The organism is Cellvibrio sp., from assembly GCF_039207905.1.
Taxonomy (GTDB): domain Bacteria; phylum Pseudomonadota; class Gammaproteobacteria; order Pseudomonadales; family Cellvibrionaceae; genus Cellvibrio.
In genome coordinates this window covers 57,770-115,440 of sequence record NZ_JBCECX010000018.1, presented here as the reverse complement: position 1 = coordinate 115,440, position 57,671 = coordinate 57,770, and the positions used below count along the sequence as shown (strand labels likewise).

The 57,671-nt window shown below is 46.7% G+C and carries 43 protein-coding genes and 2 riboswitches (1 of these 45 cut by a window edge); of the genes, 26 read left to right on the top strand and 17 right to left on the bottom strand.

The genetic code is table 11. The features are described from left to right. From AAGC78_RS12730 to ribB, 12 genes are all read left to right on the top strand, one after another. Positions 1 to 1,218, top strand: partial view of an alpha/beta hydrolase family protein gene (locus AAGC78_RS12730; RefSeq protein WP_435784464.1) — the 3' portion only. It extends 69 nt beyond the left edge of the window; the window shows 1,218 of its 1,287 coding nt (coding positions 70-1,287); its start codon lies off the left edge, out of view; it ends in the stop codon at positions 1,216 to 1,218. A gap of 16 nt (positions 1,219 to 1,234) precedes the next feature. Next, entirely contained in the window at positions 1,235 to 2,611 is a 1,377-nt protein-coding gene (locus AAGC78_RS12725) for an amidohydrolase family protein (RefSeq protein ID WP_435784463.1), read from the top strand. Positions 2,612 to 2,809: 198 nt separating this feature from the next. After that, on the top strand, positions 2,810 to 3,751 hold the full coding sequence (locus AAGC78_RS12720) for a DMT family transporter (protein ID WP_435784462.1): 942 nt from the start codon (positions 2,810 to 2,812) through the stop codon (positions 3,749 to 3,751). A 206-nt stretch (positions 3,752 to 3,957) separates the two neighbouring features. After that, entirely contained in the window at positions 3,958 to 7,155 is a 3,198-nt protein-coding gene (locus AAGC78_RS12715) for an efflux RND transporter permease subunit (protein WP_435784461.1), read from the top strand. Then, the gene (locus tag AAGC78_RS12710; RefSeq protein ID WP_435784460.1) at positions 7,148 to 8,317 is read left to right on the top strand and encodes an efflux RND transporter periplasmic adaptor subunit; all 1,170 of its coding nucleotides are present in this window, start codon (positions 7,148 to 7,150) and stop codon (positions 8,315 to 8,317) included. Before AAGC78_RS12715 ends, AAGC78_RS12710 begins: the two co-directional genes overlap by 8 nt. 39 nt (positions 8,318 to 8,356) lie before the next feature. Then, positions 8,357 to 8,671, top strand: a complete 315-nt coding sequence (locus AAGC78_RS12705) for a hypothetical protein (protein WP_435784459.1) — start codon at positions 8,357 to 8,359, stop codon at positions 8,669 to 8,671. A gap of 167 nt (positions 8,672 to 8,838) precedes the next feature. Continuing rightward, entirely contained in the window at positions 8,839 to 9,264 is a 426-nt protein-coding gene (locus AAGC78_RS12700) for a DCC1-like thiol-disulfide oxidoreductase family protein (protein WP_435784458.1), read from the top strand. A 65-nt stretch (positions 9,265 to 9,329) separates the two neighbouring features. Continuing rightward, a complete protein-coding gene (locus tag AAGC78_RS12695) occupies positions 9,330 to 10,856 on the top strand; it encodes an amidohydrolase family protein (RefSeq protein WP_435784457.1) in 1,527 nt (508 codons plus the stop codon). A 94-nt stretch (positions 10,857 to 10,950) separates the two neighbouring features. After that, complete coding sequence (locus AAGC78_RS12690; RefSeq protein WP_435784456.1) at positions 10,951 to 11,421, top strand: heme-degrading domain-containing protein; 471 nt, start codon at positions 10,951 to 10,953, stop codon at positions 11,419 to 11,421. Between the two features lie 493 nt (positions 11,422 to 11,914). Beyond that, positions 11,915 to 12,472: a PEP-CTERM sorting domain-containing protein gene (locus tag AAGC78_RS12685; RefSeq protein ID WP_435784455.1), complete on the top strand. Its 558-nt coding sequence runs from the start codon at positions 11,915 to 11,917 to the stop codon at positions 12,470 to 12,472. Continuing rightward, entirely contained in the window at positions 12,469 to 16,872 is a 4,404-nt protein-coding gene (locus tag AAGC78_RS12680) for a hypothetical protein (protein ID WP_435784454.1), read from the top strand. The genes AAGC78_RS12685 and AAGC78_RS12680 overlap by 4 nt, the downstream gene beginning before the upstream one ends. Positions 16,873 to 17,010: 138 nt before the next feature. After that, positions 17,011 to 17,161, top strand: a riboswitch (FMN riboswitch). 123 nt (positions 17,162 to 17,284) lie between these two features. Next, the gene (ribB, locus tag AAGC78_RS12675; RefSeq protein ID WP_435784453.1) at positions 17,285 to 17,944 is read left to right on the top strand and encodes a 3,4-dihydroxy-2-butanone-4-phosphate synthase; all 660 of its coding nucleotides are present in this window, start codon (positions 17,285 to 17,287) and stop codon (positions 17,942 to 17,944) included. A gap of 74 nt (positions 17,945 to 18,018) precedes the next feature. Here the strand turns inward: ribB and AAGC78_RS12670 are convergent, their stop codons facing one another. Further along, complete coding sequence (locus AAGC78_RS12670) at positions 18,019 to 20,043, bottom strand: glycoside hydrolase family 97 protein (protein WP_435784452.1); 2,025 nt, start codon at positions 20,041 to 20,043, stop codon at positions 18,019 to 18,021. A gap of 296 nt (positions 20,044 to 20,339) precedes the next feature. Between AAGC78_RS12670 and AAGC78_RS12665 the strand changes: the two genes are divergently transcribed. The 5 genes from AAGC78_RS12665 (at position 20,340) to AAGC78_RS12645 (ending at position 24,973) form a co-directional block, all read left to right on the top strand. Then, positions 20,340 to 20,915 carry a TetR/AcrR family transcriptional regulator gene (locus tag AAGC78_RS12665; RefSeq protein WP_435784451.1) on the top strand — a complete coding sequence of 192 codons (576 nt, stop codon included), beginning with the start codon at positions 20,340 to 20,342 and terminating at the stop codon, positions 20,913 to 20,915. Positions 20,916 to 21,000: 85 nt separating this feature from the next. Continuing rightward, positions 21,001 to 21,711 carry an SDR family oxidoreductase gene (locus AAGC78_RS12660; RefSeq protein ID WP_435784450.1) on the top strand — a complete coding sequence of 237 codons (711 nt, stop codon included), beginning with the start codon at positions 21,001 to 21,003 and terminating at the stop codon, positions 21,709 to 21,711. Positions 21,712 to 21,840: 129 nt separating this feature from the next. Beyond that, complete coding sequence (locus AAGC78_RS12655) at positions 21,841 to 22,668, top strand: endonuclease/exonuclease/phosphatase family protein (RefSeq protein WP_435784449.1); 828 nt, start codon at positions 21,841 to 21,843, stop codon at positions 22,666 to 22,668. Next, entirely contained in the window at positions 22,665 to 23,948 is a 1,284-nt protein-coding gene (clsB, locus tag AAGC78_RS12650; protein WP_435784448.1) for a cardiolipin synthase ClsB, read from the top strand. Before AAGC78_RS12655 ends, clsB begins: the two co-directional genes overlap by 4 nt. Continuing rightward, positions 23,945 to 24,973, top strand: a complete 1,029-nt coding sequence (locus AAGC78_RS12645; protein WP_435784447.1) for a lysylphosphatidylglycerol synthase domain-containing protein — start codon at positions 23,945 to 23,947, stop codon at positions 24,971 to 24,973. The genes clsB and AAGC78_RS12645 overlap by 4 nt, the downstream gene beginning before the upstream one ends. Here the strand turns inward: AAGC78_RS12645 and AAGC78_RS12640 are convergent. Together AAGC78_RS12640 and AAGC78_RS12635 are read right to left on the bottom strand one after the other, a co-directional pair. After that, positions 24,970 to 25,239 carry a helix-turn-helix domain-containing protein gene (locus AAGC78_RS12640; RefSeq protein WP_435784446.1) on the bottom strand — a complete coding sequence of 90 codons (270 nt, stop codon included), beginning with the start codon at positions 25,237 to 25,239 and terminating at the stop codon, positions 24,970 to 24,972. The two genes, AAGC78_RS12645 and AAGC78_RS12640, sit on opposite strands and share 4 nt — an antisense overlap. 95 nt (positions 25,240 to 25,334) lie before the next feature. Then, positions 25,335 to 26,411 (bottom strand): alkene reductase, encoded by a 1,077-nt coding sequence (locus AAGC78_RS12635; RefSeq protein WP_435784445.1) that lies wholly within the window; start codon positions 26,409 to 26,411, stop codon positions 25,335 to 25,337. A 199-nt stretch (positions 26,412 to 26,610) separates the two neighbouring features. Here AAGC78_RS12635 and corA point away from each other — a divergent pair, with 199 nt between their 5' ends. Continuing rightward, the gene (corA, locus tag AAGC78_RS12630; RefSeq protein ID WP_435784444.1) at positions 26,611 to 27,576 is read left to right on the top strand and encodes a magnesium/cobalt transporter CorA; all 966 of its coding nucleotides are present in this window, start codon (positions 26,611 to 26,613) and stop codon (positions 27,574 to 27,576) included. A 58-nt stretch (positions 27,577 to 27,634) separates the two neighbouring features. Here the strand turns inward: corA and AAGC78_RS12625 are convergent, their stop codons facing one another. The 4 genes from AAGC78_RS12625 to AAGC78_RS12610 all read right to left on the bottom strand — a co-directional run bounded on the left by AAGC78_RS12625 (position 27,635) and on the right by AAGC78_RS12610 (position 31,902). Continuing rightward, entirely contained in the window at positions 27,635 to 29,368 is a 1,734-nt protein-coding gene (locus AAGC78_RS12625) for a pentapeptide repeat-containing protein (RefSeq protein WP_435784443.1), read from the bottom strand. A gap of 75 nt (positions 29,369 to 29,443) precedes the next feature. Then, positions 29,444 to 29,668, bottom strand: coding sequence for a hypothetical protein (locus AAGC78_RS12620; protein ID WP_435784442.1), 225 nt, complete (start codon positions 29,666 to 29,668; stop codon positions 29,444 to 29,446). Positions 29,669 to 29,739: 71 nt separating this feature from the next. Then, positions 29,740 to 30,684 (bottom strand): co-chaperone DjlA, encoded by a 945-nt coding sequence (gene djlA, locus AAGC78_RS12615; protein ID WP_435784441.1) that lies wholly within the window; start codon positions 30,682 to 30,684, stop codon positions 29,740 to 29,742. Between the two features lie 105 nt (positions 30,685 to 30,789). After that, a complete protein-coding gene (locus tag AAGC78_RS12610) occupies positions 30,790 to 31,902 on the bottom strand; it encodes a TonB family protein (protein ID WP_435784466.1) in 1,113 nt (370 codons plus the stop codon). A 218-nt stretch (positions 31,903 to 32,120) separates the two neighbouring features. On the opposite strand from AAGC78_RS12610, the gene ettA reads away from it, so the two are divergent. After that, on the top strand, positions 32,121 to 33,785 hold the full coding sequence (ettA, locus tag AAGC78_RS12605; protein WP_435784440.1) for an energy-dependent translational throttle protein EttA: 1,665 nt from the start codon (positions 32,121 to 32,123) through the stop codon (positions 33,783 to 33,785). Positions 33,786 to 33,856: 71 nt separating this feature from the next. Here the strand turns inward: ettA and AAGC78_RS12600 are convergent, their stop codons facing one another. After that, positions 33,857 to 34,813, bottom strand: coding sequence for an NPP1 family protein (locus tag AAGC78_RS12600; RefSeq protein WP_435784439.1), 957 nt, complete (start codon positions 34,811 to 34,813; stop codon positions 33,857 to 33,859). Between the two features lie 161 nt (positions 34,814 to 34,974). After that, a complete protein-coding gene (locus AAGC78_RS12595; protein ID WP_435784438.1) occupies positions 34,975 to 36,489 on the bottom strand; it encodes a serine hydrolase domain-containing protein in 1,515 nt (504 codons plus the stop codon). Between the two features lie 165 nt (positions 36,490 to 36,654). Between AAGC78_RS12595 and AAGC78_RS12590 the strand changes: the two genes are divergently transcribed. Then, positions 36,655 to 38,700 carry a winged helix-turn-helix domain-containing protein gene (locus tag AAGC78_RS12590; protein WP_435784437.1) on the top strand — a complete coding sequence of 682 codons (2,046 nt, stop codon included), beginning with the start codon at positions 36,655 to 36,657 and terminating at the stop codon, positions 38,698 to 38,700. Positions 38,701 to 38,727: 27 nt separating this feature from the next. Here the strand turns inward: AAGC78_RS12590 and AAGC78_RS12585 are convergent, their stop codons facing one another. Continuing rightward, positions 38,728 to 39,987, bottom strand: a complete 1,260-nt coding sequence (locus tag AAGC78_RS12585; protein WP_435784436.1) for a substrate-binding periplasmic protein — start codon at positions 39,985 to 39,987, stop codon at positions 38,728 to 38,730. A 173-nt stretch (positions 39,988 to 40,160) separates the two neighbouring features. Here AAGC78_RS12585 and AAGC78_RS12580 point away from each other — a divergent pair, with 173 nt between their 5' ends. Further along, the gene (locus AAGC78_RS12580) at positions 40,161 to 41,111 is read left to right on the top strand and encodes a lysylphosphatidylglycerol synthase domain-containing protein (RefSeq protein ID WP_435784435.1); all 951 of its coding nucleotides are present in this window, start codon (positions 40,161 to 40,163) and stop codon (positions 41,109 to 41,111) included. A gap of 36 nt (positions 41,112 to 41,147) precedes the next feature. Here AAGC78_RS12580 and AAGC78_RS12575 read toward each other — a convergent pair whose 3' ends face one another. After that, positions 41,148 to 42,617, bottom strand: a complete 1,470-nt coding sequence (locus AAGC78_RS12575; protein WP_435784434.1) for a cobyric acid synthase — start codon at positions 42,615 to 42,617, stop codon at positions 41,148 to 41,150. A 205-nt stretch (positions 42,618 to 42,822) separates the two neighbouring features. On the opposite strand from AAGC78_RS12575, the gene mprF reads away from it, so the two are divergent. Next, positions 42,823 to 45,405, top strand: coding sequence for a bifunctional lysylphosphatidylglycerol flippase/synthetase MprF (gene mprF / locus AAGC78_RS12570; RefSeq protein WP_435784433.1), 2,583 nt, complete (start codon positions 42,823 to 42,825; stop codon positions 45,403 to 45,405). After that, complete coding sequence (locus AAGC78_RS12565) at positions 45,402 to 46,730, top strand: AcvB/VirJ family lysyl-phosphatidylglycerol hydrolase (RefSeq protein WP_435784432.1); 1,329 nt, start codon at positions 45,402 to 45,404, stop codon at positions 46,728 to 46,730. The genes mprF and AAGC78_RS12565 overlap by 4 nt, the downstream gene beginning before the upstream one ends. Before the next feature lie 21 nt (positions 46,731 to 46,751). Here the strand turns inward: AAGC78_RS12565 and cobO are convergent, their stop codons facing one another. The 4 genes from cobO to AAGC78_RS12545 all read right to left on the bottom strand — a co-directional run bounded on the left by cobO (position 46,752) and on the right by AAGC78_RS12545 (position 50,970). After that, positions 46,752 to 47,423 carry a cob(I)yrinic acid a,c-diamide adenosyltransferase gene (gene cobO / locus AAGC78_RS12560; RefSeq protein ID WP_435784431.1) on the bottom strand — a complete coding sequence of 224 codons (672 nt, stop codon included), beginning with the start codon at positions 47,421 to 47,423 and terminating at the stop codon, positions 46,752 to 46,754. A gap of 96 nt (positions 47,424 to 47,519) precedes the next feature. Continuing rightward, entirely contained in the window at positions 47,520 to 49,490 is a 1,971-nt protein-coding gene (locus AAGC78_RS12555) for a TonB-dependent receptor (RefSeq protein ID WP_435784430.1), read from the bottom strand. Positions 49,491 to 49,613: 123 nt separating this feature from the next. Further along, positions 49,614 to 49,790, bottom strand: a riboswitch (cobalamin riboswitch). 17 nt (positions 49,791 to 49,807) lie between these two features. Continuing rightward, positions 49,808 to 50,638 carry a class I SAM-dependent methyltransferase gene (locus tag AAGC78_RS12550; RefSeq protein WP_435784429.1) on the bottom strand — a complete coding sequence of 277 codons (831 nt, stop codon included), beginning with the start codon at positions 50,636 to 50,638 and terminating at the stop codon, positions 49,808 to 49,810. Further along, complete coding sequence (locus AAGC78_RS12545; protein WP_435784428.1) at positions 50,638 to 50,970, bottom strand: hypothetical protein; 333 nt, start codon at positions 50,968 to 50,970, stop codon at positions 50,638 to 50,640. The genes AAGC78_RS12550 and AAGC78_RS12545 overlap by 1 nt, the downstream gene beginning before the upstream one ends. Positions 50,971 to 51,143: 173 nt before the next feature. Between AAGC78_RS12545 and AAGC78_RS12540 the strand changes: the two genes are divergently transcribed. The 3 genes from AAGC78_RS12540 to AAGC78_RS12530 all read left to right on the top strand — a co-directional run bounded on the left by AAGC78_RS12540 (position 51,144) and on the right by AAGC78_RS12530 (position 55,514). After that, positions 51,144 to 51,608 carry an RDD family protein gene (locus AAGC78_RS12540; RefSeq protein WP_435784427.1) on the top strand — a complete coding sequence of 155 codons (465 nt, stop codon included), beginning with the start codon at positions 51,144 to 51,146 and terminating at the stop codon, positions 51,606 to 51,608. 188 nt (positions 51,609 to 51,796) lie between these two features. Next, entirely contained in the window at positions 51,797 to 54,148 is a 2,352-nt protein-coding gene (locus AAGC78_RS12535) for a TonB-dependent receptor (protein ID WP_435784426.1), read from the top strand. Positions 54,149 to 54,191: 43 nt separating this feature from the next. Next, positions 54,192 to 55,514, top strand: coding sequence for a 5-methyltetrahydrofolate--homocysteine methyltransferase (locus tag AAGC78_RS12530; protein WP_435784425.1), 1,323 nt, complete (start codon positions 54,192 to 54,194; stop codon positions 55,512 to 55,514). On the opposite strand, the gene AAGC78_RS12525 is transcribed toward AAGC78_RS12530, so the two are convergent. Together AAGC78_RS12525 and AAGC78_RS12520 are read right to left on the bottom strand one after the other, a co-directional pair. After that, positions 55,515 to 56,390: a hypothetical protein gene (locus AAGC78_RS12525; protein ID WP_435784424.1), complete on the bottom strand. Its 876-nt coding sequence runs from the start codon at positions 56,388 to 56,390 to the stop codon at positions 55,515 to 55,517. It abuts the gene before it with no gap. 111 nt (positions 56,391 to 56,501) lie between these two features. Further along, complete coding sequence (locus tag AAGC78_RS12520; protein WP_435784423.1) at positions 56,502 to 57,110, bottom strand: M15 family metallopeptidase; 609 nt, start codon at positions 57,108 to 57,110, stop codon at positions 56,502 to 56,504. Positions 57,111 to 57,671 lie beyond the last annotated feature (561 nt).

Genomic DNA, 57,671 nt, shown 5'->3' with positions numbered 1-57,671 from the left:
GATTGTGCGCCCGGCGTTTACAAAGACGATAAACATCATGTCGCCGTCATCACCGACACCATTGATTCACCCTCTACCGGTTTCAAATATTTATTATTGGACGGACGCTTTGGAACAACGCTTTCCACATCAAAACCCTTCGAGTGCGGCAACAATTTCATCTCATTAAAAGATGAGAAAAATATAACCAGCCAACTCGTGCCCACTCCTCTAAATCGAACAAAAACTACTTTCACTTCTGCCGGCACTGAATTAACGGGAGAATTAATTGAGCCCGCAGGTGGCCCTAAGGCTTCTCGACCATTGGTCGTTATGGTGCACGGCTCCGAACAATCACCCGCCATAGGCAATTCACGGGCTTTGCTGCTTGCAGGTTTAGGAATTTCTGTATTTGTCTACGACAAACGAGGAACCGGTCAATCAGATGGAATTTACACGCAAAATTTTGAACTTTTAGCCGATGACGCCGCGGCAGCAATGTCGCATGCACGGTCACTTGCTGTAGGTCGATTTGATCGCGCGGGATTCTGGGGTTCGAGCCAGGGAGGATGGGTAGCTCCGCTCTCTGCGACGCGTTCACCTGCTGATTTTATCGTGGTGGGATTTGGTTTGGTGGCATCACCAATTGAAGAAGACCTCGATCAAATGATATTGGAAGCCCGACAACAAAAACTTTCAGCTGAAGATATAAACCAAATACGCTATTTATCCAAAGTCACCGCTGAAGTATTAAGAACCCAGTTTACTGATGGTTTAAAAGAATTAGAGGCGCTGCGCCAGACACTCAAAAATAAACCCTGGATAAATACCATCAACGGTGAATATAGCGGCGCCATGTTGCGTATGAGCGATGCTGAGTTAACGCGAATCGGCCGCGCCCTGTTCGACAACCTGGAATTAATATGGGATTACGATTCATCATCCGTAATGGAAAAAATAAAAGTCCCTGTACTCTGGATAGCAGCGGAAAATGATCGCGAAGCCCCCAGCGAAAGAACGCTGCAACAACTAGCAACACTCAAAAAGCGCAATCCCAAATTACAAGTTTATATCTTTCCTAATACAGACCACGGCATGTATGAATACACGGAAATGTCCGATGGATCACGCCATATCACCCGCGTGACCGATGGCTACTTTCGTCTCGTTGCCGAATGGATTCAAGAAAAGAAAAAACCATTTTCCGGCAACGCATTTTTACTCAACCAACCAAAATAAGGGAAAGGATTTTAGTATGTACAAAACAATGTGTATTGCACTTTCATTTATTTTTCTCAGCAGCTGTGCGATAGATAAAACCGCCAATATCGAAGCGGATTATATTGTTGAAAACGTTAATGTCATCGCTATGGACAAACCGGTCGCAAAAAACAATATGGCTGTTGCAATCAAGGAGGGAAAGATTGTAGCCATTATCAGCCAATCCCGTGCTCACAAAATTAACGCGAATAAACGTGTTGATGGCGAGCATCGCTACCTGATGCCTGGCCTCGCCGACATGCATATCCATGTTCGTTGGAAGCCGCAAACCATGTTTAATTTATTTCTTGCACAAGGTGTTACTACGGTGGCAAATATGTGGTTGCTTGATGGCGATGGCGCGATTGATCATTTGCAGCTGCGCGATCAAATCGCCGCCGGTGAGGTAGTAGGCCCACGCTACCTGGTTGGCGGCGTATTTTTAGGTGGCGATTTTCCAGCAACGCTGGCGGAAGTAGAATCAGTGCTGGATGAACATCAAAAAAAACGCATTGATTTTGTAAAAATTCACGATGATATTGATAGCGATATTTATAACGCAATAATTGCCGGTGCTAAAAAGCGCGGGCTTAACGTCAGAGGCCACGCGCAGCGCAACAAACCATTAAAAAATTCACTGTCATTAAATTCGCTGGAGCATATGGAAGAATTTTTATATGTCTCGCGCGATACTCCTTTCGCAGCGGATAACAGGGAAGAATTTTTATCTGACTATCGCGCCAATGCAGAGCGTTTGCTCGATAACAAATATCGCGCGCAGGTCGTTAATGACATAGCAACATCAGGTATCTATGTGGACCCAACATTGATCGTCTACAAGATGGTAGGTGAATGGGCATCAGACGAACATCTAGCTGCAATGCGCAATAACCCCGAACTAGAATATTTACCGGCTGATGTTCGCGAGCATTGGCTGAACCCAGCTACAAATCCTTATCAGGAAGAAGGCTTTCCGCTGACTAAAGCAGAAGTCGACCACAACCTGAAAATATTATTTTTACTGACCAAAGAATTGCATGATGCAGGAGTTCCTTTATTAACCGGGACAGATACCTTCGGCACACTGGTACCCGGCTTGTCCCTACATCAGGAATTAAGCCTATTCGTTGAGGCGGGATTAACGCCCTTTGAGGCGCTTAAGTGCAGTACAGTAAATGTGGCGAACTATCTTGGCGAGAAAGGCAAAGCAGGTGTAATTCAGGTTGGCGCACGCGCTGACTTTATCCTCCTTGATAAAAACCCGCTGATCGATATACGAAATACCCGGAGTGTAAGCGGCGTATATACCAACGCACGCTGGTTTTCCCGCGCCGATATAAACGAATTGCTCGAATCCGCCCGACACCACTAACCCTACCTCCCGGAGCTGCTGCGCTTACATCACAAGCGCAGCCTTGAGTTTTTCTCATTCCAAACCAATCACATCGCCCAATTGCTGCTATGGTTAATAAATCTTACAAATAGTCCCCTCTCGGGCCTAACATCTGAGACAATAGCCAGGTATTTTCACGCCACAAGTCATCTTGCTGGCCATCGATTGGATTAACGAATGAATGACCCTCAGGCTGATCGCCCTGTAGTAGCACAACCTGTGTTAGTTCAAAACGCGTTCAAAGGTTTCCTGCTAGCTGCACTGGGCTTGTTTTTGTTTGCCTGCATGGACAGCACCACCAAATACCTCACCACCCACTACAACGTCCCTTTTGTAGTGGCGATGCGCTACATAGTGCACTTTTTGTTGATGGTAATGATCCTCGCTCCGCGCCATTCCACGCAGCTGATAAAAACCCAGCGCACGAGCCTCGTAGTGCTGCGTGCAGTCGTGTTGACGATTGCGTCGCTGTGTATGGGTATGGCACTCCAACGCATGCCGCTGGCGGAAACCACTGCAATCAATTATCTAGCCCCCACCTTAGTGGCATTAATGGCCGGTTCCATGCTGGGCGAACATATTGGCCGCTTGGGTTGGGCGGCGATTGTGACGGGATTTATCGGCGTACTGCTGATCGCCAGACCCGGCGGCGGTTTGGATGCAGTGGGAATCATGTTTGCGTTGGGAGCGGCAGCGGCCAATGCCACTTATCAATTGCTGTCGCGTCTTTTAGCGAGCACCGAAAAAGCGATCACGCTGCTGCTCTACACCGCGCTAATCGGCTCAATTGTTTTCGGCATCGCCCTGCCCTGGTTTTGGGAAGATACATTACCGAGCAAATTAGAATTGATATTGCTGATCAGCATGGGCGTAACCGGTGGGCTCGGGCACTATCTTTTCACCCTCGCCTATCGCCACGCACCCGCATCAATCCTCGCGCCCCTGACCTACATTCAATTGTTGTGGGCCGGTTTATTGGGCTGGATTATTTTCGATACCATTCCCGATAGCATGAGTTTGCTGGGCATGTCAGTCATTGCCGCAGCCGGTTTGTTAGTCGCATTCAAATCAAAATTATCCAAATCCGCACCAGTTAAAGCAGAAACCGATCAGCTGTAATAGCGCAACCTGATCGTTTCGCTCATCTTTTATTCGCTTCAGAAACCCATTAAATCCACTTAACAATTGCTGACAAAATTGTCAGCAAAATGTTGGCTTGGTGACGGGAAAGCATAGGTAAACTAGGCCCAACAACTTCGCGTTTACTGCAATACCCACCATCCATTCTGATATTGGCATCTACTCTATAAAGGAGCGATTCCCCCTTGAAAAGCCTGATCAGTATCACCCTGCAAAAACCACTCACCTTTATCGTGATGGCAATTTTGATTGCAGGTTTCGGAACACTGGCCGCCATGCGCATGCCCGTGGATATATTTCCCTCCATCCGCATTCCCGTTATTGCCGTCGCCTGGACTTACAACGGACTCGCACCGGAAGATGTAGCCAATCGCATCATCACTCCCTACCAGCGCGCGCTGACGACAACAGTTGCCGATATCGAACATATCGAAAGTCAGTCGATGACCGGCATGGGCATAGTGCGAATTTATTTCCAACCCAATGTGGATATTCGCACGGCGAGCGCGCAGGTTACTGCGGTATCGCAAACCATGTTGCGCAGCATGCCGCCGGGAACAACGCCACCCTTTGTGGTGAATTACGATGCGTCTACCGTGCCGGTGCTACAGGTTGCGCTCTCGGGTGAAGGCTTGAGCGAACAACAGTTGAATGATTTGGGTACCGCACAAATCCGCACGCAATTGCTCACACTTCCCGGTGTTGCTATGCCCTTGCCATCGGGAGGTAAACAGCGGCAAGTGCAGATAGATTTAAATCCGGTTGCGTTGCAGTCTTACGGTTTATCGGCAGCGGATGTGAGCGCAGCCATTGCAGCGCAAAATCAAATCAGCCCCGCCGGGTTTATGAAAATCGGCGCGCAGCAATACAACGTTAAACTCAACAACGCACCCGATTCTATTCAAGGGTTAAGCAACATCCCCATCAAAGTCGTCAACGGCGCGACCATTTATATTCGCGACGTTGCTTCGGTGCGCGATGGCAACAGCCCGCAACAAAATATCGTGCAAGTAGAAGGCACGCGCTCAGTATTACTGACCATTCTGAAAAACGGTGCAGCATCAACACTCACCGTAGTTGAAAGTGTAAAAGAAGCGCTGCCGCGAATTACCGAAGGCTTGGCCGATTCACTCACTGCAATTCCCGTTGCGGACCAATCGGTATTTGTACGCTCATCGATGATGACCGTAGTGCATGAAGCCTTTCTGGTCGCTGCATTAATTTCGTTATTAATTTTGCTGTTTCTCGGTTCATGGCGCGCGACCTTAATTGTCGCCGCGTCAATTCCACTGTCTATTTTTGCTGCTATCGCCGTGCTCAATGCGTTCGGGCAAAGCTTGAATGCCATGACATTGGGCGGCCTCGCGATTGCAATCGGCATTTTGGTCGATGAAGCCACAGTGACGATTGAAAATATCGAGCGCCATTTGGGGGAAGGTAAAAGCGTTAACCAGGCGATCATGGATGGTGCGGCTGAAATTCTGATCCCGGTATTTGTAGCGCTCTTGTGCATTTGTATCGTATTCGTACCGATGTTTTTCCTGCCCGGCATCTCCGGATATTTATTTGTCCCAATGGCGCTTTCGGTAGTGTTTGCGATGGTTGCGTCATTTTTATTGTCGCGCACCGTGGTATTAACCATGGCGATCTATCTCTTGAAACCTCATGGTCACAGCGATCAACATGCACAACCGCAACGCAAAAGCATGTTTACACCGTTCATTCAGTTTCAGAAAAAATTTGAACACGGCTTTGAGAAGTTACGCATTAGCTACACCAAATCATTAGCCGGTGTTCTGGCCACGCGCAAACTGTTTATCATGACCTTTATGGGTTTGGTGTTGGTATCGTTTTTATTAGTACCCTTTTTAGGTCGCAACTTTTTTCCGGCAGTAGACTCGGGCAGCATCCTGATGCATGTGCGTATGCCTAGCGGAATTAAAATTGAAGAGAATGCGGCCCAATTTGATTTAATTGGCCGCTCGGTACGCGAGCTGATTCCTGCAGAAGAACTGGATTCTATTATCAATAATATCGGTATGCCGGTAAGTATGTTGAATATGATCTACAACACCTCAGGCACGATTAGCCCGCAGGATGGCGACATGATGATAAGCCTCAAACCCGGTTATCGCTCAGCGGAACATATCGCCTTGCTGCGGCAGGAATTGCCAAAACAATTTCCGGGCGTGACCTTTTCTTTTTTACCGGCAGATATTACCAGTCAGATTTTAAATTTCGGCTCTCCGTCACCGATTGATGTACAAGTGACTGGCCGTAATCTTGCCGCGAATCGCGATTTTGCCCAGAAATTATTACATCGTATCAACACCATTCCCGGTGTTGCTGATGCGCGCATTCAACAACCGGAAAGTTCGCCACAATTAAATATTGATATCGACCGTTCACGTATCGGCCAATACGGCATTACCTCGCGCGATGTTACCAATAGTCTCGGCGCTTCATTATCGGGAACCCAGCAAACCGCACCGGTATTTTTTGTGAATCCCGCGAACGGCGTTTCTTATCCAGTTGTAGCGCAGGTGCCGGAATATTTAATGGCGAATATTAGCGATCTGGAAAATATTCCCGTCTCGGGGCCAACCGCCACCAGTGATAACACACAAAATTTAGGTGGCCTTGCCAGCATCACCCGCTCCACTACCATGCCGGTAGTGTCGCAATACAATATTCAACCCATGATTAATATTTTCGCCACCACACAGGATCGCGATTTAGGTTCGGTGGCCAGTGATATTAATACGGTTATCGCAGAGCTTGAAAAAGAGCGCCCCGCTGGCACCAATGTAACTTTGCGCGGCCAATACCAAACCATGAATATCGCCTTCGGTGGTTTAGGTTATGGATTACTCGGCGCAATTGTGTTGATTTATTTTTTAATCGTGGTGAACTTCCAAAGCTGGAAAGATCCATTCGTGATTATTTCAGCACTGCCCGCCGCACTGGCCGGAATTGTGTGGATACTCTTTGTTTCCTTTACACCGCTTTCGGTGCCTGCATTAACCGGCGCAATTATGTGTATGGGTGTCGCGACGGCAAACTCAATTTTGTTGGTCAGTTTTGCGCGTGATCGCCTCGCAGAAACTGGCGATGCCTTACAAGCCGCGCTAGAAGCCGGTTATGTTCGACTTCGCCCGGTAGTTATGACTGCACTCGCCATGATTATCGGCATGATCCCTATGGCGCTCGGTATCGGTGAAGGTGCAGAACAAAATGCACCGCTCGGTCGCGCTGTTATCGGCGGGCTCATTACCGCCACCATTGCCACATTATTTTTTGTTCCTGCTGTGTTTAGTCTGGCTCATCGCCACACCACCAAAACTGCTGCAAACAATTCGGAGTTAATGCCAAACAATGTCTAACTATCACCCGCAAATCCCGCATGTAAATCCAACTGAGTATCGTCGCAAGTTGGTAAAAGTCAGCATTGTTATCGGCGTAGTCGGTTTAGCACTTGCCGGTATTGGAATAATGCAGCGCAGCAATGCAACCGCAGAGCTGGCGAAAGTCGCGGCGCAATCTGCAATCCCAACGGTATCGGTAATAAACGCGGCATTATCAGATAATGCAAACGCACTGGTATTGCCCGGTAATTTGGAACCGCTCAACAGCGCTTCTATTTACGCGCAAACCAATGGCTACATAAAAGAATGGTTGGTCGATATCGGTGATACGGTAAAAAAAGGCCAGGTACTGGCAATATTGGATGCACCGGAATTACTACATCAACTAGCGCAAGCAAAAGCGGATTACGCCACTGCACTCGCGGAGCAAAATAATGCGCAAAGCATGGCGGATCGCGCTAACAGTTTAATGAAAATGAATAGTGCGGCGATTTCACGTGAAATGGTTGAGCAACGCAGCCGAGATGCCGAAGCGAAAACTGCAGCAACTGCGGCAGCCCGCGCCAATGTAAACCGCCTGGAATCGCTGCAATCATTTACCAGACTTACCGCTCCGTTTGATGGCAAAGTGACCAGCCGTTCGGCGCAACTTGGTGAATTGGTGGTTGCTGGCAATTCAAACGCCCAACCATTGTTCACCATTTCCGATACTCGCTTGATGCGCGTTTTTGTGCGTGTGCCGCAAAATTACGCAGCACAAATGCAAACTGATCAGCAAGCAGAACTGGTGTTACCCGAATACAATGACAAAACCTTCCCTGCGGCTGTAACCCGCAGTGCTCACGCAGTTGATGTCGCATCCGGCTCAGTACTCGTCGAGCTGCAAGCAAACAACGAGCAAGGTGAACTTATGCCCGGTGCTTACGCGCAAGTCAGTTTTAAATTAGCTAGCAACAAAGACCGCATCCGTGTTCCCGGTAGCGCTATTTTATACCGCGATCAAAAACCATCTGTTGCAACAATCAACGATAAAAATATTGTCGCGCTCAAACCGGTAAAAATTGGACGCGACGAAGGAACCACCGTTGAATTGCTGGCAGGCATAAATGCAACTGACAGAATCATCACCACCCCACCAGATGCCGTTCGCAGTGGAGATGAAGTTCGGGTGGCAAAATAAAACGCACCGATAAAAACTTAACAACCTAGAGGGATAAACTTGTTAGAGTTCAGCGAGAAAGATCAGAAAGCAAAATGGATTTGTTTGCATTATGCAACCTTATTGAGTGGAGAATACCTGATCGATATTATTGAAGGAAAAGCACCGGTAAATACTAAAGAACAGGCACTGGCGCTGTCGCGTTTTTTCTGGAAAATGTTGGAAGCCTCAGCGAACGATCAGAACAAAAAAATAATGGTGCAGGGAGATATAGATTTACAATATTGGATGGGTCGCAGTATGAATATCATCAGTACTTATCTCAGTAGCATCGGCTACAAAGAGGAATGGGAACAAGTTTTTGATGAGTCCTGACACCACCAAGTAAGCCCAAAGGAGCACACCTGTGCTCCATACCTAACCCCTTAATTACCCCTCGTCATATACACCTGTTTTTAGTTTTCGCGTAATGCGATATAGTCAGCAACGCCTGTAATCTCCCCCCATCTCCTCCTTAAACTGCAAAATCAAGCCGGTTAAAAATGTCACAAAATTCAAGCACGAAAGAAGATGTTTGGCTGGTATACGATGGCGAATGCCCCGTATGCAAAACCTACTGCAAGTACATTCGTATCCGCGAAGCCGTGGGGACTTTACATCTGGTTGATGCACGCCAACCCGGTGAACTAATGGATGAAATAACTCGCATGGGCTTGGACATAGACCAAGGCATGGTGCTGAAATTTAAAGACGCAATCTATTATGGGCCGGACGCGATTCATATGCTCACCCTGCTCAGCAGCCCTTCCGGGATTTTCAATCGCATTAATTATTATGTGTTTAGCACCAAAGTCGGCTCAAAAATTTTCTACCCAATGGGAAAAGCCTTTCGTACACTGTTACTAAAATTACTTGGGATTCGCTATATTGAGAATTTGAAAAAGCAAAAAACCGGGGCTGGTAGCTAATCGTTTAAAACTACAATATCAAACCTCTCCCGCACATCATATAAACACAGGAATGTATAAATATAATGAGGATACTCAAGCCGTTTTTTCGCTATGCGCTCTACTTCATCGCTTTACTTGTAGCGATATTTACACTGGGTGTGATGTGGCCATTAAAAAATGTAGAACCCATACATACCACAACACCGATTGTTATTAATGATGTATCGATTGTTGATGTGCAAGAGGGAACACTAATTCCGCACCAAAGTGTACTGATCGCTGATCAACACATCATCTCCATCGGCCAAGCACACACGCTAGCAATTCCAGAAACTGCACTTCAGGTTGATGGCCGGAATCGGTTTTTAATTCCCTCACTTTGGGATATGCATACCCATATTTACAAAGTCACTCCACTATTGGATATGCCACTCTACATAAGCTACGGGGTGACCAATGTAAGGGATTTAACCAGCTGCCCAAAACAAGGTGACCCATTCCTCCCCTGCCCTGAAGATCTAAAGCAATGGTCTCAATTAGCAACAGAACATAAACTAGTTGGGCCTCGCATCCAGGGTACTACTAGCTGGATGTTAAATGGTTCCGGTATTCACAACCAGATTAAAGACTTGCCCGATTTTTTTGGTGCAGCCGACGCACAACAAGCGCGGAATTTTGTTCGCTATTACAAAGGCAAAGTCGACGCAATTAAAGTGTATGACCATATATCGCGCGATGCGTATTTTGCCGTAGCAGATGAAGCCAAAAAATTAGGCATGGACGTTATTGGACACAGACCTCTTGCGGTTAGTGCGATAGAAGCAGCAACACATCAAAAAAGTATTGAGCATGCGCGATTTATTTTGCATGAATCTTTTTCTGGCAGCACTGAATTGCGCAGCGCTGCGGAAAAGGGTGAATGGAAAGAAGATCGGCAACGCATGCTGGATGAACATGATCCCGCACTCGCGAATGAAATTTTTACTGCAATGAAAGACGCGGGAACATGGTACGTTCCCACTCACCTTACCCGCCGGGTGGATGCTTACGGTGAGGAGCCACTGATATTGGAAGATCCTTTGCTGCGCTATCTGCATCCGCTAATGAAATGGCAATGGCTTGAGGATGTAAACAAAACAATTGATGAAGATCCATCCCCACAAGCACGACAAACTTATCGTGAATTCTATAAAAAAGGACTTGAACTCACCGGCGCAGCCCACAAGGCTGGCGTGAAAATTTTGGCGGGAACCGATTATATTGTTGCCGGTGCAACGGTACACGATGAGTTACAGCAACTTGTGCAGGCTGGGCTTTCTCCGGCAGAAGCATTGAAAGCAGCCACACTCTCTCCCGCTGAATACTTTTCGCTAACCCAAGATTACGGGCAAGTAAAGGAAGGACTAAAGGCAGACTTGGTTCTACTCAATAAAAACCCACTGGACGATATTCGCAACAGCGCCAGCATTGAATCCGTTATATTCAATGGTAATTTCTATGATCGACATAAATTGGATAATATTGAAAGTATCGTCGAACAAAGGACTAGAAGCTGGACCATAGGTTGCAAAATATTATGGGAGTTCATTAAAAACCCTGGCGGATATTGATAAGACCATCGAAGACTGCCGAATAACCAGTGAAAATCAGCGCCGATTGCTGGCAAACTGACATCTTAATCCAACATCAAATGAAGTATTAAAAATGAACAACGACCTCTTAAATGAATTACTGGCACAAGAAGACGAAATCCAACTTTCGTATTTCAATAACCAGACTGCATGGGAATTGGGTAGTGCAATTAAACTCGCCGCAGAAAAAATCTCTGCATCCGTCGCTATTGAAGTTTACGCTTTTGAACACGTGCTATTTAGCTACTTCATGCCCGGCACCAATAAAGACAATCACGAATGGGTAAGACGCAAACGCCAAACAGTTATGCGCTTTGGACACAGCTCTTATTACACGGGCCAATATAACGCCTCCAAAAATCGCGATTTTGAAGCACAACCGCACATAGATGCTAAAGAATATTGTGCACATGGTGGGTCATTTCCAATTCGGATTAAAAATAGCGGAATCATTGGCACAGTTACGGTTTCAGGTTTACCGCAAGAGATTGATCATCAGTTGGCGATAGGTGCTTTGCGTGAGCTACTGGTAAACCAGAATTAACGAGCCATTGGCTCGTTTACCCAAAACGATCACCAATGCGAGAAAATGTGTTGGAGTGAAACACGATTACATATTTGTCGCAAGCCATCATGCAAACGATTACACCGCAAAAGAAAACTTAATATTCATAAAAACACCTAATTGAGCAATACAAAATCCCTAACATTCACCAAGAATCGAATAATTATATCCTAATTAGAAAAACCGTAAAAATTTGCTGGAAAGACAGGTTATGATCTAGTTAGAATGTTCAGCCTGCTCGCAACAGAGCAAACACATCACGATTCATCACAGATAAAAGCAACAATAATTATTATTTCACTGATACAAACACCGTTATAAAAACAGACCACTGTTATTTATCTATAACGGATCGGCAATTCGCGTTTTCGGTCATAGCATTATTAGCCTTACATAATAAATAGATTCCAACCGGCAATGTTGTTTAGAAAATACCCCAAAATGTTTAATTATTTTAATAATGGGGAACAACATGAGACAAAGTCTTTTTAAAAAAATCAGTTTGCTATGCACCTTACTGTTCTGCATGATTAATCCAGCAAAAGCTGCATTAATCACTACTGAATTCTCGAATCTGGTTGGGAATGAAGGAACGGTGGACATTAACCTCTCGTTATCAAATGGTGAAACCTTTAATGGTTTCTCGCTCTATTTCTCCGAAAATTTGTTTTCCAATTTAACAATTATTTCGGCACCTACTGAATGGGATAGCGTAGTTTTTCAACCAGACTCATTACTGGGGGCCGGATTATTTGATAGCTATAACGCAGCAGGTTTGAGCACCGGATTTGCACGTATATCTTTCACTTATCTCTCCAACCTCCCCTTTCAATCCTTGGCATACTATTTTTACGATGTTGATTTTAATGTGGTCGAATCGGGAACATCTACCAATGTGCCTGCATCAGTACCAGAATCTTCATCATTGATTCTGCTAATGCTCGGACTGATTGCCGTGGCATTGCGCGCACACTCAAGCAATAAAAAACTCATCGCCCACCCCATCAACACTCAGCAGGTGGCAGCATGAAAAATATACTCTCTCGCCAGCTGTTAAACACCGCTGCAACAATACCTGCACTACTGGCGCTCGCACTTTCAGCCACCCTTTCATTTTCAGCTAATAGTTCAGCGTTGGAGCTGGACGTTGTTTCGCTCACCAAATTGAGTGAAACACGTATTACTCGCACAGAATATGATTATGTATTCGCCGTTACTGTTAAAAATGGCTCACAGGTCGTTACTAACGCAGCGCAAACGCTCACTTCCAGCGGCCCTGGCACCAGTATTATCGACGGTAGCGTAATCCTTGGTGATCTTGCGGCTAACGCACAAGTAACACCAGCAGACACAATTAAAATTCGCCATGACCGCTCAATACCGTTTAACCAATCTGCATTTGTATGGTCAGCAAGTGGGACTGTTGCAAGCTCATCATCCAGCGCAGCAAACCGTACTTTATTGAATGAAGTATTTAGTATCGATAAAGCAACTTTATTCAGTGCCGCATATCGCTCTATTTCCACTGACGCCAGTGCGCCATTATTATTTGTAACCGGTGGTAATAGCGGAATCACGATTACCAATAATGAATTAACTCTCGCGGCGGCGCGTTTTACTATTGGCCATAAACCACCGCGCGCGAATACCACGGCAAGCGATACCAATGCCAATGGTGATTTCGATTTAAGTAAACCCTACCGCATTTCATTTCGTGTACTGGCAAGCTCTGGCTCAGGTGCATTGCAAGTAATGGTAGATAACAACACGACCAGTGCTGGCAGCTCGCTGCATGGCAGTGCTTCGCGCATATTTAATGCCGCTGCAAATAGTTTGGTCGCAGGTCAAACCGTTGTGCTTACGCCTAGTGTAGGCACAGCGACATCGTTTATTTCGGTGCGGACCGAAAGTTCTGCATCGGTCACTATTGATGATCTGGTCATTGAATATTTGGATGATGTTGTTAACAACTCATCAGCACCATCTTCAATACCAGCATCGAGTAAAAGCAGTGTTGCCATAAGCACATCATCGAACAGTGCCACGTCGATCAGCACCTCATCAAGTTCAAACACTTCTGCTGCGCCGGTTAGCTCATCAACTTCCAGTAAATCCTCCAGCAGTTTTGCGTCTTACAACGGTGCAATTCGCGCTGCAAAAATGGAAGGCTTCGCTGCCCATGCTGCAGTGACTGGTGGTCAAGGTGGCCCAGTGATCACCGTATCAACGGGTACACAATTAAATGCTGCACTTTGCAGCCGCTCTACCAAAACTGATCCAATCATCATTCTGGTCGATGGAACCATCAATCACAGCAACACTACTGCACAAGGTTGTAACACCCAAGCCGACGTGATTGAAATAAAACAAATGAGCAACATTTCTATCATCGGTGTTGGCACCAATGCTCTGTTTGATGAAATGGGAATTCATATACGCGATGCGTCGAATATCATTATCCAGAACGTTCATATTCGTAACGTGAAGAAAAGTGGATCGCCTACATCCAATGGCGGCGATGCAATCGGCATGGAAACCAATGTCAATCGTGTGTGGATTGACCACAATCATCTGGAAGCATCCGGTGGTGAGAAAGATGGCTATGACTCGCTATTGGATATGAAAGCCGGTGTAACCAACGTGACGGTTTCTTATAACCTATACAACGATTCCAGCCGCGCAGGATTAATCGGTTCAAGCGATAGCGATGATAAAAATACCAATATTACTTTCCACCACAATTGGTATAAAAACATTGAACAACGTACGCCGTTAATTCGCCATGCATTAGTACATATGTACAACAACTATTGGTCAAACGATCGGATGGATTATATGTTCCATGCGATTAACTCGCGCATGAACGCCAAGGCATTGGTAGAAAGCAACTACTTCTACAACGTAAACAATCCGTTGATTGCATCCGATGATTCAAACCAACCAGGTTGCTGGCAAACCAATAATGAAAACACTGTGCTGCCCTCTATTTACTACAGCCGCACAGTAGGCAATGGTGCGTTGGTTATACCTGAAGTAGTTGATGGCCAACTGCAATCAACCTGCAGCGTAAATGTTCCTTACAGTGTCGCGATGGACCATTCGTCAGAAGTACCGGCAATTGTGATGGCTAACGCTGGTGTCGGAAAGGTGTCCTATGGTGATACAGGCAACAACAGTTCAGTTGCAGTTTCATCAGCGGCCACCAGTAATCCTGTATCTTCAACAGCGAGCAGCGTGACAAGTTCAAATGCATCATCAACCGGTGTAATACAAAACTCTTCCAGCTCAGTCGCTTCAAGCGAAGCACCTGTAAGTGAATCAAGTTCCTCCCAATCTTCTGTTATTAACAGCGCGTTAATTAATGAAGCATTTAATACTGACAAAACAACACTCTTCAGTGCTAGTTATAAAGCAATCTCTACCGATGCTTCTGCAGCGCTGTATTTTATTACCGGCGGCGCTAGCGGTATTACTATCGCTAATAATGAGTTGTCTTTAGTGGGTGGACGCTTGACCGTTGGGCATCGCCCGCCACGAGCATCGACCACGGCGAGTGATACTAACGCAAATGGTGATTTTGATTTAAGCCGCCCTTACCGCATCAGTTTTACTATTGTTGCTGCATCAGGTTCAGGGAAATTGCAGGTATACGTCGATAACAACACTACCAGCCAAGGCAATTCGATACACGGTGCAAACTCAAAGGTATTCGAAGCAGTTGCAAGCAGCTTGGTCGCCGGCCAGCGTATTGAAATTTCACGCACTGTTGGTACAGCGAATTCATTTTTTGCATTGCGCACCGAAAGTTCGGCAAGTGTCACCATCGATAATCTGGTATTGGAATATACCGATGGTGCCGGTGTTTCCTCATCAAGCCAAGGCAGTGTGAGCACCAGCAGTCAAGCAAGTAGCCAATCACTGTCGAGTGTTTTATCAACCTCTTCCGCAGTGGCGACTTCGTCTGTGTCATCAAGCGTGAGCTCCAGCAGCGCGTCATCCAGCGCACCTTACATTCCTGTTGATGTAAACCTGAGCGCAGATTGTATTCGCCTCGCGACTAACCGCAGTGTGAACTGGCGTGATACAGCATTACAAACCGATCAGGAAATTGTGGAGTGTTTGTACCAGACGCTCGGCACACCCGTCGGTTACGGTGAAAATGCTAAAGGTGGATACGATCCAAATGGCAACAGCAAACTCACTGTTATCACCAAAAATTCCAGCAAGTCTGTTGAACAACAATTACTGGAAGCGATTACTGGTGAAGAACACAATTGGATCGTTTTCGATAAAATTGAATTTGCCCAGCCATATGAAATCGGCATGTATCGTTTAGGTTGCAGCAACGCCACTGTACAATCAATTCTCGGAGCAACTGAATCCGAGTGCGTTAATTACCAACAATGGTGTAGCAAAAATAGTGTTAGCCCATCGGCCTGTGTGAGCACCTTCTTTAACACTGCGATGAATAAATCGAACAATCCAATTCGCAATCCTGTGATTGGCTCTAACAAAAGTATCGATGGACGCATGAATGAGGCTTACTTTCTGTTTAGCGGTTTTGCTATTGGTAAAGACTCAACCGGCACACCAACGCAAACTGCGACCAGCGTGATCCTGACACACCTGAACTTTAAAGGTGCGGGCCATACTGAAGACCATTATGTTGATCCGGATATGATTCGTTCCACCGGTGCATCGCACGATATCTGGATTCACAAAAATACGTTTGATACTACTGGCGATTCAGCATTTGACGTGAAGGTGGGCGCGTATGGCATTACCATGTCGTTTAACAAAATTCTCGACGTAAAACGTGCAACCCTGCACAGCTCAAGCGATAGCCACACTATCGATTCACAAATCAGGACTACCATGCACCACAACCTGTTTGTGACTCGCGATGCTAGCTATACAGCACTTGGCAATACATTGCGCCGCGTGCCACTGATTCGTCGCGGCACCTCGCATATGTTGAACAACGTGTTTGTGAATTATCGCAAAGACTTACTCAGCATTCGCGTCGGTGCGAGCATATTGCAGGAAGACAATATGTTTGTGATCAACCGCATCCATCAGGAAAAAAGCTCTTTGGCAGCATCACTGGCCGAATTACAGGGCAACCTGATCAAAGATATCAACGGTGGAAATTATCGCGGTGAAGGCATCTATCTATGGTTCGCCGATGGAGCTTGTAATCTTGATGAAACGACTAAGACACAAATAACTGCCGCATCCGGAACCGTTGCGAATCTTGCACTGCAATACAACGCCGCATCGCAAACTACGCTTAATGCATGGCGATTCAGTGCAGGCCAGGAATTAGAGGATTACGTGAGTGCGACAGCAGGAAGAGAAGGCGCCATTCCGTTCAACTCCCCATTAGCGGCAGATCGCTACTACGCTTTACCTGCTATCCCCTGCCAATAATTACTAGTTGTTAACGATTAAAGGGCGCATTTGCGCCCTTTTTTATTAACTAAAAATCGGTCATAAAAACTAATTAATCTTTTAACTCTGTAACCGCCCGTGTTTATAATTACCTCGCTGGAATTTTTCAGCATTTACACGCGTCTTCAGGGCGGGGTGAAATTCCCCACCGGCGGTATGCTAGTAATAGCGAGCCCGCGAGCGCCTGTGCTGCAATACATGCACAGGGTCAGCAGATCTGGTGAGATGCCAGAGCCGACGGTTAGAGTCCGGATGAAAGAAGACTGCACTGGAAAACCTGCACACCTTAGGGTGTGCGGGTATTTGTGTTTTTATTGTCATAATAAAAGCATGATAGTGCTGCAAGCCCTGAAACGTTTTTCGCCAACTGAAGTATCGCGAGAGCGTTTCAATGTCACATACACTACACATTAACAATTGCTTTACACATTCATCGCTGGCAATACCTTTCGCCCAGCGTTTACCCCTGGCACTTTCAGATCTACGCAATGGCAAACCCATTTTATTAATGGATGATGCTGACCGCGAAAATGAAGTCGATTTGATTGTCGCTGCCGAAAAAGTTTCCGTTCCTGTTATGGCGCAACTTATTCGCGACGGCAGTGGAATTGTTTGCCTCTGCCTTATCGATGAAAAATTGCAGCAGCTAGATTTACCTCCCATGGTTAGCAATAACCAAAGCAAAAACGGTACAGCATTTACTGTATCGATTGAGGCAAAAAATGGAGTGACCACAGGTGTTTCGGCAGCTGATCGCGTCACGACCATCCTTACTGCAATCAATGATCTTGCACAACCTGACGATCTCGCCCGCCCCGGTCACGTGTTTCCATTGCAAGCCGCCAGCGGTGGCCTGTTACAAAGACGCGGGCATACCGAGGGTGCAGTTGAATTAGCACGTTTAGCAGGATTAAAACCGGCAGGTGTTTTAGTTGAATTGATGAATCAGGATGGAACCATGGCGCGTGGCGATGATATTGATCACTACGCCCGGCAGCATGATTTGGTAGTACTGACGATTGAGGAGTTAGCGAGGCATTTAGAGGATTAGCTAAACAATATTCTTTACGCCGCAATCTGTACAAAACACAGCGAGCCGTTTACAGCTCGCTGTGTTTGTTTACTTTATTTCTTTTTGAATACTGCCACCGCACCACCTGACGGAGCTAAGGTCAGTGTGATGGTTTGCTTGGCAGTGTTTACCGCTTCACTTTTCGCCAAGGTGGAAATTGTTTTTCCATCTTGCCAAATTTGCGCGTTGTAATTTCCTTTATCTAAAAACTCCAGCGGGATAGTGACAGTACGGCCTGACTCATTGGTCATTACACCTATATACCAGTCCTTACCTTTACGACGAGCGGAAACAATATATTCGCCGATATCGCCTTGCAGGATTCGGGTTTCATCCCAGGTTACTGGAACATCTTTGATAAATTCCAAACCATCTTCCCACTCGCTTTGTGGCTGCGGCCACTTGCCATTGGTTTTACTGTAACTGATGGGGGAATCAGCAAGCATTTGGAATGGGCTGTCGTAGACCACAAACATTGCAACCGCTTGGCCGCGAGTGGTTTTCACGTAGGGCAAAGTGTTGCGACGCAATTGTGGGAATTCTTCAGCTGTCGTGTGGCGGAAACCACCAGGAGTGTAATCGATAGGGCCGAGGATCATGCGCGTAAATGGCAAAGTCACATTGTGCGTTGCAGTTACGCGTTCGCTCCACTTGTTGTACTCAGCTCCCATCACACCTTCTTGTGTTAAATAATGCGGATAGGTGCGCACCAAACCATTTGGTGGATATGCGCCGTGCAGATCAACCATGATGTGATACTTGGCAGTCATGGTGAGCAACTTGTGATAGTAGTCGACAATTTCCTGATCCGAGCGATCCATAAAATCGACTTTAATACCTTTAATTCCCCACTTTTCATAAGTGCTCAGCGCTTCTTCCATTTGCCAATCCAATTGCTTCCATTGCAACCACACCCACACACCGACATTTTTACTTTTTGCGTAATTTAAAATTTCCGGAATATCCATTGCCGCGATTGGTTTTAATACATCCGAACCTGGTGAGTTCGTCCAGGCAGCACCTTCATGCCAGCCAGCATCAATCAAAATATATTCAAGACCAAGTGTTGCAGCAAAATCGATATAGGCTTTGTAGGTTGCGGTATTCATCCCGGGTTTTACATCGGTATTTTCCAGCACAACTTGATTGTCATTCCACCAATCCCATGCGGTTTTTCCCGGTTTAATCCAGCGCGTGTCTTTAATTTTTGTTGGCTCGCCTAAGGTAGCGATCAATGAGGATTCCGTAAGGTCACCGGGATTATCACCCAACATAATGACACGCCAAGGGGATTTAACACCCGCAGCAGTCATAGTTGCGCGCACTGCGGCTTTTTCCAAACCATCCGGGCGGCTATCAAAACGCGGGGTTAATTTAACATCTACACCCAAACCACCATCACCGCGCCCCATAAACCAACTGCCGGGATAATCGCGCACATCTGATTCAGCAAGCGCAAAGGTTGTTTGCCCTACTCCGGTTTTACACACGAGTGGATTGTCGTAGAGATTGTGTTCGCGAATAGCGGATGCTTTGATTGGATCAAACTCACCTTCGTGACTATTAGCAAATTTTCCGAGATTTAAACCGTAGCAAGTGTAATCACTCGCAAAACTAAAACGAGTCAATTCATTTTGAATGGTGAAATTTTTCAAGCCGGATTGTTCTGGCAGTAAATAACGAATCGCAACACCTTCGTCATATGCACGCACAATGATATTAACGTTGAGTTTGCGCTCGTCTTTGCCCGCAAATTTTAATGTAATAGTGTTGTAGTGATCGTTTACTTTTTTGGCGCGGCCAGCAAACAATTCAAATGAGTCTTTGACTTTATTTTGGGTTTTCCCAATAAAGTCCAATTCCGAATTACCCAGCGGCAAGTCATTAATAATCAAACCGAGTGCTGAATTACTAATGATACTTTTACCATCGAGACTGACCGAATAATTCAAGCCTTTTGCATCGTTAGTCACTGCGACTTGAACGCGAGCATCAGGTGATTGAACCGTATAAGTTTCTGCATGGGCAAAACCGGCTGCCAGCAAGCAAACTGCCGACAGTAAGCGTTGGTAGGTCATTGTTATTCTCCTTTATAGATCTTTTGATTCTTTTATAGATTTTGTATAAGTCTTTCGAGGTCGTATTTGACGAGCATAAGCCTTGGGATTGGCGCTCGCCGACTATTTTTCATCAACAGCCTCACTATTGCGATAAATATTACAAATATATACATAACTCAATTAATGCACCGTTTCAGTGTCCCTCCGTCTTGCCTAACCCTGATTGATCAAAAACCAGATTGATTAAAAAATAGTTGCTTTTAGTTATTGCTCAAAATATGATGATCATCATATTAAGTATTCAAGGTTAAACCATGCAGAGCAAGAAAGAAGCCACGCGCCAACGAATTCTGGAAACAGCGGCGAAGATTATCAGCCGCGATGGATTTGAAGCATTGGGGGTTGCCGATGTGATGAAACAGGCAGGCCTCACCCACGGCGGCTTCTATGCGCATTTTCCTAACCGCGATGCACTGGTAGCAGAAGCTCTGGATTACGCACGCAAATCAAGTGCAAATACAATTGCTCTAGCAGTAGTGCAACAACTCGAACAGGGTGCTAAGCCACTCACTGCGTACATCGAGGCTTATTTATCGGATGCGCACGTACAGGCGTCTTTTCAGGGTGAAGGTTGCCCGGTAGCCGCTTTAGGCTCAGAGTTTTCGCGGCAGGAAAATGCGATCAAGACCGAAGCGGTTAAAGCGAGCCAGGCATTTATTGAAAAATTAATCGCACTGAGCGATCAGAAATTAACTCGCGCCAATGCTTTTGTTCTGGCTGGCTCGTTGATAGGTACGTTGCAACTGGCACGCAGCCTTAAAGATCAAGGCGATATAACAGGTTATCTAGCGGCAACCAAACACCATTTACTCAGTACTTTTTCACTCTAGGCAAGACCACATCATGACGGGGTAATCCCGTTTTATTTTAAATCAAAATATGATAGTCATCATATAAAATGAAAGAGGCGTCACCATGAAACTTGAGAATGCAGTCGTTTTGATTACCGGTGCCAATCGCGGTTTGGGCTTGGCCTTTGCGAAAGAAGCATTAGCCCGCGGTGCCCGCAAGGTTTATGCGGCGGCGCGTAACCCGGCCAGCATCACCCTTAAGGGCGTGGTTCCGGTAAAGCTGGATGTGAATAACCCTGAGGACGTTGCTCGCGTAGCGCGCGAATGTGCTGACGTTACCCTGCTGATCAATAACGCAGGTGTGGCAGAGATGGGCGGCTTCCTGAGCGATGATGCAGAAGCCATGTTGCGCCGCCAGTTGGAAACCAACCTGTTTGGCCCGCTCAGACTCTCGCGCAGCTTTGCTCCGGTATTGGCAAATAACAGCGGCGGCGGGATTATCAATGTGCTGTCTATCGCCAGCTGGATCACCGGCCCCATACTCGCCACTTATTCAGCAACAAAATCGGCGGCTTGGTCGATGACCAATGCGTTGCGCCAGGAATTAACCTCACAACACACCCAAGTACTCGGCCTGCATGTCGGATTTATTGATACCGATCTAACCAGCAATATGGATGTTCCAAAAATTGCGCCTGAGCTGGTTGTCTCGCGAACTTACGATGGCTTGGAGCAAAATGCGCATCAGGTGTTAGCGGATGAACCAACACAGCAAGTACATCAAGCGCTGTCCAGCCATCCGGATGTATATTTAGTCGCAATGGATTCGCACTGATCAAGACCAATCAACAAGTTCAAGCCTGCAAATATGTGCGAAAACATACAGAAACCAGGTGGTGGCGATGATACAAAACACTGAGAGGATTTTTATCACGCCCCACTTGGACTAAAAAAGGCTTGTCATATGAATACCGGTTTTGATTCAGCAGTAAACACGATAAAAACCGAGCTTGTGCAGGAACAACCTTTTGATTTAACTGCAGAGAAACCCGCGGTTCATAAGCTGCGAATTCTCACGCTCAATATGCACAAAGGGTTTACGGTTTTTAATCGCCAATTTATTTTGCCCGAATTGCGTGAGGCAGTGCGATCACTGTCTACCGAATTGGTTTTTTTGCAAGAAGTGCACGGCAGTCACAAACGGCATGCCACCCGTCACACCAACTGGCCAGCAACACCGCAATATGAATTTTTAGCAGATTCAATGTGGCCTGAATTCTCTTACGGGCGCAACGCCGTTTATCCCGACGGCGATCACGGCAATGCCATCCTCTCTAAATATCCTATTATCCGCTTTCAAAATTTGGATGTGTCAATTGGAAAAATTGAGCAGCGCGGTCTGCTTCATACCGTGCTCAAAGTTCCCGGCCATGAAGAAGTGCATGCGATCTGTGTGCATTTGGGTTTGCGTGAGAATCACCGCAAACAACAACTGCATTTGCTAGCGAATCTGGTTGAAAGTTTTCATCCGACTGCACCGGTTATTATCGCCGGTGATTTTAATGACTGGCGCAAGCGTGCCGACGCCATTCTCGCGCGTTGTAATATGCGTGAAGCTTTTGTAAATGAAAAAGGCAGACCGGCAAAAAGTTTTCCTGCTCGCTGGCCACTGCTGTGTCTGGATCGGGTTTATGTCCGCAATGCCACCACTCACAATGCGCAAGTGCTGTCTCAACGTCCTTGGTCGCATCTTTCAGATCATGCTCCATTAGCGGTTGAGGTTCATCTATGAGGAATAAGTGGCGCGATGGCAACGATGTAAAATTGCTCATTAATGGCGAAGAATTTTTCCCGCGCGTATTCGAATGCATTCGCGCGGCGAAAGAAGAAATCCTTTTGGAAACATTCATCATTGAAGAAGATGAAATAGGGTGCCAGCTACAGCAAGAACTCATCGCCGCTGCAAAACGCGGGGTCAAAGTTGATATCACTGTTGATGATTACGGCACCTGGGATCTCAGCCCGGAATTTACCGATGCACTTGCAGCGGCGGGCGTGAGACTTCATCTGTTTGATCCCCAACCGAAGCTCTGGGGAGTGCGCCTCAATTTATTCCGCCGCCTGCATCGCAAATTAATCGTGATTGATCGGCACACAGGTTTTGTTGGGGGAATTAATTTTGCTTTTGACCATGTCATCCGCTCTGGTGAAAAAGCCAAGCAGGATTATGCAGTTGAAGTCCACGGGCCAATAGTTGCCGACATCCACAAAACCTGCATGCTGCTATTACTGCGCGGTTCACGTCGCAAAGATCGCCGCAATTACATCCGTAATGCGCGCGCTAACGAACCTGCCCCAGCGGGCGATATGCGCGTATTAATGGTAGAGCGCGATAACGGTTGGCACTCGCGGGATATCGAACGCCAATATTTAATTGCTGCGCGCATTGCGAAAAAACGCCTGGTGATTGCCAATGCTTATTTTTTTCCCGGCTATCGGTTGCTGCGCTCTTTGCGTCGCGCGGCACAACGCGGTGTTGAGGTAACCTTGATTCTGCAAGGCCAACCGGATATGCCTTGGGTGACAGCACTATCGCGTTTGCTCTACAGCTATCTGTTGCGCTCGGGTGTAAAAATTTATGAGTATTGCGAGCGCCCTTTGCACGGCAAAGTTGCTTTGATGGATGATAGCTGGACTACCGTAGGATCAAGCAATCTCGATCCACTTAGTCTTTCGTTAAATCTTGAAGCCAATCTTGTTATTGAAGACCAAGGGCTTAACCAACAACTCTATGAGCATTTAACCGGGTTGGTTGAAAATAAATGCCAACATTTGAATATGGAGATAGCAACGCGTGGCTATTGGTGGCGTACCCCGCTTGTTTTTTTAAGCTTTCACTTCCTGCGTAAGTTTCCCACCATTATGGGATGGCTTCCTGCCCACGCGCATCAGCTGAAGTTAGTTGGCAGTTCAAAAGAATCTATTGATAAAAAGGCAGACGATATACAAAAGACCAGAGCCAATATGGATGTAATAAGTGAAGAGCCGGCCTATCAAAAGGAATCATCATGAGCAACACAGGCTCAGCCACTGCTACTCATGCTAAGGCGCACTCCTCATCCAAGAAAGCGCCGAACAAAAAATGGATGTGGGCCAAGAGAATATTAACAATCGCGTTTTTTATTCTGGTTCCCACACTGCTTTTTATGCTGGTCAAAAATATTGAATGGGCTGAAGTAGAACAGGCTATAAGAAGTTACAGCGTCACAACATTACTACTCGCTGCTAGCATCGCCCTGCTCAGTTATCTGGTGTTTGCAAGTTACGATTTGGTCGGCCGACACTATACTGGCCACAAGCTACCAGTACGACAAGTTCTCCCGCTGGCATTTGTATGTTACGCGTTTACATTAAACCTCACCGCGTGGGTGGGTGGAATTGCATTGCGCTTCCGGCTGTACAGTCGTTTGGGATTGGAACCGTCTACCATCACCAAAATCCTGAGCATGAGCCTGATCACTAATTGGTTGGGCTATATTATTTTGGCCGGTATTTTATTTTCGTTTCGACTGGTGGATTTACCAGAGAAAGCCAAAATCGGTGAGACTGCATTGCAGCTAGTGGGATTTACTTTGCTTGCGGTTGCAGCATTTTATTTTTGGGCTTGTCGTTTCTCAAAACGCCGATCATTTCACTTTCGATCGCACAAAATCGCCTTACCTAAAGTGCAACTTGCATTCATTCAGGCAGCACTGGCGATGCTCAATTGGTCATTGATGGGGCTGATTATTTATATTCTTATGCCAGACAAGGTCAGCTATCAAACCATATTAGGCATCTTACTGATTAGTAGTATCGCGGGTGTGGTAACCCATATTCCCGCCGGGCTAGGAGTACTTGAAGCTATTTTTATTTCTATGCTTAACCATCAAGTAGCCACAGGTACAATCCTGGCAGCATTGATTGGTTACCGCATTTTCTATTTTCTAATTCCGTTAGCAATAGCGTGCATCGTTTATCTCACCATCGAAACACGAGCTAAAAAGATGGTAAAAAACAATCAACTCAAACAACCATCGAATACTAACGGACACTAAGGGTATTCAAGTACCGCTTTAATTGTAGCAATATTGTCACTTACCCATTGCGGATTCACTGCCCCCCAATCCCGCACCCGATAACTGCCATTGTTATTTTCCAGATCAATTTCCAGCTCATGGATCGCTGCTAGCGTATCTTGCGCGGTACGGCGCGGCATGCCAGTAGCCTCAATAATTTTGGGGACACTATTAATGCCCTGCTGGATAAGCCAGGCAACATAAATCCGACGATAAAAACTGGTTTTCGTTTTACTGTGAACCATCTATCTCATACTCCTGATGAACACATAAATTTGTATCACAAACAAAAAGAGCCACTGGGGCTCTTAATGTCACAACCAAGGTACAACTTACTGAATTATTTAGCCAGTGCAGGATAATCAGTATAGCCTTTCGCATCTGCCGTATAAAAAGTTGCCGAGTCTGGTTTGTTTAATTCAGCTCCAGTTTTAAAACGCGCAGGCAAATCAGGATTCGCCAGGAAGGTTGCACCAAAGGCAACGGCATCCAATTTTCCTGATGCAATTGCTTCCGCCGCTTCATCAGCGGTGTAACCCATGTTGCCCACCAATACACCTTTGAAATGTTCACGTGCAGGAGTTAATACGTCACCTTGTTGCACTTGGAAAAAATCGCCGCGCATAATGTGCAAGTAAGCGAGATTAAAATCGTTCAAACGTTTTGCTAACCAGGTGGTTAATCCAACCGGATCACTATCCTTCATGCTGTTATAGCTATTGAGCAACGACAAACGTAAACCCACCTGTTTGCTATCCCACACTTCACACACGGCCGCGATCACTTCCAATAATAAACGCGCGCGGTTTTCAACTGAACCACCATAAGGACCTGTGCGCTTATTGGAACCATCACGCAGGAATTGATCTAATAAATAGCCATTAGCACCATGAACTTCCACACCATCAAAACCGGCAGCTTTTGCATTAATCGCTGCTTGTTTAAACCCGGCGATGATTGCGGGAATTTCATCATCCTTCAATGCACGTGGCTCGGTGTAAGGTAATTTACCTTCAGGTGTATGTACCTCATCGTCAATAGCAATTGCACTTGGTGCAACAGGCTGTTTGCCCGCATTTAAAGCCGGATGACAAGCACGGCCGCCATGCCAAATTTGTAAGTAAATTTTACCGCCTTTAGCATGCACGGCATCGGTAACCAAACGCCAACCATCAATTTGCGCTTGTGAGTAGATGCCTGGTTCTTGCCAAAATGCCGAGTTACCCTCTATTACCATAGTCGCTTCCGCGATGATCAAACCCGCGCTCGCACGTTGGGCGTAATATTCGGCCATCAATGCATTTGGCAGATGTTCAAGACCAGCACGGGTGCGGGTCAGTGGCGCCATCCAGATACGATTGGAAAGTTCGGTACCGCCCAGACTGAGCGGGCGAAAAAGGTTTTCAACGTTGCTCATAATAACTCCGGTTCTCATAACTACTATTGGGTAAGATTGTTCTGCTATGCTTGGACAAATCAAATGGATCAAGTTGCATTAAATAACACGATTTCTAACCAACGTCTTTTTATTTCACATCATCATTTACAAAGATGACAAAAGTAAGGGTGATCCAGAATACCAATACCCGCATGACCCATTTTACGGAGCTTTGCATATGCTTATTAATTGTGTCGCTTATCAGGAAGGAAAACGCCTGGACAATATTCCAGTCGAAGAGATAAGTGATTACCTTGAGCGTCAAAACTGTTTTGTTTGGGTCGCATTAAAAGATGCAGAACCCGCCGAGCTTGAGCAAATGCAACACGAATTTGGTTTGCATGAACTCGCTGTTGAGGACGCCCATGCCGGACACCAGCGCCCCAAAATAGAAGAGTACGGTGACTCGCTGTTTGCGGTAATGCACACCGTAGAAATGGTTAACGATGAACTCAATGTGGGCGAAGTGGATGTGTTTGTCGGTGAGAATTATGTGCTCTCTACTCGCAACCGTTGCCAGCAAGGGTTCCTCGGTGTACGCGCACGCTGCGAGCGCGAGCCGCATCATTTAGTGCAGGGTTCAGCATTTGTTTTTTATGCATTAATGGATGCGGTGGTGGATCGCTATTTTCCGGTTATGGTTGCACTTGAAACCGAATTGGAAACTATTGAAGACCAAATTTTTACCAAGGGCTCGCAACGCGCCAATATTGAACGACTCTATGCATTAAAACGAAAAGTGACGCAACTGAAACATGCAGTTGCACCTTTGCTGGAAGCAGTTGGGAAATTGGATGGCGGCCGCGTACCACCGATTGTTGCCAATACCAAAGATTATTTCCGCGATGTGCATGACCATCTTTATCGCATCAATACTTCCATCGACGCCATTCGCGACACCATAGGCACGGCAATTCAAGTGAACCTTTCAATGGTGAGTATCGATGAAAACGAAGTGAATAAACGTCTCGCTGCCTGGGCAGCAATCTTTGCAGTGGCAACAGCATTTGTCGGTATTTGGGGCATGAACTTTGAACACATGCCGGAATTGAAATGGAAATACGGTTACCCGGTTGCGCTGGGAGTGGTATCGGTAATTTGTGTTTATTTACATTACCGCTTTAAAAAATCCGGCTGGCTGTAAAAAAATACCGCGCAGTGTTGCTATTCACTGCGCGGTATTTTGATCGGGATGGAAAATTTTAAACTAAAGAGTCTTGCAGGTTTTTGGTAGCTTCAACTGCAAAGCATTCAATGTGTTCGCCCTGCTCTATCGCGCCAATGGATTTTTTTAGCGGCACACGGCGCGGAGTAAATTTAAACAAATCACTGCGCTCTGCGTAATGGCGAACTTTGTGGCTTACCAGTACTTCGCCTGGCTCAGCTGCCGCTTCCATACGCGCGGCCATGCTCACTGCCACGCCTTCCAAATCCGGAATATCAGTCACTTCGTTATGGATGACCGCCACTTCACCCAACTCCACACCAATCCGCAATTCAAAACCTGCTGCCCTCAACACATTGCGAATCATGCAGGCGCAGGATAGTCCAGCTGTTGCATTGGTAAATGTCACGCGCAACGAATCGCCCTCCATATTGGGATGGCCTGCAGCCCATTTTTTCAAAATCGGTTTGATCAAACCACGGAACAGCGATAATTTTTCCGATAGCTCATCATCACGCCATTTGGAAAATCCCTTCAGATCCATAAACAAAATGGTGAGGTTACGCACCTGATCTTTTTCGTGATCCGCAGCCAGCTCAAGCAAGCGAGGCCAAAATTCTTCACGAATAGCGGCAACTTTTTCTTTAAGCTGTAAATGCAATTGGGTATTGGTGCGCAACATCAACTGCGCCAATTGGATGCGCTCTGCTTCTGCTTGCAGTTGGTTTTTTAATTCTGTTGGATTGTGGCTACCGACTTCTTCCACCACAAATTTTACCAAGGCGCCGCCAGCAACATCGCTGATAGATTTCAAACGTAAAATCGTTCCCCAGTGAACTGCGGCCAAATGCTCGATAAAAATCGGCAAGGTTGCCAGTTCGTGGTCAACCAAGCGATAGGGATAACGCAATTCAATAGTGATGGCTTCGGCAAAAATGCGCTCGAACTCGTGATTGCGATAAACCGTTTTTTCCTGGCCGCCTTTATCCCAATAGGCATGGGTACACTCGATATTGGCGATGCTCCATCCGGCCGTCACTATCTTGCACAATTTTGCACCGGTGATATTTGCACCGGCCATTTTGGTTTTGGACAAATTGGCGTAGCGTAAATCACAATAGGTTAAATTCGCGGCAGTGAAATCGGCCTTGCTTAAATCCATTTTATTTAAATCGACTCCACTTAGATTGCTCGATTTAAATACGGCACCTGCCAAGCTCGCACCGCGCAAATCAGCACTGGTGAGATTTGCGCCGGTGAATAGGGTTCCGGTCAAGTCTGCACCTTGCAAGTTAACACCTTGCAAGTTGGAGTTGGTCAGATCAACCCGCGCTAGTTGCTGCCCTTCGAGATTACTCCCCGCCAGCGAAATATCGCGCAGCATCAATCCACTGATGTCGTGGCCGCGAAAATCAATATTTTCAAGACGTGCGTTGCGGGTGTTGGCCGTGAGCATATTGGCCATGAATAAATTGGAATTGCTGAGATCGCAACTCGTCAGGTTGGCAGCAATTAATTTTGCGTGAGAGAAATCATTATCGCGCAATTCAGAATATTGCAGATTCGCCAAAATAAAATCAGCGTATTTAAAACTGCATTGATTAATGCGGGCATTGCGCAGCGATATTTTCGAGAAATCATACTCAGCGAAATTCATCCCGCTCAAGACAACGCCATCGAGATTTATCTCGCCAGTGGCTTGGTTTTTACGCCAATTGTTCCAGGAGCTAGCGCCTTTGTTCAGTTCTTTCAGTATCCGTTCTTTATCCATAATTATTTACTTACATCTGTAATAATAAGGGGAGTAACACATTCCTGCAGGGCGAGTTGAAATCGCCCAATTTCTCTATGCAATATTGTCGAAGCCTGTTGTACGCCTAATTAGCATAATTGGATGCCCCAATTCGTGGGCGCCCTCAAAATACTCTTGCCCAATCAACTGCGGTGCCACATTCGCCCAACCATAACTACCTTGGCCGCAAGCAGATGTCACCTTACCCAAGGCGAGATCACCCGGCAGGATAATGTCACCATCAGCAACTTTGCGATAACCATGAGGAAGTGGGTACATAGCACACCGAGCAAGCAATAAAGTGCCCGAGTATATAGCAGCCGTAGTCACAAGAGTGTAAAAAAAGGAAACTAGCGGCGGGCCTTCTGAATGTACTCGTAGGCAGCCTGGATGGTTTTAAAACACTCAGTTGCCGCTTGTACCATGTATGGAGGTAACCCCAAACCAATGAGCTTGTCTGGATGGTACTGACTGACGAGCACACGGTAGGCTTTTTTGAGTTCGGCATCACTGGCGCTTGATGCAACATCCAGGACATCGTAGGCAGATTGCAGATTGACTTTCTGGCCCTGGAAATCGCGCGTTTTTTCTTCGCAGCTTTCAGCCTCATCCTGAGCAAGTTTCGTATTTACGTTGGCATTAGTTTTATTGGTAGATTGTTTGCTGCGGTTATTATCCGCTTCTTTTTGTTGGTTATTATTCTGCGTTTTGTTGGCCTGCTGATTACTGGCCTTGGCGCTGTTGAGTTCTTCCTCCAACCCTTGCGCAAATTTATTTTGCGATGAAATCATCTTCAGCAGATGTTTGAAGGTAATGTTGGAATAACCGAGGCCGAAGGCAACTTCTTCCACCGCTTCCACTTCTTTATTCACTAACGCCCCGTCTACACGGGCGAGATTGACTAGATAAACCAGCAAAATTTGCGCGAGATTGGGGCTTTTTTTGGCGAGGCCTTTGAAATCATCCAGCGTCTGCTGGACTTTAAACGCGGGATCAGCACCGGATTTAAACAAGCGGATAGCTTCGCGCTTGTGTTTTGAATCCAGATCCATTTTTTCCATAAATGTTTCAGTGCGCTTAACTTCTTGCGCGTTGACCGGACCATCGCGTTTGGCTACATAACCTAGCAACGTGAAGACAGTGCGAAAAAATAAATCCTGCACATTATTCAGTTCAGTTCCAGATAATGCACCCGCGCTGGATGCACCATCGGTTGCGAGAACACGTTTGGACAGGAGAGTGTAAAACAACACCAACCCTAGCCCCAGTATTACCAACGCGATATACACCGACATATTGGCCCGCCTGCAGAAATGAAGTTTGCGGCAGTCAGCGTCGCTGATTAAGACATGGCATTCCGTTCGTTAGCGCACGTGTTCCAGAACCGGGATTTAGTGACTTCAGGATTTTCCCATCGAAAAAGTGATCGGCACAAACAATTCCAATTCAGCTAAATTGAGTCCACGTGGCAAAGGCGGAAACGGAGCCGCACTTCTAACTGCCGCCAGCGCTGCTTTATTCAGCAATGTGAATTTGGATTCATCAACCGATTCAACCGCTTTAACATTACCGACCGAATCAATCACCAGGACCAATTTCACTGTCCCCATTTGTTGCAGCTCTTGCGCGCGGCGCGGGTAATTAACCTGGGCATAGATTTTTTTAAACACATCCGAAATATAAAACTGCCGCGCCAATAATGCTTCCGCTTCACTCAACCCTGATTTGATTTCCGGCTGGCTTGCTTCCACGATTGCGGGAGCTGCGACAGCGATTGTTTGCACTGGAGTTACTATGGGCTTTTTCACGGCAACAGCGGTTGTTTCAACTGATGCTTTGGGTTGTGGTGCTACTGCCGCAACCTTGGGAGCCTCTACCAGTTTAGCTACAACCGTTTCTTTCTCTTCAGGCTGCAACCAACTCTTAACAACTTCAACACGCGCGGTGCGCGGATACATCGTAATAAAACGACTGACCTGTGCATTGCTCGCCTCATTCAGATTTAATAAATCATCGCGAAATTTTGTCGAGGGAGGGACTATACCGATCCAGGATTGCAACAACATGCCAAAAAATGCATCGCTTTTTACATGGCCAAGTTGCACGGAATTAAGGCTGATAGTAACGCCGCGCCCGGGAATAAAACCAATCACCAGATGATCACCCGGTTCCAAGCGGTCGCGGATCAAACCATCAAAATAAATCAGGTTATTAACTTGCGCTGTTAACAGGTCGCGGGCGCTATTGATGGCGACAGATTCGCGCCAAATCCGACTAAATTGCCGCTGGGTAATGCCTTGGGGAGAGATAACTTTTAATTCAATTCGTTTGGGATAGCTGCCATTGATCAGTTCCTGCGCATTAGTACCTATCTGGCCGCTGTAAAGCGCCCCGAGAAATACGTCATTCCCCAACTCGGAGTAGACCGCCACACCGTTTAAACCTGACTCTGCCCGCAGGCCGCCACTTAACATCACCAACAATAGCCCGATACAACTCGCCCAGCACTTCATCGACACTTCTCGCCCCATACTCATTCATTTGGGGTCAAAGCCTAACGATAAAATAAGTCAAAAATGCGACAACCGACGTCAGACTTGATCAAACAGATGCAGTTAATGTCGCTTTCCCTTAATGGGCGCTTTCTTTATAGTACGCCCGCTGAAAAAATTCCCTGTCACTGGCGCTGGTCGATTAATTTCCCACCGCCTGCACCACGAGGTTAAGCCCCATGGCTCAATACGTATTTAGTATGCATAGGCTCGGCAAGATAGTGCCGCCCAAGCGTGAAATCCTGAAAGACATCTCCCTCTCCTTCTTCCCCGGCGCCAAAATCGGCGTACTCGGTTTGAACGGTTCAGGTAAATCTACCCTGCTGCGCATCATGGCTGGCGTAGATCAGGATTTTAACGGCGAAGCCCGCCCTATGCCGAACCTGAAAATCGGTTATCTGCCGCAGGAGCCGCAACTCGATCCAGCCAAAGACGTGCTGGGCAACGTGCAAGATGGTGTGCGTGAAGCGGTAGATGCACTGGCCGAGCTGGACCAAATCTACGCTGCCTACGCCGAGCCGGATGCCGACTTTGACGAGCTGGCAAAAAAGCAAGCCAAGTGCGAAGACATCATCCAGGCCTGGGATGCGCATAACCTGCAACACACCCTCGAAGTTGCTGCTGATGCATTGCGTCTGCCGCCGTGGGATGCCGATGTCACTGTGCTCTCGGGTGGTGAACGCCGCCGTGTCGCGCTCTGCCGCCTGTTGCTATCGCGCCCCGATATGCTGTTGCTCGACGAACCTACCAACCACCTGGACGCCGAATCTGTTTATTGGTTGGAACAATTCCTCCACAGCTTCACTGGCACCGTAGTGGCGATCACCCACGATCGCTACTTCCTCGATAACGCCGCTGGTTGGATTTTGGAACTCGACCGCGGCCACGGTATTCCGTACGAAGGTAACTACACCAGCTGGCTGGAACAAAAAGATGCGCGTTTGGAGCAAGAACAACGCACCGAAGCTGCACACCAGAAAGCATTGAAAACCGAATTGGAATGGGTTCGCCAAAATCCTAAAGGCCGCCAAGCCAAGAGCAAGGCGCGTCTCGCCCGCTTTGATGAATTGCAATCACAAGAATTCCAGGCACGTAACGAAACCAACGAGATCTACATTCCGCCAGGCGAGCGCTTGGGCGATAAAGTGATCGTGCTGGAAAACGTGAGCAAAGGTTACGGCGACCGTCTGTTGATCGACAACTTGTCACTGAGCATTCCTAAAGGTGCGGTGGTGGGTATTGTGGGTGGTAACGGTGCCGGTAAATCAACCCTGTTCCGTATGATCTCTGGCACTGAAAAACCCGATAGTGGCACCGTGACTTTGGGCGATACCGTAAAAGTGGCTTACGTTGAGCAAAGCCGTGAAAACCTGGACGATAAAAAATCGGTTTGGGAAGCCGTGTCTGATGGTTTGGATATTTTGAAAATCGGCAACTACGAAGTGAGTTCGCGCTCGTACCTCGGCCGCTTTAACTTCAAGGGTGGCGATCAACAAAAACGCGTCGGCGAACTTTCCGGTGGTGAGCGCGGCCGTTTGCATTTGGCGAACACCTTGAAGCAAGGCGCGAACGTACTCTTACTCGACGAACCGTCAAACGATTTGGACATCGAAACCTTGCGCGCATTAGAGGATGCAATTCTCGCTTTCCCTGGCTGCGTATTGGTGATCTCGCATGACCGCTGGTTCCTCGACCGTATCGCAACCCACATACTCGCGTATGAAGGTGATTCAGATATCGTGTTCTTCGAAGGCAACTACACCGAATACCACGAAGATTTTGTAAAACGCAAAGGTCAGGATTCACAGCCGAAGCGTATGAAGTACAAACCGCTGAAAGCCTAACGCAATCAGCAAATAAAAAAGCCGCTCACATGAGCGGCTTTTTTATTTCTGGATATTTAAAATCATCAAACTTAATAATTATTTTTAATCTCCTGATAAATACCAGGATAGTTAGCCTGCAACTCTTTCGCTTTTGTAGCGGCAATATCATCCCAGTTAAACCAGATATTAGCCCAACGCGAATCGGAGCGCGGCACGTTGGCATTAGCCTGATCCATAATCAGCGAATCGTTGCGAGTTTTAAAACTGGCGGAACCAAAATTGGATTGCTCCAACACCATGCGATATTGGGTATTGCGCTCATGACGGGTGCGCTCATTAGAATCCCAGTGAGCTAGCGCGCGATAATGGCTGATAATATTCGGCGCATAAAATTCACCCCAGTTGCCCTGAAACTCAACCTTGGCTTTATCTGATGCATTAGCAAAACGAAACGCATGAGTGCTCGCACCATCTTTGTGATACACCACCAGCGGATGTCCATTGTGTTGCTGCAAACCGTTCATGGCTCGGGTATCAAAATTTCCATGAGCGCTAGTAGACACATGGCTAATAAATTCCTGATTAAAACCTTTAAGAGTCCAGACAATCACCGTCTCTACATCATGACGGTGGCCGGCTAAAAAGGTTAAATGAACAGCTTGGTCTTTTTCAAAATACAATTCATAAAAATGCGCGCAGCGCTCCCAACCATCTGTGCCTACCTGGCATAACTGTCTGTGGATGGTGTTGGAAATGTTGCCCCAACCCGCATCACGGCAACCGCCGTAATAGCTGGAGGTTGCGCCCAAACCCGGATTTTGGCGCAGATTTTCATTGCGGTGAAATGGTGTGCCGGGATAACAGCCATCCGAATCAAAATCAAACGTTGGATGAAATTTTCTAACCTGCCCTTCATTGTAAGCAGTAATCACCGCCTCCCAGGTTGGAAATTCGTCAGCATTTACCACACTGACATTGAGCAGGGTTAAAAAAACAAAAAAGCCTTTTAACATCTTCACGCTGATTATGTTTATTCTGTTTAACACGAGTCGAACCTCCGGTTGATGATGGTTGTTTTTACCGACCTCGCCTTTTGAATCAAGAGCGAGATCGGAACCGGGAGTCTAGGGTTCGATAAATGACAGGATTAGGTGATCACAAAAATTTAATGGGATTGTCACAAACAAAGCTTTTTTTGTATCTGAGTTCAGTTTTGTTTTACTGCAACCCCACCATAAAGATTAAATACCTGAATGCCATCTTTTTTCACAAACGTAATTCTTTCACCGGTATTTTGATGAATAAAATCAAGGCTATCACCAACAATCGGTGTGAGTTTGTATTCTGTCCCGCTAGGGAAGACCAGCGAAATGATGTTATTGTTTTCGTCAAAGCGAACCACAAAGTCATCCTGATTGTTCCATTTATATTTGCCGGAAAGTGCCTTTAAGGTTTCATTGTTTTGGTGTTTTCGATGCGCATCTGTTTGCTTAAAGTTATTCCAGCCATAGACCTCGGAGGCGGACAACAAGAGATCCCTTCCCAGCTCCCAACCGTTCTCCGAATTAATCAAATAAACCAAACCATTTCCAGTGGTAAGGTTTATGGTCATTCCGGTGTTATAGCCAGCATTGCCACCGTAGTGAGTGATAGAGATTTTATTGCCAGACCGATCCACCCTGAATCCATACACATGCCCGTCTCGCTCATGGGTGAGCAGGGATTTAATTTCAGCTTGGGAAAATATGGAAGTTTTACCGTGATAAGCCTTATAAATTTCAATAAGAAATGTAGCCATATCGGTAGAGTTACTCCAAAGTCCGGCAGCGGCTTGCTCGGGATAGTTTCGCCAACCGCCCTCCAAGATAGCTCCTGAATTGACATGGCCTTTGGCAACTTGCTGGTATTTAGATGCTGGTAACGGCTGGGTGAAATCAGAATGTTTCATGCCAGCAGGATCAAGAATCCACTTTTTCATAATGCGCGCAAACTCATCATGAAAAATATCTTGAATAGCTAGTTCAGCTAAAGAGTACGCGCCGCCAGAATAAGCCAGCTTTTCATTGGGTGGTGCGACAACAGCTATAGCCGGTGAATTCGCGCCTGCGCTCCCTTTTAAAATATCAATATCTGCGGGAAAGTGAATGTCCCTGGCGTACCCTTGATATCCTCCGGAAGTAATGCCTGATGTATGGGAAAAAATATTGCGCAATGTAACCGGATTATTAACGGTTTGTTTTCCTGTGGGTAATACAAAGTCCCGCAAATAAAGTTGAATGTTTTTATCCAGGTCTATTTTACCGGCAGCCTGCATGCGCACAGCAGCCATAAATGTCACTGGCTTAGACAGGGACGCGGCTTGGAACAGGCTTTTACAATTCAATTTACGCTCTTCAGTAAAGTTCGCATCCTGATAAATATCAACCCATGCAATCTCGCCTTGTTTTATTACGGCGAGAGATAATGCGGGAATTTTATACTCGGACATTTTATCGGTAATAGAACTTAACTCTTCCGGCTCATTCAAAAACCTCACCTGATTGCGGATTCCATTCTCTAGCAAAACTTTTCCCGCAATTGATCCTTTTGGAATCAGGCAACCAGCACTTACATGTTGTACAGGTTTGTTATGTTCTTCAGCTCGGACGAAGACACTGATCAATGAAGTTATTGTTATGATCAGCGAAATGAACACAGATCGCGCTTTTACAGAGGAATACATAGGAGCTCCAAATATATGATTTTTATGTGGCTTGTATAGCTGCAACCACACTAGGAAAATCCCATGAAAACGACATGATATTGCGGTGATTTTTTGTGATTATTAGTGACCACACCCCTATTACATGGTAGGTTTGCGCGAAATTCGAAGGGGACAGGACTCTGGATGCGCTGGAAAATACACCATTTGGTTTTTTGCGAAAAAAGCCAGACATTAAGCAATGAAGGCGCAACGATAATTCTCGAACCTTTATCTGTTGAGGTGCTGGCCTATTTCTGTCGCCATCCCAATGTCATGATCAGTCGCGACCTTCTGATTGCCGAAGTATGGAATGGAAGAATAGTCACCGACAACGCGGTAACACGCGTAATAACCAAGCTACGCAAAGCACTGGCTGACACTCCAGAGACACCACGTTTTATTGCTACCTTTCCTAAAAAAGGCTACAAGTTTGTAGCCGATGTAAAACTGCTTGATGAGCACACTGAAAACCCGATTGCGATTGCACATCCAACCACGGCAGAAAAAAAATCGTCCAACCACTTGCCAGCCACAAGCCTGATACTCGGTGTCTTCATCTGTTGTTTACTAACCTGGTTTTGGTTTTCATCACCCTCCTCACAACCAGCCGCCGTCTCGTCATACCGAATTGATGCATTAACACGAGGCATGGAGCGAACGCTTCACCCCAGAGTATCACCCGACGGCCGCTATCTAACCTACAGCACCTTCAACGCTGACAAGATGCGTTTACACCTCAAGGATTTGGCGACAGAGGAAACCGTAGAAATCGGGGACCAGAATGGATGGAGTGGCCCTGCCGCTTGGTCAGATGACGGCAAACAGATTGCTTATTTGAACACCACCGGCGACGCCTGCCGGTATTATTTGTTAAACATCGACAAGCTGATCATCACCGAACGAAAACTCATCCACAATTGCCCCAAAGGGAGTTATGGAAAAATTATCTTTAGCCATGAGAACCACAAACTTATTTACACTGAAACCCCGGGGCCGACCCAACCGTTTTCTATCTTTGAATTAAATACGCATACCGGCGATGTACGCCGCTTGCCCCAACCGGAATTAATACTGGGCGGCAACAGTCAATTTGACCTTCATCCCACCGAAAATAAATTACTCATTTCATCACCCAATGCACAACAATGGCTGGAAATTTACAGCCTCGATTTAGTTAGCGATGCATTACTCCACTTATTTGAACTCAAGGAATATACCTGCTGCGCAATTTGGGATCACAGTGGTGAACGTGTCGTAATACAAGGCGAGCACCCAGCGCAAGAGTTAATAAGCTTTGCCTTGGATGGTAAAAGTAAAACCACTTTATTTCAGGTTCCCCATAGTGTTTCCTCTCCGGCACGCATCCCCAACAGCAAAAGTTACGCCTATGTCGGAGGAGCATTAAATCGCGATATTTATTACTACAGTTTTAATGAGCAGACCTCAAAACCCATAGTTGATTCAGCCATGGACGATTGGTTGCCAATTATCTCTTCCGACAAAAATAAACTGGCATTTATTTCAGACAGATCAGGAAGTGAAGAAGTGTGGATTCGCGAGCAAGGGCAATCTTTTGAACGAAAACTGACAAATTACCAGGATGGTCGACACTATTTCGACTTGCAATGGTCGCCCGATGGAAAATTGATTGCGGGAATGACAATCAATGAAATTCACGTAACAGATGCCGCCAACGGCAACTGGCGAAAGTTAAAGATTCCGCAGGAAGAATTATCTGGAATTTCATGGAAGGACAATCAAACCCTTTCCTTCAGCATTAAAAGTGGAGAGCTATGGCAGGTTAAGCATTACGATCTAACAAATGATCAATTAACAAACGCACCAGGGGAATGGCAATTTGTTCGCCACGCCACCGATAATAATGACTCTTTATGGATAGACCGAAACGACAATACTTTTTATGGCGAACACCATACACCACTCGCACTGAAACCAATTAAAGTGCTACAAAATAGACGCTTTAATCTATTAAAAAGTGGCGATTCTGTTTTCTATCTATCGATGGAAGCAAGTGCTTCTTATGTAGAACAGTTTAATGTTACAACCCACCAAAACACCCAACTTTTCAGAACTGACACTATGAATGGGCTTTCCGTTAGCAACTCGGGAATTTATTACGCCCAATTGAAGAACAACTTGGCCAATATTTACCGGGCATCTAAACAATGAATACTGTCTATTAACCAGGTGAGCGCATCACTGAGCTTGCGACAATACTTTTTCAACATCCACCCCAAATACCATTACACCTAAAGGTTCAAACTTTTCCTCGGAATAAATCGGCACACTTAAATGGATTTGGAAACGCTTGGTGGATTCATCGTAATTAATATCGCCAAAGTGCATTGTATTGGCGGGCTTAGCGAACACTTCGGTAAATTTTTCTTCATCGCCCTGCCAGTAGTCTGATGTCATATCGCTAATCGCCACGTTCAACCCACGCGCATCTGTCACGATAATTTCGGTAATGGTATCCATGGATTGTTTTTTGATTTCACGTAGCTGTGCCGACATTTCCTGATCGACCAGTTTTATCGAGTAGGAAAAATCATCGCGTAAAAATGCTTGCGTCCACTTTTTATCGCGCTCGGCAATGTCCTGCGCGGTAAAACGGCGCGACTTCTGGTTGCGCTCTTTTAGCAAGGATTCCAATTTAGGCAGGCGTTTCCAGCGCTCAATTTTACGGGTGAGCAATTCTTTTATCAGTTGCTGTTCGTAGTCAGAGAGTGCAAAACGTGTGGTGGAGCAGCCGGTAATTTGTTGGTTGAACCTCGCCAAAAAATCCGGGTTCTGGTTGAGGAACTGCTCGTTAAAATAAACTCCAAGTGGAACGTAACGGAAAAACCGTGACTGGAAGCGGTTAACATCCATTTTGATTTCTTTGGTGGCCTGCACAAAATGCTCGCGGTCGGCCAGGATCACATCAATGCGTTTACTTTGCAGCAATTTAATCAACTGCGGCAAATTGTTCGCACTCATATCAACCTTATAACCAGCCTCACCTAACCAGGTTTCCTGCTGGCTACCTAAAATCGACCCCAACTTATAACCATCGCGCCAGGACTCAGGGGCAATGGTGTCCTGCCGCCAAAACCAATACCAATTTTCCAAAACTAATGGCGATGACAAAACTGCGTAAGGATCGACTTGACGCATGGGGATCGCAGTAAAAAAACCATCGATGCGATTGCTTTTCACATCCTGATAGGCGCGTCGCCAGGGAATGACCTGCACGTTAAATTCGCGCCCCATTTGTTTAAATATGCATTGCAAATGCGGCAGCAGTTCCTGATTGCTACCTGCGGGTAAGTCCGCACTGAATGCAGAGGAAATATTGGTCGCGAGGTTTATAGGGGCATTAGGAGATGGTGCCGATGATGTGTCGGCCGGATCGGCAACACCGTTGGCCGCAGAGAAAGCGACTAGAATCAATACCCATAAATAGCCAAAACGCATACCCTTGCTCCTTCCTGATCGAACACCACTAATTACATGAAATTAGTATAGGCTCGCTGCGAGAGATTGCTCGTTGCAGGAAGCGCTCAATCATCCGGCGGAATAATTGCTGTTTAGGCATGGCAGCCAAACAGGTTACAATGCGCCCAACCTTTTGTAATAAGTTATTGATTATGAAGAAAGACTATATCTGGCCGGTTGTTGGGCTTATCGCTGTCGCCTTTTCTGCATATTTACTGTACCACCAGCTAAGAGACATTTCGTACGACGATATCGTCAACAGTTTGCAAGCAATTCCGCTGAAAGGCTGGCTGCTCGCGGGTTTGGCAACCGTTGGGGCTTATGTGGCGCTGGCTGGATATGACCGTTTGGCACTGTCGCACCTGCGCAAAAAGATCTCGTGGAAGTTTATCTCGGTGGCATCTTTTACAGCTTATGCCATCGGCCACAATTTGGGCGCCTCAGTATTTTCCGGTGCCGTAGTTCGTTATCGCGCTTACTCCTCCCAAGGCCTGAGCGGCGCAGATGTTGGTGTTTTGGTTGCTTTTTGCTCATTCACCTTTGCGCTGGGAAGTATTTTGCTGGGGGGAATTGTGCTGGTGACCCAGCCCTCGATGCTGAACCGGTTCAATGAGGATATTCCCGTATGGGTCGCACTGGGTGCCGGTATAGGTATGTTGACCTTGGTTGGGCTCTATATCATCGGCAGTGTGCTGAAATTCAAACCGCTGAAGATCCGCAAATTTTCCCTGGAATATCCCTCAATACGCATCGTGTGGCGCCAGTTGTTGATCGGCCCATTGGAGTTGTTGGCGGCAGCGGCGATTATTTATTTTGCATTACCGGAAGCCAGTAACCCGGGATATTTATTGGTGCTGGGAATATTCCTGGCCTCATTTTCTGCGGCACTTATATCCCACGCACCGGGCGGATTAGGTGTATTGGAGGTTATGTTCCTGCTCGCCCTGCCGGATGTCGACCCAGCCGATGTTGTTGCAGCCCTGCTGATCTTCCGCCTGTTTTATTTGCTAATTCCTTTCGCACTCTCCCTGATTTTTGTGGTGTTGTTTGAGCATGATCAGTGGATGAACCGCTTCAAAAGTCGATCTAAAAATAGCGATTAATCACTACCGCCTGCTTACTGCGTCAAGCAGGCAAATCTAAATCCCCGCCACCAATTCCTGCAAAAAATTCTCGGCCAATGCAGCCTCTGTAGCACTGGCCAAACAATCAAGCGATTGCTCGCGCTGTTGATTGATATCTACCACGTCTGCCGCTGCCAATCCCGCCCATGCAAGCAATTGAGACAAGGCAGCCGGTTGATCAAACAGGCCGTGCAGATAAGTTCCAAGAATCGCATTGTCTTCACTGATAGCGCCATCGGGCAAAGATTCATCACCATCTTTTAGATAACACGCAGGCCGCAAAAGTGCTTCGCCACTGCTAACCCCGGTATGGATTTCATAACCCTCAACTGATGTGGTCTTGTCCCACAAAAAGCCCTGTCGTTGCTGCAATATTTTTTCGCGCATCAACTCGGTTTGCAGCGCAAAATATCCCAAACCTGCAGAAGATCCTGAAACTGATTCCACAGCATCCGGGTCATGGATCATTTCCCCCAGCATTTGAAAACCACCGCAGACACCGATTAATTTCCCACCGTAACGCAGATGTTTTTGAATGCCCTTGTCCCATTGCTGGTCACGCAAAAATTGCAAATCTGCACGGGTATTTTTACTGCCGGGAATGATCAATAAATCGCAAGCCGGAATATTTTGGTTGGGACCAACCCATTGGAAATTTACTTGTGAATGGAGGCGCAGGGAATCGAAATCTGTGTGATTGGAAATGCGTGGTAGTGCCAGCACGGCCACACGAAAACTCGCATCAGAATTGGATGAATCTCGTGTGAGCGCATCTTCTGCATCCAGATACAAACCCTGCAAATACGGAATCACGCCCAGCACCGGTTTGCCCGTTTTTTGCTCCAGCCAATCCAGACCTGATTGCAACAAACCTATGTCACCACGGAAACGATTGATCACAAATCCAATCACACGCTTGCGTTCAGATTCGCTCAATAATTCCAGCGTACCGACAAGATGGGCAAAGACACCACCGCGATCAATATCTGCAATTAAAATCACCGGGCAATCCACCGCTTCAGCAAAACCCATATTGGCGATATCGCGGTCACGCAAATTAATTTCCGCCGGACTGCCTGCCCCCTCCACCACTATCACTTGATATTGCTGCTGCAAACGCCGATATGAATCCAGCACAAATTCCAGCGCGCGCGTTTTGTAGTCGTGATAAACCGCCGCGTCCATATCGGTAATCGCTCGCCCTTGCACAATAATTTGTGCGCGCGTATCGCTGGTGGGCTTAATCAAAATAGGATTCATGTCTGTGTGCGGTTGCAATCCAGCCGCTTGCGCTTGCAACGCTTGGGCTCGACCAATCTCACCACCATCGACAGTGACCGCTGAATTAAGAGCCATATTTTGCGGTTTGAATGGCACCACAGAAATGCCACGGTTTTTCAGAATCCGGCACAGCGCCGCAACCAAGGTAGATTTACCGGCATCGGAAGTGGTGCCCTGCACCATTATGGTTTTGGACTCAAACATAAACACAATAACCTGAAAAAAATAACAAAAAGATCAACTAGACTCAGAACAAAAGAAACCAGATCAATTATTCGGTGTCTAGGGGACGGGCCTTGACTATCAGGCGACAATCCCAACTTCCTACCCTTATCACACCCCGGCAACCAGACACATAATCCCCAACCCGATTTTTTACCTTTAACCCAATTCACTAAAAGGTGCGACCTTGATTAACTCGCGTATCCTGGTAAACGGAATTTCCTTGTTGGCGGCAGTGGCCGCCTTTTATATGGTCGGGCGGGAAATAACAACCTACCACCTGACGTGGGCTAGCGCAGGTGAAATCCTGCAGGATTTTCACGGCCAGCCGCTATTACTGGCCTTACTTGCAACAATCCTCGGCTACGGCGTCTTAGCCACTTACGATTTACTCGCAACCCATCACCTGAAATATAAAATCGATTGGCATAAAGCACTGCTGGTGAGTTTTATCAGTTTTGCCGTCAGCAATAATACCGGACACGCAATGGTAACGGGTGGCTCAATTCGTTATCGCTTTTATTCCGGTTGGGGGTTGGGCGCATTTGAGATTGGAAAAATTATCGTCTTCTCCAGCGTAACTTATTTATTGGGCGCTGCGACATTATTGTGTTTCGCTTACTTCTTTATACCCGTGCAGGAATTACATAACCCGCAATTACTCGGCGGGCATTTCTCCTGGCTGATATGGGCAGTGATGTTGTTGCTCGGAATTTATTGGCTACTGATTGCCACTGGTCGCCACAGCATCCAATGGTGGAAAGTAAATTTAGTGATTCCGCCTGCGCGCATTACAGCATTGCAAAGCCTTGCCGGTATTTGTGATTTATTGTTAGCCGGTGTAGTGCTTTATTGTTTGATATATCCATCTACCCATATGCATTTTATGTGGTTTTTTACGCTTTATATTGTTGCGCAACTCACTGGATTATTTAGCCAGGTGCCCGGCGGCATAGGTGTGTTTGAAGGTACCTTCCTGTATTTAATGGGTGATAGCTCCGACAAACAAATTATCATCATGGCGCTACTAACCTATCGCCTGATGTATTTTTTATTGCCACTGCTGATTGCTGCAGTTGTTTTTGTTGTATACCAACGAATCGCACTGCGCGATAGCTGGAATAAAATACCGGGAGTCATGCCAGTACAAAACACTGTGAAAACTCTCTCCCTCTTTCTGCACAAAAGCCTGCCATCGGTGCTTTCATTACTGCTGGTAATTGCAGGCACGATTTTATTAGTCTCGGGCAGTACTCCAGGTTTACCGGGTCGGCTTGAACAATTAACGGGCGTTATTAATTTACCCCTGATCGAATTATCACACTTGCTCGGCAGTGTAATCGGGATATTTTTGATCATCCTTGCACGCGCCATTTTATTGCGAATCAACACTGCCTATCCTCTCACCTTATTATTGTTAGGCGCGGGAGTTTTATTCTCGCTGACCAAAGGTCTGGACTATGAGGAGGCAATATTTCTCAGCATTTTGTTTCTACTGTTTATTCCCTGGAAAAGCTATTTTTATCGCAAATCCAATATCGACAGCTATTGGCTTACACCAAGATGGATTGCGCTTGTTATTGCGATAGTGAGCCTTAGTATTCTGATTGGCTTTATCGCCTACAGTGAAGTGGATTACGCACATGAGTTATGGTGGCAATTTGAGTTGGACTCGAATGTATCGCGCTTCTTACGCGCTGCATTGTTAACAAGCGTCGTGCTATGTGGCTGGCTATTTCATTACTTGTTGTCCAGAAGCCAATACAAACCCCAGCTACCCACCATCGAAGAATTAACCGAAGCGGGATCAATCATCAGTGCACAAAAAAGCACCGAACATTACATCAGCTTGAGTGGCGATAAGTATTTATTTTGGAGTGAAGAGCGCGATGCTTTTATCGCCTACATCACCACCAAAAAATATTGGATCGCACTCAATGACCCTTGCGGCAACCCTGCCAGTTTTAAAGCATTGGTAAAAGAGTTCCGTACCCGTGCTGATTGGCACGGCGCAAAACCTGTGTTTTACCGAATCGCGACCGAGCACTTGCCACTCTATGTAGATTTGGGTTTAAACCTGATCAAGCTGGGTGAAGAAGCCCATGTCGACCTCAGCAATTTTGCACTTAAAGGAAATGCATGGACTTCGTTCCGCAACACTATCAACAAGATTAATAAAGAAGGTTTTAGCTTTCACATTATTCGTGCTGCTGACATAGATCCGGTATTGCCGGCATTAAGACAAATCTCCGACCAATGGTTAAATCATAAAAAATCGCGCGAGAAAGGTTTTTCACTTGGTTTTTTTGATGATACCTATATGCGCTTTTTTGATATTGCAGTGGTGCGTAAAGATGACCAGATTGTGGCCTTTGCAAATTTACTGCACACTGGTTTGTCCAATGAAATCTCCATCGACCTGATGCGTTATGGCGATAGCGCACCCAAAGGTGCAATGGATTATTTACTCACCAATATTATGCTGTGGGCAAAAGAAGAGTCTTACCATAAATTTAATTTGGGCATGGCGCCGCTGGCAGGTCTTGATGACGATGAGCTGGCACCTTTCTGGCACCGCCTCGGCTCATCTATTTTCCGTATGGGTAACGAGTTTTATGATTTCAAAGGATTGCACCACTACAAAGAAAAATTCCACCCCCAATGGAATCCTGTCTACCTTGCACTACCACGCGGTGGACATTTAGCACGCGTAATTTTCACCATCACCAATGCTATCTCAGGTGGAATCAGGGGAAGCTTTGGAAAATGATGCGCTACTGTTTATGGTTCATAATTTTTCTATCTTTGCATTGCAATGCGCAATACCAACCGGAAGTGTTGCGCTGGGGCGATTTTGATAACACTTGGATTTATGTTGGCGGCACACGCGCAGTTGAATTGGTTCTTACCGATACCGCACATCAACAGCAAGCGCAGAAATTTGCTGCGCAACTTAGCTGGCAAGGCGACTTAGCTGCAGTATTAAATATCGATGTTTATTTAGAGAAAATCACTGCGCGCAACGCCAGTTGTTTTGATGCAGCTACTCCGCTCTCGGTATACGCGCAGGATATCCAGCAGCATCACCAGTTTAAACATTTCAGCCAGCCATTCATTACTGGCTTTGGCAGCGCAGGCAGTTATGTATTCGCAATGCTCGGACAATTACCCAAGGGTATTTATCGTGGCGCTTACAGTATCAACTGGCAAAATGAAATCAATATGCCCGTCGCCCCTTGTAAAACCAGTAATCAAGCACAATGGATTCCACAGCAGAAAAAACTGGTTTTGGATATCGCTCACCTACCCTCCACTAGATGGAGACTGTTTAACACTGCCCTTGTGATCCAGCAGTTGATGCCAACATTCCCTTTGCTCGGAAACTGGCTGCGCGACAGGGAATCTTTTGTGCATGAGTTAGATCAGCAGGAGGACAACAATAAAAATGCTCTTGCTTCTTTACCATTAATTGAACTCCCTACTACTCAGACCAACGATAACAATGATCTCCTAGCCATTATTATTTCCGGCGATGGCGGCTGGGCGAATATTGATAAAGATATTGCTAATCAATTAGTACAACAGGGAATTGCGGTGGTTGGCTGGAACTCGCTGGATTATTTTTGGGAGGAAAAATCACCCGAGATTGCAGGAAAAGATCTGCAAGCCACAATTGATCACTACCTACCACTGTGGAATAAAAAGCAGGTTTTGCTAATCGGATTTTCAATGGGCGCGGATGTAATGCCGTTTATGGCGAATCGCTTAAATGCAGAAACCAAAGCAAAAGTCGTTAACGTCAGTTTATTAAACCCATCCACCAGTGTGGACTTTGTTTTTCATGTAAGTGGTTGGCTAGGCAACTCAAGCGAAGCTGCACATTTGCTATACCCGGAAATGAAAAGCTGGAGTCAGTGGCCCACACTCTGTCTATACAGCGAGCAAAAAGATAGCTTGTGCGAAAAAATTCAGGAAAATATTGCCGCCAAACCAAAGGAACAACATCTGGTTTATTTGCCGGGTGATCACCACTTTGATGGCGATTATCAAAAATTAACCGGACTTATTTTGGATAACATACGCAAGCTGCCCTAGGCAGCTCACCGCATCAAATGCTTACCACTCAATTCCTTTCTGCGCCTTCACACCAGCATTAAAAGCGTGCTTGACTGATTTTACTTCGCTAAAAGTATCAGCAAGATCTTCCAAGTATTTTTTAGCACCGCGGCCCGTGATGATCACGTTTTGGTTGCGCGGGCGATTCTGGATTGCCGCTACCACTTTATCTTTATCGAGATAATGATAATTCAGCATGTAGGTTAATTCATCAAGCAACACTAAATGGATTTCCGGATCATTAAATACGTGTTCGCATTCAGCCCATACAGCTTCAGCAGCGGCTTTATCTTGCTCGGCGTTTTGGGTTTCCCAGGTAAAACCTGTGCCCATCACAAAATATTCCAGCTGCGGGCTGACGCCACGGAAAATACTTTCCGTTAAAAAATTCTTTTCACCGCATTCCCATGTGCCTTTAATGAATTGCACTATGGCCACTTTGTAGCCGTGCCCAAGACAACGCAATGCAGTGCCAAACCCCGATGAGCTTTTTCCCTTACCATCACCGGTTAATACAATCACTACGCCGCGCTCTTCATCAGCGCGAGCAATTGCAGCATCCACAATTTCTTTGCGTTGCTGCATACGCTCTTGATGACGTTTGGCTTTGCTGTCAGTTTGTGCATCATTACTATCAATGTTGCCGCCAGTTGGATTTTTATCGTCGGTCATACTCACCACCACCGGTTTTGTCTGGTTCAAAAAAAGAAAATGCCCCCAAGCAGGGCTTGGGGGCATCAACTTAACAATTAAACGGGATAATTGCTATTAGAAGCGGTAAGTAATGCTCGCTTCGTAGTTACGCTCTGGTTGTGGGTATTGATAGTAACCTGCTGTCGGTGAAACAGCTTGAAAGCCTGCATATTGCTCATTAGTCAGGTTTTTAATACGGCCACCAATTTCAACACCTTGATACTGCCAAGACACATTCAGATTAAACAATACAACTGGATCAATTTTATCGCGGTTGTTAGCGTCATCCCCTGAACGATAGCGAGAACCGGTGTAGCTAGAATCCAGATAAACAGTGAGGGATTCTACTGGAGTGAATACTATCGCAACGTTCGCACGATTTTCTGCAACATAGGGAACGCTGTTGCCAGGAAAGCTACCACTGGTTAGCTCTGCATCAGTGTAGGTGTAATTAGCTTGCAAGCTAATTTCTTTACTCAGCACTAACTGACCATCAAATGCGATACCTTGGCGACGCGAAGAATCGAGATTGATGTTAGCGCCAAATCCATTCCAAGAGTTGCTATTTGCGATAACCGCGTCGTACATCAACTCGTTATCAATATCCATACGGTACAAAGACCATTGCGCCGATGCACGATCCCCCTTCCATTCAGCACCCAACTCACCTGAACGGCTGGTTTGTGCCTCCAGGAAATCCACACCCGGCAGTATCAGATTGTTTTCATCAGCGTTAGCAAAACGGAAACCATCGGCGTAACGACCGAATACACGCCAACCATTTTCCAATTGATAACTTAAACCAAACTCACCAGAGGTAGCATCATCATCGTGCTTCACGCCAAGCATGTTATTGGTATCTTCAACAGATGACGTACGCACACCAACACTAGCGCTCAATTGTTTAGTCAGTGGATAAATCAATTGACCGTAAAATGCATCTATTGTTTGTTTAATGTCAGTACCCCAATCCGGCACTGTGTATTCTGAGTCAACTTGATCGTATCCAAGTGTAACTATGGCGTTACCGTTAGAAGTAGGTAAAGTACCAACAACGCGAGGAGTAATGTTTTTTACACGCATATTGCCGAGAGTTGGCGTACCGTATCCATAGTAAGACTCAGTGTCTTCATCACGATCAGCATACTCTGCCAATAATTCCCAGTTATCAGTGATATCAACACCTGCACCCACACGAACTAAATCAGTTTTCTGATTTGCATAATCAGTTGGAGTACGAGCTTGACGTGGGTTAACAGCTACTTGCGTATCCAATAAATAACCTGCGAGATTTAACTCATCATCAATCGTTTGACCTTCTACAAAAACAAAACCTTTTGCAAAATCATAACGAACGTTGCCCAATAAATTTTCGTAGGCAGATTGGTTATTATCGCGATAGTTATCAGCATTGCGTTTTTGTGCCGATACGTTGTAGCTCAAACCATTTTCAAAACCTTGATTAACACTAGCACTATAATCTTCAAGATTATCGGTACCTCCGGTTACGCTCACGGTTCCGTGCACTTCGCCTGCAACTGCACGACGAGTAATAATATTAATTACACCACCAACAGCTTGATCACCGTACAAAACACCAGCACTACCTTGAACAACCTCGATGCGCTCCACATCCTTCAGTGCAACGGTGTTAAGTGCAGGGGCAGCAAGCGTTGGGTTATTTAATTTACGGCCATCAACTAACACCAGTACGTTGTTGGCACCGGACAAACCGCGCATTGATGCAGTGACGTTGCGCGCACCGCTGCCATCAGAGTCAGTCAATTGAATGCCAGCCTGGGTGCGCAGGACTTCCGATAGTAATTTTGCACCGCTCACGCGAATTTCTTCCGCGCTGATCACTTTAATTTGGGTTGCGACAGGCACTTGCGCCGTTTCGCTGCGGGTTGCGCTGACGTAGACAGTTTCGAGTTTCTTGTCGTCCGCTTTGCTATCGGCCGCAAAGGTGTGCGGAACTGCAAGAATAGCGGCACTCAGTGCAGTGAGTGCAAAGGCGGTTGGCTTAACGGTTGACTTTCTAGACATGAGATTCCTCAATCCTGAATGATGGATGAGGGAGGGTAAAGCGGAAAAAAGATGCAATCGGGTGAGCCCGATAAACAGATTTCCACCGATGCTGCCCTCCGCGACATCGTGAACAAATAGAACAATCGTTCTGGTATTGAGGCTGGTATCGGACTCATCTGCAAAGCTGCAGATTTACCGTTGCGGGGGCAGTGTCGGGATTGCAGCGCTGATCAAACAGCAGGCATGCGCACCGACTTCCCATTGACTCTGAACCTGACGCTTGCGCGCCTATCAGACACCTCGGGCGCGCAAGTTACGGGGATATGCGGGGGTAGTCAAGCCGGAATCGACACGGAGGCGCAGGCCTGTAAATAGAGGCCGCCACTGATGCGCTGGTAGATTGCCGATGAGCATGACTGCCAAAAAGTGTCCTGGGTGCGGATATCCATATCGCGCAATACTCTGTAGCAAGGGTCGATATCACACAACTCCTGCGCCGAGCGCAATGATGAACGATACGCCGGAGCAGTTGCCATGCCGCACAGGGATTTTAGATGCGCCCAGAAAAGTGTCGCCGGACTCAGGTAATCAAATACGATTTCCACTGGCGCCCGTCCTTGTACGTGTTTGGCGATCCTTGCAAACACGTGCTGTACCTCGGCTTGTGACATGAACATCAACCGATGTTCCAGCACAATAATCAATGGCTCTCCCTGCCAATGCGCGAGCCAGTCACCTTCGACTATGTTGGCGGCGACCAATTCGTAATTGTCGATAGCCGGAAGCAGTTTGGCTTTCTGCTGGATGACTTCTGCGGTATCCACCTCCAACCAACGAAATCTCGGCCAATCGGCAAGCTCGGACAAACGATGAAAGCGCGTACTGAATCCAGCCCCCAGCTCCACGCAGAGCGCATGGGGATAACGGGCGAAGAATTGTTGGCAGCGATGGTCCATCCACTGGCTGCGCTTGAGCGCAATGCAATCGGAGGGAGTCGACACTGGCTGCAGGTATCGGATTCCCGCATTCAAACGATCCAACACAATTTGCGCTGCCGGATCACAGAACCCCAGCTGCGGCCAGTTTTTGCGCGCGCCGGCGCGCTGGGACAGCAGGGAATAAGACTCCTGCAGCCACGAGGCGCTATCCATATTGGCGAGCTTCATTAGTTAGCTGCCGCTTGACGGGTAAGCGCTTGCGCCTGCAGGCGATCTTCAGTCATCAGTTGCAAACCAACGGATAACGCGAAACTAATCAGGTAAATATGCGGGTTGCCCACAACACCGAGGATATTGGATTCCCCAAGGCGCAGGCGGGTTTCGCGCGCAATCCGCTCAGCGACGGCAAGCGAACCAAAACGGTAAACCAGATAAATCAGCAACTCTTCGCGATAACAATCAAAACAGTCGCAATCGGCATCCTGCCCCCAATTGGCACCCTTGTCTGCAACAGGAACTGACCCAGAAACTGGCTTAGTTACACTTGATAATCCGGACATAAACACCTCCAGGTGATTCGGCATTTCTTGGTAATGATAATTATTATCATTTGAACCTGTATGCGTCAACCTGCAAATGATATTTATTTCCAAACTGGTAAAGACTCCGACGAGTGGCTATAGTTGGCACGCGTTTCAGCAGCAATTATTCAATAACAACACAAGGATTTTTTATGAATAACCCATATCAAGCCCCCAGCGCGGAATTGGTTTCTGAAGAGCAGGAGCATCTGTACGTTGGTTTTTGGCCGCGTCTTGGCTCGCAAATTATCGACGGCATTATTGTTGCCATCATCACCTACCCTATTTTGTTTATGGCGTACGGCACCGGCTACTTCACCAAAACAACCTTTATACTTGGGCCTTTAGACGTTGTGCTCAATTACCTTTTCCCGATTGTATGGACGGTTGGCTTTTGGACTTATCGTCAGGCAACTCCGGGTAAAATGGTGATCGGCGCCAAGATCATTAGCGCAAAAACTGGCGGCAAGCCAAGCACTGGCCAGTTTATTGGCCGCTACTTCGCCTATATTCTTTCAGCATTGCCTTTGTGTCTTGGCTTCCTGTGGGCAGCCTGGGACCCGAAAAAACAAACCTGGCACGACAAACTTGCCGGTACTTATGTAGTTCGCAATTAATTAACGCGATACCTACCAGAATCAAACAAAGCCACCCTTGCGGTGGCTTTGTTGTTTTTAGCGCCCGCAAAAAATCTCCATCAGAAAGGTTGTCATTGCAATTTGTTATAGTATAACATCACCTACAATTTGAAACGCCGCCCAATACTGGACGGCAACAGTTTGAGTTGTGGGAAGTGGAGAAAACTATGAACAAGTCTTTGTTGTGCCTGGCGATAGTCGCCGCGAGCCATTCGGCATTGGCACAAGTACAAGGTGTGGTACGCGATGAAGTCGGCCAGCCAATCAGCAATGCGACCCTCGATGTAGTGGGTTCCAACTTGCAGATCCGCACCAATGCGCAAGGTGAATTCAACTTGCCCGCGCAAGCAGGAACAGAAGTGGAGCTACACGTAAAAGCGCCTTCGTTTATGCATAAAACTTTTCACCTGGAACAAAGCAGCAAAGCTGTTGAGCTTGTACTCAATAGCACAGCAGTCAATGTTGTGAATGTGGTTGGCTTGCCCTGGCACGCATCCAATATGGAATCTGCCCAGCCAGTAAATGTGGTTGGTGGAGAGCAACTGCGAGATCGTCAGGCATCCACCTTGGGCGAGACGTTGAAAAATGAAGTCGGCGTCCACTCCAGTTACTACGGCCCCGTTGCCAGCAGCCCGATTATCCGCGGCCTTGAAGGCCCACGTGTATTGATTACGCAAAATGGCCTCGACGCTGGCGATGCCTCACGCGTTGGCCCAGACCATGCGGTAGCGACTGAAGCCTCTACCGCACGCCAGATTGAAATCCTGCGCGGCCCAGCCACTTTGTTTTACGGCAGCGGTGCCATCGGCGGTGTAGTGAATATTGTTGATGACCGTGTACCCCAAGGTCTCGATACTTACGGTGAATGGCGCGTTGAGCACGATTCAGTTGCCGATGACAAACTTGTTTCTGCGAGTGGAAATACCGGCATCGGCAACGTTGGTTTGCATCTGGATGGTTTCTGGCGCGATGCTGACGATTACAAAATTCCCGGCGCTGCTGAAGTAGAAACTGATCATGATGATGATCACGAAGAACATGTCAGCAATGGTCGCCTTGCCAACTCTTCTGCTGAAGCCAAAGGTTTTAACCTCGGCACCAGTTATATTTTGGATGAAGGTTTTGTCGGCCTCTCCTACGGCCATCTCGAACGCCAATACGGTATTCCCGGTCACAGCCACGGCGATGAAGATGTTTCGGTTTACGCCGATCTCAAACAAGATCGCGTGCAATTCCTGAGCGAACTTTCACTGGACCACGAATTTTTCAGTGCGATCAATACGCGCTTCGGTTTTACCGATTATGAACACAGCGAGATTGAAGACGGTGTCGTCGGCACCACATTCAATAACGAAAGTCAGGAAGCGCGCATCGATTTATTTCATCACCCGATTGCCGATTGGCGCGGCGCCTTGAGCCTGCACTACAAACACAATGATTTTTCTGCTGTCGGTGAAGAAGCCTTCACACCACCGAGCACGACTGGCAGCCTCGCCATTGCTTTAATGGAAGAGCGTCACTTCGGTGATGTGTTGGTTCAATTAGGTGCGCGCGTCGAGCAAGTAAAAATTACTGCCGACAATATGCAAGTCGATCTGAATGAATATCACCATGAAGATGAACATGATCACGGCGATGAATATCTGCGCGTATTTTCTATTGATCACGAATCTACTCCGTTCAGTGCTTCCGCAGGTTTAGTGTGGGATTTCACTCCCGGCTACAACATCGGGCTCTCTTTCACCCATGCTGAGCGCACACCATCTGCTGCAGAATTATTGTCATTCGGCCCGCACATTGGCTCAGGTTTATATGAAGTGGGCGCTCTGCTCCGCTTGGTAGAAGACGAACCAGGTGAGTTCCATTTTGATTTGGCGCGCACTGATCTTGAATTGGAAAAATCCAACAATATCGATATTTCGCTGCGCAAATTTGAAGGCGATTTTGGCTTTATCCTCAACGCGTTTTACAACAACATCGACAATTACTATTACCTCTCTGAAACCGGCATGACCCGTGAAACTGCGCACGAACACGGCGCAGAAGGTGAAGAGCATGCACATGAACATGCGAGTGAATTGCCGGTTTATATTTATCAAGCGCGCGATGCCAACCTCTACGGTTTTGAAGGTGAATTTATTTGGCAAGCCAGTGCGCCACTCAAACTCAGTTTCACAACTGACTACACCCGCGCGCAACTCGATGACGGCGGCGATTTACCGCGCATTCCACCGCTGCGAATTGGCGCGCGTGCTGAATACGAAATTGGCAACTGGCGCGCTGAATTAAGCAGCCAACATTATTTCGAGCAAGACAAAACGGCCGCACTGGAAACCAGCACCGACGGTTACACCTTGGTCGATGCACAAATCAGTTATGCGCTGAGCAATGACCTCAAGATTTATCTTAAAGGTCACAACCTCACCGATGAATATGCCCGCGTCCACTCTTCATTCCTGAAAGACAAAGCACCCTTACCGGCACGCTCATTTGCGGTAGGCATTAGCGGCAACTTCTAACGGACTTCACCGAATTCGAACAACTATTTGAAAGGTAATCTTTATGTTGAACACCAATTTATTGCCCGGCGTTTCGCTGGTACTTATTTCTGCACTCTTGGGTGGATGTGGCGGAAGCGACACTAAAATTGTTGAGCGCGATCCTATTCCCATTGAAGACGATCACGACCACGATCATGACGATGAAGAAACTACGCAAGGTCGCCTGCTGATTTCGCCCAAAGATGCAGCTAGCGTCAGTGTGTACGACATCAACCAGCAAAAAGTCATTTATCAGTTGCCAACCAGCATTGCACCGAGCGCAATTTATGCTTCGCCAAGTTACCGCTACGGTTATGTTATCCAGCGCCTTGCCGATCGAGTTGATGTTGTCGATGGTGGTGAATGGCAGGAAGATCATGGCGATCACATGCACGACTACAGCGCTGATCCCAAAGTGATGGCATTTCACACCGACGATTCGCGCCCAACACACTTTGTGACAACCGATAAGCAAACCATCATCTTCTATGACGGCAACGCTGAAACGGCTACGCCCGCAAAAGTCGGTGTATTTACCGAGCAAAATGTTGCCGATAATGGTGTAGGTAACTGGTTAAACCACAGCAATAATATGCATGGTGCAGCCCAGGCACGCGGTGATTATTTATTATCGTCGCTGCGAGACCCTGCACAAACTTCGGCAAATAAAGTTGCGGTTTATCATGCGCACAATGGCTTTTACACCGACGAGCAAATCCTGGCTGAAACCTGCCCTGGCTTACATGGCAGTGCGCAAACTGAAAACCAGATCGCCTTTGGTTGTACCGATGGGGTATTAGTGGTCACACAGAATGGCGATAATTTTACTGCCAGCAAAATCGCCAACCCGGCGAGTTTTACCGGCACTATGCGCATTGGTACTGTGTTAGGCTCTCATCACCATGACGAGTTTGTCGGCATCGCTTCTGGTCAATTTTTTGTGATCAACACAGCTGCAAACACCATTACTCCTATCAACTGGGCGGAGACCAACGCAACACCTGCACCGACCGCTGTTGGCTACGGTTATGCCGATGATGACGAACTTTTTGTGATTTTGAATAGTGCGGGGCAACTAACAATTCTCGACAGCCACGACTTCAGTGTGAAAGCACGCGTGCAGGCAATTGGTAGCAATGTCGCACTGTTACCAACCGGTAGCCGTTTCGAATTGGCACTCACTCCCGGCCATGTAGCTTATGTGAGCGACCCGATTGCTAACCAGATAAAGCAAATCAATCTGGACGAAGCCAAAATCACCAGCAGCCTGCAATTGGATTTTGTGCCGAATAAATTTGTTTGGTTGGGAATTGCTGAACCGACAGAAGGCGGACATTCGCACTAATTATTCTTCATCATCAACAGCGGGTAAATCGGGCGGCAAAGACTGCAGCTCAATTACCCGCCGCTGATGTGTTTTAAGCAATTCAATACCCCAGCGATAGCGGGGAATGCTGTTAAACAGTTCGTCAAAGCTGCCATCCTCTAGCGCAATATTCAAACCCTTCTCCAGCCGTTTTGCCAAAACAGCGTTGTTTTTATTGACGAAGAAATAGACCTCATTGGGATAACTTAACATCAACTCTTGCTCAATCTGCAATTCCAACTCGGGATAAAAATTCACCTCTGATTGAATTTGGTAAAGCCCGCGCGAAAAATAATCGAACCGTTTTGCGGCTAACATTTTAAATAATTTTCCATATCCAACCGCATGCACCAGTGGCAATCCGTTGTACTCCATAATGTTGGCATCAGTCCATTGCGATCCCATACCACCTTTGAGTTTACGAAGATCCTCAATCGAGCGGATGGATGAAAAGCGCGCTTGCTCATTCTTACGGATTAATAACAGGCGGTAATTATTTAAATCGCGCAATAACGAAATGCGCACCGGCAACATCTGCTGTTCAAATTCTCCACTGGTGGGCGACCAGAGCACATCAACAACGCCATGCATCATCTCAGTACGCAAGCGTTTATCTTCCAATCGATAAGGTAATTGTTTGATGGTGGTTTTATGTTGGTCTGAATCAGTCTTGCTTAACGCAAGGGAAAGCAGATGATAAAAATAGTAATCTTCATTTTTAATGTCAGTCATATTGGACTGACGAATAACAACAGTATCGGCCAGCTCGCCCGCCAACACCAACGTAGCTCCGCAACAAGACAGCATAATTAACAGTCCTACCTGCTGGAAGAATTGAGCCAAGAACCTCGACATAGGGTCACCGCGATATTATGGTTTTATGTTACGCAGTATAGAGGCTAAAGGGATCATTCACCAAAAGAGTGCAAGATCCCCTCAACAAAAGCGATTTTTTACACATCAACGCTAACTGTAAACGCCTTTGCCAGATTCCTTGCGCGCGCGTAGCTCGGCCAACATATCGCGCTCGGCCATATCCGTCGCCCACAGTGGCCGCAATTGGTAGTGCGGTTGATCGACAAAGGTTTTCCAATTGCCGCCCCACTCCAGCCCCAATTCCATTCCCAACACGCCCACCGCTTTGTACTTGGGTGAATCACCTAAATATTTCGCACCCTCAAACACACCTACATCAAATGCAATACCAAAATTGTGGTTGGAATAACCACCTTTGGCATTCGTGACTTTATTACCCGGTGCGGTACGGCCCTGCGCATACAACGCATTTTGCTCGTCATAAGTGCGCAGACCACTGAGGATTTTTATCGTCACACCATTAGCAGCCGCTTTGTGTACCAGCGCGCGTGCAAAAGGTTGCACTTCAGGCAGTAAGCCGGCGATGGTTTTTTCACTGCGCGCATCCACCGGATCAAGTGCCCCCACTTTTGCCATTTCTGCCTTGGGCACTTTGCAGATTTTTCGGTATATCGCACCCCAGGTTTCCGGCCCGGCCTTACCGTCCACGCCTATTCCCAATTCAGTTTGTACTGCCGCAATCATTTCTTCGATACGCATTATTCACTCCTTAAAAATCCGGGTTATAAAAATCGGCATTTAACTTGCTCAACATTTATCAGTAACCAAACACGACTTGCTGATTGGGAAACAGTGCTGAACTGTCACCCCATATCACAAAATCACTACAGCACAGCGGCGACAATCGGTAAATCCCGCCGCCTAGTTCAAAAGGAAATGAGAGGAAATTTCTATATCACCAAACTTGCGTAATTTTTTGCTGTCACATTCAGGATTAGGCCTAGTATTTGAAAGTGGGCGATGGGAAGCTGTGTTGAGGCCGAAGTAAAAACTTACGACACTCACACAAAGACAGGTAATTTTTACAATCACATCACAGCGGAACCCTTAGCAGGAAACCGCTCGAATTAAATTAATAAAGGAGTATTACGTTGATCGGTCGCACCAATAAAACCTTGCAGTTGCACGTGCTAATTGTAGAAGACCAACTCGCGACAACCGACAGCACCCGCGGCCGGGCATTGCATGATTTGGTAAGTGAGTTTCGCCACCGCAATGTCGAGCTGGTGCAAGCGCGTTCTTACGACGACGGTCATGCAG

Bases quoted from the DNA above. Each gene is read 5' to 3' on its own strand.
- AAGC78_RS12725 (WP_435784463.1), top strand. From the start codon at position 1,235: ATGTACAAAACAATGTGTATTGCACTTTCATTTATTTTTCTCAGCAGC.
- AAGC78_RS12720 (WP_435784462.1), top strand. From the start codon at position 2,810: ATGAATGACCCTCAGGCTGATCGCCCTGTAGTAGCACAACCTGTGTTA.
- AAGC78_RS12710 (WP_435784460.1), top strand. From the start codon at position 7,148: ATGTCTAACTATCACCCGCAAATCCCGCATGTAAATCCAACTGAGTAT.
- AAGC78_RS12700 (WP_435784458.1), top strand. From the start codon at position 8,839: ATGTCACAAAATTCAAGCACGAAAGAAGATGTTTGGCTGGTATACGAT.
- AAGC78_RS12695 (WP_435784457.1), top strand. From the start codon at position 9,330: ATGAGGATACTCAAGCCGTTTTTTCGCTATGCGCTCTACTTCATCGCT.
- AAGC78_RS12690 (WP_435784456.1), top strand. From the start codon at position 10,951: ATGAACAACGACCTCTTAAATGAATTACTGGCACAAGAAGACGAAATC.
- AAGC78_RS12685 (WP_435784455.1), top strand. From the start codon at position 11,915: ATGAGACAAAGTCTTTTTAAAAAAATCAGTTTGCTATGCACCTTACTG.
- AAGC78_RS12680 (WP_435784454.1), top strand. From the start codon at position 12,469: ATGAAAAATATACTCTCTCGCCAGCTGTTAAACACCGCTGCAACAATA.
- ribB (WP_435784453.1), top strand. From the start codon at position 17,285: ATGTCACATACACTACACATTAACAATTGCTTTACACATTCATCGCTG.
- AAGC78_RS12670 (WP_435784452.1), bottom strand. From the start codon at position 20,043: ATGACCTACCAACGCTTACTGTCGGCAGTTTGCTTGCTGGCAGCCGGT.
- AAGC78_RS12665 (WP_435784451.1), top strand. From the start codon at position 20,340: ATGCAGAGCAAGAAAGAAGCCACGCGCCAACGAATTCTGGAAACAGCG.
- AAGC78_RS12660 (WP_435784450.1), top strand. From the start codon at position 21,001: ATGAAACTTGAGAATGCAGTCGTTTTGATTACCGGTGCCAATCGCGGT.
- AAGC78_RS12655 (WP_435784449.1), top strand. From the start codon at position 21,841: ATGAATACCGGTTTTGATTCAGCAGTAAACACGATAAAAACCGAGCTT.
- clsB (WP_435784448.1), top strand. From the start codon at position 22,665: ATGAGGAATAAGTGGCGCGATGGCAACGATGTAAAATTGCTCATTAAT.
- AAGC78_RS12645 (WP_435784447.1), top strand. From the start codon at position 23,945: ATGAGCAACACAGGCTCAGCCACTGCTACTCATGCTAAGGCGCACTCC.
- AAGC78_RS12640 (WP_435784446.1), bottom strand. From the start codon at position 25,239: ATGGTTCACAGTAAAACGAAAACCAGTTTTTATCGTCGGATTTATGTT.
- AAGC78_RS12635 (WP_435784445.1), bottom strand. From the start codon at position 26,411: ATGAGCAACGTTGAAAACCTTTTTCGCCCGCTCAGTCTGGGCGGTACC.
- corA (WP_435784444.1), top strand. From the start codon at position 26,611: ATGCTTATTAATTGTGTCGCTTATCAGGAAGGAAAACGCCTGGACAAT.
- AAGC78_RS12625 (WP_435784443.1), bottom strand. From the start codon at position 29,368: ATGGATAAAGAACGGATACTGAAAGAACTGAACAAAGGCGCTAGCTCC.
- AAGC78_RS12620 (WP_435784442.1), bottom strand. From the start codon at position 29,668: ATGTACCCACTTCCTCATGGTTATCGCAAAGTTGCTGATGGTGACATT.
- djlA (WP_435784441.1), bottom strand. From the start codon at position 30,684: ATGTCGGTGTATATCGCGTTGGTAATACTGGGGCTAGGGTTGGTGTTG.
- AAGC78_RS12610 (WP_435784466.1), bottom strand. From the start codon at position 31,902: ATGAAGTGCTGGGCGAGTTGTATCGGGCTATTGTTGGTGATGTTAAGT.
- ettA (WP_435784440.1), top strand. From the start codon at position 32,121: ATGGCTCAATACGTATTTAGTATGCATAGGCTCGGCAAGATAGTGCCG.
- AAGC78_RS12595 (WP_435784438.1), bottom strand. From the start codon at position 36,489: ATGTATTCCTCTGTAAAAGCGCGATCTGTGTTCATTTCGCTGATCATA.
- AAGC78_RS12590 (WP_435784437.1), top strand. From the start codon at position 36,655: ATGCGCTGGAAAATACACCATTTGGTTTTTTGCGAAAAAAGCCAGACA.
- AAGC78_RS12585 (WP_435784436.1), bottom strand. From the start codon at position 39,987: ATGCGTTTTGGCTATTTATGGGTATTGATTCTAGTCGCTTTCTCTGCG.
- AAGC78_RS12580 (WP_435784435.1), top strand. From the start codon at position 40,161: ATGAAGAAAGACTATATCTGGCCGGTTGTTGGGCTTATCGCTGTCGCC.
- AAGC78_RS12575 (WP_435784434.1), bottom strand. From the start codon at position 42,617: ATGTTTGAGTCCAAAACCATAATGGTGCAGGGCACCACTTCCGATGCC.
- AAGC78_RS12565 (WP_435784432.1), top strand. From the start codon at position 45,402: ATGATGCGCTACTGTTTATGGTTCATAATTTTTCTATCTTTGCATTGC.
- cobO (WP_435784431.1), bottom strand. From the start codon at position 47,423: ATGACCGACGATAAAAATCCAACTGGCGGCAACATTGATAGTAATGAT.
- AAGC78_RS12555 (WP_435784430.1), bottom strand. From the start codon at position 49,490: ATGTCTAGAAAGTCAACCGTTAAGCCAACCGCCTTTGCACTCACTGCA.
- AAGC78_RS12550 (WP_435784429.1), bottom strand. From the start codon at position 50,638: ATGAAGCTCGCCAATATGGATAGCGCCTCGTGGCTGCAGGAGTCTTAT.
- AAGC78_RS12545 (WP_435784428.1), bottom strand. From the start codon at position 50,970: ATGTCCGGATTATCAAGTGTAACTAAGCCAGTTTCTGGGTCAGTTCCT.
- AAGC78_RS12540 (WP_435784427.1), top strand. From the start codon at position 51,144: ATGAATAACCCATATCAAGCCCCCAGCGCGGAATTGGTTTCTGAAGAG.
- AAGC78_RS12535 (WP_435784426.1), top strand. From the start codon at position 51,797: ATGAACAAGTCTTTGTTGTGCCTGGCGATAGTCGCCGCGAGCCATTCG.
- AAGC78_RS12530 (WP_435784425.1), top strand. From the start codon at position 54,192: ATGTTGAACACCAATTTATTGCCCGGCGTTTCGCTGGTACTTATTTCT.
- AAGC78_RS12525 (WP_435784424.1), bottom strand. From the start codon at position 56,390: ATGTCGAGGTTCTTGGCTCAATTCTTCCAGCAGGTAGGACTGTTAATT.
- AAGC78_RS12520 (WP_435784423.1), bottom strand. From the start codon at position 57,110: ATGCGTATCGAAGAAATGATTGCGGCAGTACAAACTGAATTGGGAATA.